Raw genomic sequence first — 44,695 nt, forward strand, 5'->3', positions numbered from 1 at the left:
CCGTAACCGCAAGCCATGTTGTTACGGAAACCGAAGGTGCGGAAGATGAGTTGACCAATACAGTCACCGCCATCTACGCTACAGGCGTTACTGGCATCACTTCTGTAACCGCGACCGATACTCATACGGTCCAGCTTGTACATCCGGACATTCAAATCATCAAAGATGCTGACGTAACTACTGCAAAAGTAGGACAAACAGTCACTTACACAATTTCTGTTACAAATACAGGTGACTGGGCGCTAGAAAACTTGGCGGTCAACGATAGCTTGATGGGAGATATAACTTCTGCATTTGGATTTGAAACTAGTCTGGCAGCAGGAGCAACCAAAACAGCTGTATTGCCTTACATTGTACAAGCGGAAGATGTCAATGCAGAAATGAAACTCATCAACACAGCTGACGTATATGCCAATCCAGTAGGACTTCCAAACGATATAACTGATGAAGACAGCGCAGAAGTAACCATTACCATGAATTATGATACAGCATGGGCATATAATGCAGATTACTCATTGGAAAATTGGGACTTGGTCAAATCCAATAACTGGGGATGGACTAACAAACTTCCAGCAGAAGAAGGAACATTTGAATTTGATTTGATCATGGGTGCAGGTGGAAATATTCCATCTAGCGGAACAATCGTAGGAAGCGTTACAGCAGTTGTAACAGCAGATCCTCAAAATATTGGAGCGTTCTGTGTTAGTGTCACTTATGATCTTGATGCAGGATACGAAATGGACGGCTTGCCACACATCTGGATCGGAAGTACTCCACTTCCTACAAAAAATAATAAAATGACAGATTCTCCCGGTCAGTTCCCATATGACGGAACAGAAACCATCTGCAACGTTATACCAGATAAGGATGGATTCCTGTATGTTGCATTCCACTCAGTAATCGAATACTGATCCATAGCAATAACCCTGGATCTCCCCAAGAACTTTAGTTCGAAGGGAGATCCATTTTTTATTGTATAATCTCTCCCCTAGGTCAAGTTATGATCTTATTCCATAATAACATCAATCATATTTTCAAAAGGTCAAAATCAAAGTTCTGATTATTTTTAAACACAATAAATAAAGTCTCGATATTTTACCTCTTATAATTCATTTTTCATCTTGAACATTTCTCATAAACTTACTTTTCGTTCTCTTGCACCTTTCAAAGTTCTTCAATGCAATTTGTTGCCTTAGGTTGAAGAACAATTTTGAATCAGTGCTATTATTTACCGCTTTTAATATTAGGTAAATGATATAATAAAAAAGAAGTTTTTCTTTTGTAGCTCCCTTATGAATTTTGGTATATTAGACGTTGACAGACGATTGGATAATCCAAGAGAAGGTTGTAGCTCCCTTATGAATTTTGGTATATTAGACGACCGTGTCTTTCGGTGCTTCTGGTTCTTCTGTTGTAGCTCCCTTATGAATTTTGGTATATTAGACGAATAGAGAGCGGACACTATTCATCGTATGAGTTGTAGCTCCCTTATGAATTTTGGTATATTAGACGTGCGCTATGTTTTAAAATCGATCAGCTAACGTTGTAGCTCCCTTATGAATTTTGGTATATTAGACGAATAGATGCACGTCTTAACGAACAGTTCACGTTGTAGCTCCCTTATGAATTTTGGTATATTAGACGATAAAGCAGAAATGGGGTGAATGAGTGAGCGTTGTAGCTCCCTTATGAATTTTGGTATATTAGACGGTCTACATAGATAACAATTACAAGATACTTGTTGTAGCTCCCTTATGAATTTTGGTATATTAGACGAACGGATTCGGTACTCTAACTAAATCCGCCGTTGTAGCTCCCTTATGAATTTTGGTATATTAGACGTTCGGCTTTTGTTCTGTGTGATTTTTTTTCGTTGTAGCTCCCTTATGAATTTTGGTATATTAGACGAGAAGTTTGAAACGGTGGCCAAAGAGATAAGTTGTAGCTCCCTTATGAATTTTGGTATATTAGACGATTAAAGCGTATTGGTAATATTGGTGTAATGTTGTAGCTCCCTTATGAATTTTGGTATATTAGACGGCCAAGTCTGTAGCCAATACTTGGGAAGAAGTTGTAGCTCCCTTATGAATTTTGGTATATTAGACGTACAGATGAAGAACTAGGCACAGGAGATGGGTTGTAGCTCCCTTATGAATTTTGGTATATTAGACGTGTCAGTTTGCAAAGCTCTAGGCATAAAAAGTTGTAGCTCCCTTATGAATTTTGGTATATTAGACGGGAAAAAGAAAATGCCTAAGGTGACGGCAAGTTGTAGCTCCCTTATGAATTTTGGTATATTAGACGACCTTTCGTTTCAGGAATTGAATTGTATGAGTTGTAGCTCCCTTATGAATTTTGGTATATTAGACGACCTTTCGTTTCAGGAATTGAATTGTATGAGTTGTAGCTCCCTTATGAATTTTGGTATATTAGACGATGCCTATAGGCTTAAAACTGGTAAAAGTCGTTGTAGCTCCCTTATGAATTTTGGTATATTAGACGTGGAACGTTCGTTACATCATGGGCGCGACAGTTGTAGCTCCCTTATGAATTTTGGTATATTAGACGAACCGCCAACGTACGCAAACGTACGCAGACGTTGTAGCTCCCTTATGAATTTTGGTATATTAGACGGCCGATAAGTAAACTAGCTGGGATGTTGTCGTTGTAGCTCCCTTATGAATTTTGGTATATTAGACGGTAGAAAGACATCTTAAAGAAAAGTTCAAAGTTGTAGCTCCCTTATGAATTTTGGTATATTAGACGCCATGGGATCTTTCGTGTAGTAAACATCCAGTTGTAGCTCCCTTATGAATTTTGGTATATTAGACGGCCGTCAAGAAAGAGATCACCAAAAACTGCGTTGTAGCTCCCTTATGAATTTTGGTATATTAGACGGAAATCTATTTGCTTGATAGAGGCGAACGCGTTGTAGCTCCCTTATGAATTTTGGTATATTAGACGGTTACGAATCTGCAAGGTTCTATGACCGTTGTTGTAGCTCCCTTATGAATTTTGGTATATTAGACGTATCTACGTGCATTTAATATTCTAGTCGGAGTTGTAGCTCCCTTATGAATTTTGGTATATTAGACGTCGAAAAAGGATTGAACCCCTATTTCCAAGGTTGTAGCTCCCTTATGAATTTTGGTATATTAGACGACGGGGCATCGAATCCGTATGCCGTATCAGGTTGTAGCTCCCTTATGAATTTTGGTATATTAGACGGGGAGATAGCGACAGGACTCGACTACACACGTTGTAGCTCCCTTATGAATTTTGGTATATTAGACGAATACCAGATAACCAATGACATGTATCTCAGTTGTAGCTCCCTTATGAATTTTGGTATATTAGACGGAGACTACTATGCCAATAATAGCGAAAACAGTTGTAGCTCCCTTATGAATTTTGGTATATTAGACGCGATGATCAAAAGAAGTTTGGAAATTTAGCGTTGTAGCTCCCTTATGAATTTTGGTATATTAGACGCACTAGTTCTCCCAGCATCTGGATATATTCGTTGTAGCTCCCTTATGAATTTTGGTATATTAGACGTCTATGACCAGGACTTTTTACAGTATATGTGTTGTAGCTCCCTTATGAATTTTGGTATATTAGACGAGTTGAATTAGAGGGTCATAGATCAATAATGTTGTAGCTCCCTTATGAATTTTGGTATATTAGACGCAAAAGATACGTAATCACTATAATAGAACTGTTGTAGCTCCCTTATGAATTTTGGTATATTAGACGAAAGGATATTTTCATCAATAAAGACTGGGAGTTGTAGCTCCCTTATGAATTTTGGTATATTAGACGACGCCAAAAATCAAACCCTTGGTATCATTGGATATCAGGGGTTTGGTTTTATAAATTCCTTATGTATTCGGTTATAATTTGTTGTTTTTTCTAAAAAATTGTTAATTGCTCACATACAAACGGTGTATCATCCTGCTTGTAGTCACCTAACAAAATTTCCATAGCTTCATATTGTTTTTCTGTTACAACCATCAGGCGTATGGATCCATTATCCGGTAGATTGACTTGCAATCGCTCTCGGTGCTTGTTGACTGCATCAATACCGTTGCAAACTCTTCCATAAACTGAGAATTGAATCATGTGATAACCGTCTTTCAATAAAAAATTTCGGAACTGAGTGGCTTCTCTTCTTTCTCTTTTCTTCTTAACCGGCAAGTCAAAAAAAACAATCATTCTCATAAATTTATTCATATGAATGTTGTCTTAGTCCAATCAACCTAGGTAGTAATAGCTCATCCGTTCCTTCCTCAAGAGTTCTAGTAAGACTTTTTACAGTTCTTTCGATAGCATAACTAACACTGTGAATTTGATTTCCTGACTCAACGCTACAGTTAAGTAGATTAAATAGCTGATGTTTTATTGCCGGTTTTAAATCAGCCTCATTGTCATAGGAAATATTTTTCCCGACAAACAAATCTACAATCGGCCTGAACGGTTCCATCAAGTCATCTGCCAAATTAAAACTATTTTGCTCATTGTGATGAAATATCCCAAGTGAGGGTTCAAACCCATAAGAAGCCAACTGCCGAGCCATACACCCTCGTAATATTGCATATCCGTAGTTTAGAGATGCATTGACTGTACTATCGATCCCTCTATAAAATTCATTTCCAAACAATTTGGAAAAATAGTATCTTGCCGCTCTTCCTTCAGCGTTGTCTACATCGCCAGATTTTACGTTTTCTTTAATATCAAGAAGTTTTATCGAACCATCCTTATTCAACAATTTCAAACATATGGCTTGGTTTTCGATCTTTGTTTGCACAACATCTTTCCACAATTGTTTTATAAATGGTTTCTTTTGATTTAGTTGTTTCTTCAGCACTTTTAACTTTCTGCTATGAGACCACATGGGCAAAAGAAGCCCACAAGGCAAATGCTTTTGATCGCAAACAAAAACAGTGACCCCTTTCTCGCTTAATGCTGAAAGCAAATATACTGAAATGTTACTTTTCAAATCTTCCAGCATCAGGCAATTTATATCTTCTATGGGTATGCTGAAAGTATCGTCTGCTTGGACAATAAGTTGATTATTTTTACAACTTAACTTTGCCGATGATGAAACAAAAATATTTCGATATCCCATCTCGCACCTTCTTACTTAAGGGGCATACGCATTTCTTTGCGTACTTCATCATACTGTCCTAATGGATCAACCTGAAATTTCACTAAGTTTTTTAGAGTTTTTATTCCCAAACTTTTTACTTCGTATGTATTGTCGTGATTTATTACCGTAATGGACCCTGTATTTATTCCAGCTTTGACGAAATAAAATTTTTGAATATCGCTTTCTTTATTCCTTCCTAATGTACTTTCTGCACTTACTGTAGTCATCCTTATTGGTTTTTTTGATTCTACCTCAATCAAATCATTTGGGTATAAAGAAAAAATAAAATCCTCTTCATTCATCTCTTTCCAATTGTCATAGTTTTTGTTAGCTACTACTGCTTTATTCGGGAGTTTATCTTTCATCCTATCTGCTATATACAAAGGTACAAAATAATATCCGTCATCTTCCACATGGAAAACATCAATTCTTATCATGCTGTCATTGAGGGCAACTCCATTTCCATCATGAACATCTACACCCATTGTTGCTTTTTCTATTATTTTTACTTTTTTGACCAACGGCCCCTGATCACCTGAGCTGGTGGGTTTGTAGAACGGTTCTTTAAAGGCTTTTTCTCCGTTACCCCCAAATCCAATCAATTGTGTTTTCAAGGCTTCGTATAGTAATTTGTCGCTCTCAGGATTAAAGTATCCGGCTATTTCACCTTCTTTGTCCAGTTTCAAATTTTGTATTGGTCTCTTAAGTACTAACAAACCTTCATCTTGCAGTCTTGGACTATAAATAGTCTCTTTATGGGCTGGTCCGGTAATTTTTCTCCTTGGCATACGAGATACAAATATTGGGTCATAATTCTCACCTTTATACATACCTGTATTCTTCAAGAATCCTACGGGATCATCCATAAGACGTATTTCTAGTTCGTTTCTGAAATCATGCCACGGCATCGGGAATTTTTCAATGATCTCCCCTGTCCTTTTGTCAACAACATGTTCTTCCTTTTGTACATATCTTCGCTCTTTATAATCATAATATTTCGAAACCTTTTGAATCATGCCATCGGTCGTGCAGGCAACTACCAATGCATCAACTGTATGATGCAAGTCACCGTTTTCCCTAACTTTTGTGATTCCCCACCTCTTTCTTAAAAAACTGGTTATTGATCCATTTACTGCTGTTACCTTCTTCTTTTTGTTTGTGTTGTTATCTTCGAATAATAAATAGTCATTTAGATAATTCAGCATAAACCTGGAAATATGTTTTGTATCATTTAGATTTCGGTCTTTGAACTTGCTTTTATCTTCATCTGTGAGTTTCTCTTTTAACATATTAGTTCTTTTTCTTTTATCTTTAATGGCATTGTTGACCCAAACTTTGAACTTGTCAGCTTTCTCACCTTTAAGATATTCCAACGGCAATCTATTTCCCTTTTGTCGGTTCTCGCTAGCCAAGACTACTACTTTATTTGCATACCCATCATCAAAAGATATGCTATATGGGATTATATGGTCTACGTCCGCATATCCAGTTTCGAATAGTCTGACTGCTTGTATTTCTCTCAATGAGTAAGGGCAAATACCATCTTGCTGTTGCCAGAGCTTATATTTGACTATGTCCATGCCTGTTGGATTTAGGCGACCCAGTTCTTTCAGCCTTTCTTTAATTCTCTCGTTTAATGCACGATTTTCTTTCATACCCTTCTCGATTTCATTTCTATCTTGAAAGTTTTTCGCCATTTCTCTAGCCAATTCCACACCGATAAAAGTCGGGCTTTTATCATACTTTCGTATTATACCATTAACGACTTTTCTAGTCTGAGCAACTGCTCTTCGAACTACAGGACTTGTAATTTCATCAAACTCCTCTATTTCCGCCGGAAGTAAGAAATATTTCTCCTTACCCCCATGTGCCCGGAAATCATACCCAGCTTTTTCACATGCTTCATTATATTTTGATCCTTCTTCCATGAAAGGAATGATTTTATACAATGCCTTTATGCTTAAAGCTGCAAACTTGTTGAAACCATTAATATTCGCCAATAACGATTCTAAATCTGCTTTTGGCAATCCTAACGGCCTTAGATATTCAATTATTTTTTCATCTGTCTTATATACAGTAAATGCATATGCAATAGTATTCAAAGCTTCCTCGTCATAAGATGCTATTTTATTTTTTTCTACTTTATCCAGGGCAAGACGGATTTTGTGAAACCCGGTTAAATAAGTAAATTTTGTTTTCTTCTCGACTTCGTCAATCGATTTGGTTCCATAACTCAAATTTGCAAACAATGCTTTTTCAGGAATTTCTAATTTTTTTCTTATTTTATCAAATGTCAAATTTTGCACTTTGAATGCCAGTCCCTTAATTATATTACGTTCCTCTTTTGTCAGAAATCTTTGATTTCCATCAAGAGTAATTTTCATATGATTTATATTCTGAAGCAAATTAAAGTATTCAAATGAATAAGCTGCTTTAGGGGCTCTTTTTTCTTCCTTTTCAAACCGACAGTTGCCAATCATTTTTTCAATCTGATTTCCAGCATAAGGGCTTGGCTCCCCAGGACCCTCATCAAAAGAGCGTTGAGAAAACAAAATGTCGATGTATTCATCTTCCAGTAATTTGTCCATGATCAAATTACCAAATTCTCGTTGCTTGTTGAAAATCTGTTGAACTTCATCCAGTACCATGCTTCTTGCTATAGTATGAGAGTAGTCATCACTTTTATTTCGTTTGTGTTCTTCAAATTTTGAATCTAAATATAGCATTTCTCCTATTGTTCTATATCCTTTTTCTTCCATTAACTTACTATTTTCATCGACTGCCTTGAGCAGTTTTCCTGATTCTTCATTCGCATTGCGTTCTGACTTTCGATTTGATTTAAATCCTCTCCTCTGTGCCAGGTGTATCAGTAACCGCACGATTTCATCTTGGTTTAACACCCGATCCAATGACTCCACACGAATTTGATAGATGTCTGTATTATTTCCGTTATGAAATATTGATTCCACATTTTGTACTGTAATGAAACCCCTATTTATTAGTAATTGCTTTATACGGTCCAAACGGTGTTTTTTGCGTCGTATCCTTCTTCTGGCACTTCTTGCTTCTCTTCGTGGCAAAGCCAATGAAGCACCATCCTTAGGGTTTTCCGCCCGATCGAAAATCCGGACTCCCATATCCATTATTTTTTCTGGTTCGTCGTTTTGATTCAAGGCGACAGTCGCCCACCCAACAGATGTGATACCTATATCAAGTCCAATTTTATAACTCATTAAAAAACACCTCCCTGTTACACCATTATATAGAAACATATTTTATTTTTCAAATTTTTACAAAAAAAGATGACACCCCATCCTAAAATGAGGTGTCAGAGCTTTTCGGTTTGTTACCTTATTGCAACAACCCTATGAGTTTTGGTACATTAGACACTTATATAATATCATAAATCTACAAGAATGTTAACCTATTTAGAAATAATTTTTAAATCATTAAATATAGTATTATGCTTAATTTTCCACTCTGAATAAGCAATCGGCTATTTATTCAAATCCAGTTATTCTACATTTATATATATTCAGTCAATTTTTTCATGAAAAAATAATTTAGTGAATAATTCTCTTGCCGGATTTTGATTATTTTGATGCCATGCTAATGTCAAATAAGGCTCAAAGTTTGCATCTATACTTAAAAATTTAATATTCGGGTTTTGTCGCAAAGCATTTCTACTATCGAGAATAGCTACACCTAATCCTGATTCAACCATTAGCATAACAGTTTGTATTGAAGGAGCGTACTGGATCCTCGGTGTAAAACCTCGTGTTCTGCATTCATCGATTATTAATTTCGAAGATTCTTCAGAGTCTTCGACAGAGTCTATAATCAAGGTCTCATTTTTTATATCATATAATTTTACACTTTCATGAGATGCAAGCGGATGACTTCGTATAACTGCTAAATTATCTTTATTTGTTTCATCAATTATTCTGTATTGTATGTTAGTTCTATTTTTAATGTCAAAATATAAAGTTATTGCAATATCTAGCTTTCCATTATATAAGCGATCCACTAACCCCTTAAAACTGTAGTTTCTCAGAACAACATTCAAGTCAGGATAATACTTGTTTAAATATTGCAAAGCATCCGGAAATAAGTCCCCAACATACTCTCCATCAAGAATTCCGATATTCAAATCCCCGGACATGCCTTTATGGGTATTTTGAGCTTTTGCTACTGCCAGATTATACTCATCATAGATTTTTTGAAATGCCTCGACTAATACGCTACCTGCAGGCGTCAATTTCACTTCGCGATTACTTCTGATAAATAGTTCTAAATCCAACTCTTTTTCCATGACATTAATTTGGCGGCTTAAAGCTGGTTGGCTAATATATAACTGATCCGCTGCTTGTGAAAAATTCAAGTATTTTGCCACCGTCAAAAAATATTTGATGTATGTTAAGTTCATGTTAGCCCCCCTTCGATCTTTTATGTAAATCTCATAATCATTATACTTCTTTTTTACAATTAATCACACCTGTTTTGAAAATTGAAAAGCTGAAATATTCCATTCAGTATCATTGGGATATTCCAGCCTTCACTGTTATTTTTTTTTACTAAAACTATCTTTTGCAGCATTAGTGTACTTCCTACAAAATCGATCTTTCCCCAACAACAAATCAGTTGCATACAAGGATTCAATCAATTCCACATCTGATGGATTCACAACTGCACTATCCATCCCAAATGCCCTAGCTAATGTCAAAAAAGTTCTGTTAATTAAACTCCTATTTGGAAGTCCAAAAGAGATATTACTCAGACCTCCAGCGATATGGGCATCCGGATAAGCAGAACGTATTTCTCTGATGCAATCAAAGGCTATATTTCCCGCGCTCTGATCTGTTCCCACGGCCATAATCAACGGATCGATAAATACTTTGTCATCATCGATTTCTTTTTTATGAGTTTCCTTAAAGATGACTTCGAGAGCTTGCATTCGTTCATCTATAGTTTTAGGCATTCCAGATTTCGATTCATCCAATGCCAATGCAATAACTTCACAGTTTTTTTCTTTAATAAAAGGCAGAAAATCATCTAGTCGTTCCATATCAGCATTGATTGAATTGATCATTGGTATTTCTCTAACTATTTCAAGGGCAGCTTTTATTGCACTTGGTGTTGAACTATCGATACATATCGGGGTATCCACAACAGATTGTACCGTTTCAATCAACCATATCAAGTCTTCTGTTTCTCTATCTGGATCCGTCCCAGCATTGATATCCAAATAGTCTGCACCTGATTCAGCTTGCGACTTTGCAATATCCATTATGTATAATTCATTTCGCTCTATTACGGCTTCTTTTATCTTTTTCCTAGTTCCATTTATTTTTTCTCCAATAAAAATCATATTGCAATCTCCTATTTGTATTCTGCTGCAGTTTTGATCATTGCAACCATATTTTCAAATTTTGCATTTGCTGGAGCATCGCAACCAGATGTAATAATAGTGCCTTTAATACCAACATCATCTATTAGTTTCTTGACATAGTCACTCACTTTATCCGCACTTGCAGTAGACAAAAGAGGTGCCGGCACATCACCCATAAATGCAACGTGATCTCCCAACAGCTTTCTGGCTCTTCTCAAATCTGTCATACCATCCGTATTCAATACACATGATTTAGCAGGCATCTCCAAAAATCTTTCAATATCTCTATCCCAATTTTGATCCAAATGGAATACAGGTATAAAACCTTTGTCCAACATGGCTAAAGCCATTTCTTTCATATAAGGCCATACTAGCTTATCCCATATCTTTGGAGAAACAAGACCTGAAGCTCCACGCCATCCACCGACCCAAGCACCTATTGCATTTGCGTTTGTAAGCATATTAATAGAATTTTCAATTACCTTAGGTAGCATTACATCTTGAGCCTCTTTTATTTTATCCGCTATCTTGTAGCAATCCATAAAAAACTTAGGCATACTCCTAGCCCCTGATAATATTTCAAAAGGTGGTGCTGTTGCAATCTCAGAAACAAGTGGAAAACCATTCTCAATAAAGGCTTTCGACTGTTGTGGTCCTTCCTCTGAAATATATTGCATAAATTGTTTAACTTCTTCCATATCAATAACTTTAGGCAATACCATTTCTCGAAATGCTTCAAATCCATTTTCTATAATAAAATCGTAGGTCTCCCTATCTATAACAGGTTTTTCATCTATCTGCCACAAGTCATCATCTGGAAGCTCTCTTCCTGGAATTTTTACTTTTGCCAGCCACATTGTTGTTAGAATAACGTGCATCATACCTGGATATGGCGTATTTAAAAAATCAATAGGGGCTTCGTTATCTACCAGTTTTATATAATCGATATAAGCTTGAAATCCTTTTTTAGTATCAGTAATATAATCTTTCATCAACATGCCCATATGGTTTGCAGGTGTTGCTGGCCCACCATATGCAGTCCCTGCGCTAACATTTTCAAATTTAATTATGCTTTTATATTTGGCAACCTTTTCATCATAAGTCAATATGCTACTCATAATTCCATCAGCTCCTTTGCTATTGTGACTGCTTCTTGGGCGTCCTTGCCGAACTTGTCTGCTCCAGAATAATCTACAACGCTTTGATCGACTGGACCTCCACCTATAATTATTTTCACATTCTCTCTCAATCCTGCTTCGGTTACCGCTTCTACGGTTTCTTTGATTGCATCATAACAGGTTGTCAGAAGACAAGAAAGAGCCAATACTTTAGCATTTGGATTCTCTTTAAGCGCTTGAACAAATATCTCTGGTTTCGCATCTACTCCAACATCAATTACTTCAAAATTACCAGCGCTGAGCATCGCGTATACTAAATCTTTTCCAATATCATGGATATCTCCATCAACCGTTCCCAAAACTACTGTTCCTAAAGTCTCGCCGTCCTCACTCGAAAAATATGGCTTGATTACTTCATTTACCTCTTTAAAAATATTTCCAGCCATCATTAAATCTGAAACGTAATATTCTCCTTCTTGAAACCTCTTTCCAACTTCGTTCATACCATCCTGACACTCTGCAAAAATCTCCGTAGGTGACTTTCCGTCATTCAATTGCTTTTCAACTTCCACTAGAACTTTTTCATCCTCAAGATCTGCAATTAATTGTAAAATAATGCTCATATAAATACCTCCTCATTTTTTATATAAATGGAATGATTAAGCAAACCATCCAATTATTATTGGTTTTCGTGATCATGGATTTTGTTCTGATCAATGGTTTTAACGGTAATTGCTACTTGGTTCTTCAATGCAATTGCTTTACTACATTTTTCAATCACCTTTACAGACGTTTCACTGCTTATATTATTTATTATGGAATTTACAATTATGTCTATTCTCTGGTAACTATTGACTCCATCGTACACAACATCTGCTGGCAACTCTCTTTTGTATATGTTCACTTTTATGAAGTCCTTACCTACACCTGTAAATATTGCTTTTATATGTCCTATATGACATTTGTTAGAATCACATACTTGATTAGCATAACAATTAAAAATTTGTTCTAATAACTCTGACCAGTTAGCTAATTCTTCTCTAGTTGTCTTTTCTAGTGAAATATTCATCACCGTCGCTTTAAAATCATCTTGATACAATTTCAGATCAGTCCTTCCAAAGTTTTTTTCACCTGCTGATTCACTAAGTTTGGTGTAACGATTTCAATAATCTCAACATTGGGATTGTTGATTTTTATCAATTCGTATGCTTTCTTTTTAGTTTTTTCGTCAGCATACTGCAGTTTATTTAAGAGAACAAAATCAGCTTGTTTGATACTTGTTATGATCAGCGGGAAAATTACTTCTTCAAACATGTCAAATCTCGAAATATCAAATACAAAGTAATTTTTAATTTCATTTCTATCCACACCATAATTTGATATAGCATTTAAAGCACTTTGTGGATCTGCCATTCCACTAGGTTCAATAAAAATCATATCCGGATTATAATCATTTTCCAGTTGATTGATCGCATTTTCCAACCCTGCCGCCAAAGTGCAACAAACACAACCTCCAAACAATTCCCAAACATTAAACCCAAGTTGTTTCATGTACTGATTGTCGATCCCAATTTCTCCGATTTCATTAACTATAAGAGCAATCTTGGCGTTTCGTTTCAAGGTATATTCGATCAACTCTTTTAAGAAAGTTGTTTTCCCCGAACCTAGAAAGCCCGTAGCAATAATTATGCACTTCATTACTTGCACAATCCTTTCATAAGTAAATGTTATATTTTATATTTTTTTTTCAGATTTGAATGTTAATCAAAGTATAGAACAGGCATATTCAATTGTGAAATATCAGTTTTTAATCGCATTATGCAATATTGTTATTAATAACTTTTTCATATATATTAATGCAAATTTGTTATTATACATTTTTTTGTAAACGTTATACAATTTAAAAAACTTGATACACAACTAATAAAGATCATGCTAGTGCCGGCAACATGATCCAACTAAGAAGTTATCTTGTTTGTTTTTCAATGAGGAAAATATAAAGTTATGAAAGGAATGAATTATATGCAAATGGATGTTTTGCTTATTGTATTGCTTTACGAAATTCTAACCATCGTTGGTGTTGGCTGGTATCTTTCGAAAAGAGAAAAAAATAACTTTTTGTCTTCTGAAGAAGAAGACAGCTTCATTCTTGCAGGACGTGGAATGAATACCACACAAGTCGGGGTCACCTTGGCACTAACCATGTTAGGTTCCGCACATATATGGGGCACTACAGCAAATGCTGCCTTTGTTGGCGCTACCGCAGTTTGGTTTGGTTTAGCCTGCACAGTCATGATGGTCGTGATTACGCAAATGACAGGGCCTTGGGTTAGAAAGCTGGGTACTTCCACAACGCCTGAATTTATTGGATTGTTATACGGAAAAAAATCTCGAATTATAATTTCTTGCGTCATGGGACCTCTGATTTTTGGTTTATTGATGTTGGAGACACAAGTAATCGGTATCACTTTTGCAGCCATGACTGGATGGGACATCGGATTAGGTTGCTTGGTGGGAGGTATATTTGGGATTGGGTATGTATTATTTGCAGGTATGAAAGAAGTGTCTTGGTTGAATATGATAAATGCTGCCTTGATGTATATTGCACTAATTCTAACAGCTGTCGCTTTATTCTTTGTACTTCCAGGTGGTTGGGACGCTGTTGCAAACCATTACACTTCAATGGATCAAGAGTACATGTTAAGCATTTTTGGAACTCCTGACATCTTATTCGCATTTGCTCTGCCTACTATTATCACTACAACTTTCTTCCAAGGAATTAGTCAAATGGGTTTGCATACAGCCATCGCTGCGAAAAATGCAACGACCGTTCGCAAGTCTTTGTTGATTGCAGGTCCCGTCAATGGTCTATTTTGTATAATACCTACATTGATTGGTTTGGCTGCCATGTCTATTCCTCAATTTGCCCAATTAGGTCCTGCTTTAGCATCTCCTGTTATGCTCGTATCGTTACTGCCTAAACCGTTAGTAATACTCCTGTTGGCAGGATTTTTAGGTGCCTTACTTTCAACGTTTGCAATGACTTCTCTGGCTCCTGCAACAATCATTGTTAAAGATTTATACGTATCATTATACAAACCGAATGCATCCGAAAAAGAACAAACCAAGATGGTTCGTATAGCTATATTAATTCTAAGCGTTATCGCCATTGCCGTAACTGTTTCCTTCCAACCCGATGTTATTACTGCAATTAATTGGATATTTAGTTGGATGATTCCTGTATTTTCAATCAGCATAATTGGATTATTTTGGAAACGTTCAGAGGCAGCAGCTCTTATTACAATGTTCTTATGCTGGGCTTTAAATTGTTTATGGAGCATGACGAGTTTTCCGACTATAATTGGTATGGATAACGTCCATGTTGCCATTATGTCCTTAATAGTTTCTGTTATTTCAGGAATTCTTCTAACATTTTTCTTGCCTGGAAAACCCGGATTTTTTAGCGAAAATGTACACAAAACTCAAGAAGTTGGAGGAAAAATCGCATGATGTTCTGGAATATAGTAATCCCTTCGGTCGCTATTTGTTTAGGAATAACTTTTGCTGGATATTTTCTTGCAAAGCTTTTCCAAAAAGACTTAGACAACTAATAAAATTTAAGGATGTGCTAATATGAGTGTATTGACTTGGATGTTAATTATCGTTTTGGGAATGTTTGTCTATGGCGCATTGGCAATCATTTTTGCTATCAAGGGTAAAAACCTTGATGATCAACTTTCAAAAATCGACTAAATTGTATTACTGTGTTTATATGAAAATAGTCCATAGAAAAATCAGTATCCTCGTAACTGGGGTACTGATTTTTCTCTATAAAAATAAATGTTTTCAATTATAAAATAACTCAAAAGTTTACTTTGTAACAATAGTATATTTGATATAATAAATATCAGTCGTATCGAGTAGGAGTGAAGGGAATGGACCGCAACAATTTACAAGATGTAAGTATTTACCAAATGCAACTATTTATAGTAGTCGCTGAAGAATTGAATTTTTCACGTGCTGCTGAAATTATGAATATCACACAACCTACACTAAGCAAGAGAATCTCTACACTGGAGAATATGATAGATATGAAGCTCTTTAATCGAAAAAATCGTCCCATAGAGTTAACGCCCAGTGGAAAAATACTTTATGAATCTTGGAAAAAAATCTGTGAACAATTTCAAAAATCTTTAAACGAATCTAGAAAACTCACCGATAACATGCAGTCAAAGCTGAGAGTTGGGTGGTTTGATTCGGGAAATATGCTAGGCCCAATATCACTTGTCGGAAAGCAGTTGTCACGTACCTATGAAAATCTTTTTTTTGAGCAAAGCTATTCTTCATTTCTTGAGTGGCGAAGTTTAATATTAAACAATGTAATTGATATAATGGTTACGATAAAAATGGAAGAAGAACATTTGACCAAAGAATTTTCCTATGATACTGTCTCTGTCTGTCCGAAGTTGGTATGTATGTTGGATGATAATCCATTAAGTCAGAAAGATAAAATAATTTATGAAGATCTTAAAGATCAAAAGTTTGTAATGCTGCCTATGGATATTTCCATTTATCATCAATATATTAATAAACTATGCCAAGAGCATGGTTTTATTCCTAAAGTAGCTCGATATGCACCAAATCCCAATTCCCTTATTAGTAATTTGCTGGGGGATGACGAAATTGTTGTTTGTGATAAATATCTAAGAGATATTGACAATCCAATTATCAAGTGTTTTGAATTGCCTAATACTTATAGTGGGCTCATAGTTGTATGGAAAACAGGAAAAGAAACCGAATATATTAGAGAGTTCATTACATTATTTAAAAAATATTTTGAAGAGTAGAAGGCATTATAGTATTCCGATGTGGAATACTATAATGCCTTCTTTCAATTGTTCATATTAAAAAAGTAATGCTATACTTTATTTTAGAAAACGTTTTCTTTATAATTTCTACTAACAATTAAAGAATTTAAAGCAGGAGGCAAATTATGAAAAAAGTACCTGTTACAAATAGCGACAAAGAAAAGAGTTATTTCAAGTATTATTTAAAAAAAATAAATGAGGGTCCAATTGAGAAACATGCCAAGGTAAGCGATGGGATATTGGATAATTCTACAGCACTACGAATTCATGATCGTAATGATTTATTTAATGAAGGTTATCTATCCGAGGAGTTTGGCCAATGGCAACTTGAGGATGGAACAGCTTTAATTGCCAATAAAACTTTTTTCCCAAATGTAACCGGAGAAATGTTTGACTGGTGGTTCGCATGGCATCCGATTGATAGACTACGGTATGCGATATGGGATAACGAAGACCATTATGACGTTAATTTGGAAGATCCAAGTAAAGCTTTAGATTTTTCTCTATCTATGAGAGAAAGGCATTGGGGTAGCATCCACTATATTTGGGAAGATATCGGAACAGGAAACGTAGACTTATTAAAAATATCATTTAAACGTCCCTCAGAATTTGGTTATGATGAAAGCAAAGTTGATACAGCACTTTGCAATGCATTAATTTGCGCAAATGTTTTGGTGTATGGCAATGATAAAATGCCCGATGTTCCAGTTGTAATGACACATTTTTTACGACCAGTAAAGGGTGGATCAGAACTTAGGTCACGATTTTGGTTTGGGTGGCAAATTATTGACGGACATCCTGTCAAGAGCATTCCTGATGATTTGCAAATACCAATTGCCGGGCCAGAAGCTCTGCTTAAACACAATATTAAAGAATTCTCTAATTTAGCTGAAATCTTACCGCTAGTTTATAAAGAAGAAAAAGATAATTGGATCTAAAGTAACAATCGAATTTTATATATAAACGATATTAATCTATATAAAAGTGGAGGTCTATTTATGAATAAGGAACAAGTTTATAATGAAAAAATTGCGAGAATTCAAAAAACCTGCAATTTGGAAGAACCGGATAGAGTGCCTATTATTTCTTTTATACAAACATATGCAATCTCATATGCCGATTCAACAGCTCAGGAATGTCTAAAAAGCACAGATAAAGAATTTGAAATTTATGGTAAGTATCTAAACGACATGGATTTCGACGGAACAATTTTATTTGGCATAAACAGACCTATGAAATCCTATGAAAAATTGGGATATAACGCATTTTTCTTTTCAGAGGATAAAGTAACATTGCAGCATAAAGACAACTGCGTTTTGCCAACAGAAGATATTGATGAATATATAAAAGATCCAATTTTATATTTGAGAAATAAGGTATTATATGAAAGGTTCCCTGCACTTAAGAAACCTTTCCCGGAGAGTTTAAAAGCATTGGCAGAATCATTTGGTGAATTTGCTGCTTTTGGAGAAAAAAATAATGCAATAGAAAACTTTTTGAAAAGTGAATGTGCAACTCCAATGATAACAAGTGGTATCGCTGAGCCGGCACTAGATCGATATATTTGCTATAGAGGTTTTGCAAACGGGATGCCGGACTTAAGAAGAAGACCTGAAAAGGCTCTGGAAGCAGTTGAAGCAACATATCCAATTGTTGGACCTAACCCCAATTTAAAATTGTCTAACTTCCCTTATGTTTTTTATCCAGTAGTAACTGCGACCTATTTAGGCAGAAAACAATTTGAAAAATTCTTTTGGCCAACGGTAAAAAGAGCACTAATGGATTATTACAATTCAGGAGCAAAAGTATTGATGTGCTTGGAGGGAAACTGGGAACATGTATATGATTTATTATTGGATTTGCCCAAGGGATTTTTAATCGGAGCTGTAGAAAATTCCGATTTGAAAAAAGTAAAAAAAGACATTGGCAATCATATGACTATAATGGGTGGTATGCCACTTGAACTTCTTAGAACAGGAAGTAAACAACAATGTATCGATTACGCAAAAGAAACAATTGATAATTGTGCGCCTGGTGGAGGATTTATGTTGGGTCATGATAAAGGCGTGCTATCGCCTAACGATATAAATCCTGAAAATCAGAAAGCTGTAATTAATTTTGCACGTGAATACGGAAAATATTAATATAAAAAATATCAGGGGGTGCAAAAAATGGTTAACGATAAAACCGTACAAGAGTTATTTGAAGAATTAAAATTAAATCTAACTTTTTTACCGAATGAGGAAGCAAAAGAAGAACTTCTTAAAATTTTCACCTATGTCTTATCAATGTAATCAAAACTCAATAACAAAATGCTCGATCCATTGCAAACCCACTCTTTCCAGTGGGTTTTAATTTATTCAAGGGTTTGTTCGTTGTGGTTTTATTTTGTACATGTACAACAAATATGATCAATTTTTCAGGTTTTCTAAATTTAGCCGCAAAAAGCGGTCTCCTGTTTGAATCATTTAAAGAGTTGTACCTTTTTAAACTCTTTGCACATCAACTCCAAAAAATGAAAAAAACCTTGATTTCTCAAGGTTTGTAATCATTTGGTGCGGATGACAGGAGTCGAACCTGCACACCGAAGGCGCTAGATCCTAAGTCTAGTGCGTCTGCCAATTCCGCCACATCCGCATAAATGGTGACCCATCCGCGACTCGAACGCGGGACACCCTGATTAAAAGTCAGGTGCTCTGCCAACTGAGCTAATGGGTCAAGTTGGCTGGGGTAGCAGGACTCGAACCTACGCATGCCAGAGTCAAAGTCTGGTGCCTTACCGACTTGGCTATACCCCAATATAGTGTATTATTTTTTTGGTAAATGGGGTGGATAATGGGACTTGAACCCACGACATCCAGAACCACAATCTGGCGCTCTGCCAGCTGAGCTATACCCACCACATCAAATGGCGCGCCTGCAGGGATTCGAACCCCGGGCACACGGCTTAGAAGGCCGTTGCTCTATCCTACTGAGCTACAGGCGCATGTTTTAAAAATAGTGATAAATGGAGCGGGTGAAGGGAATCGAACCCTCGCGACTGGCTTGGAAGGCCAGGGCTCTACCACTGAGCTACACCCGCAAACATATAAAATGATACACTATTTCGCTTGAAGTTTCAAGCTTTTTTTAATAACTGCTGTCCCGTTTCTTAAGGACAAGGATTAGTATACATTACAAACTCATCCAAGTCAATACTTAAAAACAATTTTTTATTTTTTTTTGAAAGTTTTACTCCAAGTAGGAAATGGCCACATCCAAACCCTTGTTTCTCAAGGTTATTTTACCATAACTATGATATTTTTGCCCTCGTTTATCTCCAATGCTTCCCGGATTCAAAAATATTATTCCACCTATCTCTTCGTTGGATGGAATGTGAGAATGTCCAAATAGAACTATATCTATTTTGAGTTCCTTGCATCTGTAGAAAAGATTTTGAAGACTGGTTTTTATCCTGTACTTGTGGCCATGAGTGAGCAGGATCCTGTATCCTTTTTCTTTCAGGACCAATTCTTCTTCATGATTGGTATAATCTGTGTTTCCCTTTACCAATACTATCCTGGCATCGGTCAGATCTTTAATTTTGTCCACATCTTCTGCATTGTCTCCCAGATGTATTATCAGATCGATATTTTCGCTGTTTTCGACTACTTTTTCCATTCTTCCGGTATTTCGGTGGCTGTCACTAAAAACCAATATATTCATCGTTTTTCCTCTTCCGAAATCTTGACTATGATTTCTTTAGCATCTTTCAATGCAACCGCTCTGTGGCTAATTGAATTCTTTTCTCCTCCGTCAAGTTGAGCAAAAGTTTTACCTTTTGATTCCACATAAAACAAGGGATCGTAACCAAATCCTCCCTCTCCTCTTTGGGATTCAAGGATTTTCCCCGGACATTCACCTCTGAAAACATACTCCCTGCCGCCTTCATCGATAAATGCTATAACGCAGACAAATCTTCCGCTTCTCTTGTCTGACGGTACATCTTTCATAAGTTCTAAAAGCTTCTGATTGTTTTCCTCATCAGAGGCATTTTCTCCGGCAAACCTGGCGGAATAGATCCCTGGAGCACCATCCAAGGCATCAACCTCCAATCCTGAATCGTCCGCTAAAACGGCATGAATTGTGTGTTTTCGAACTTCTCTCGCTTTGATAAGTGCATTTTCTTCGAAGGTGCCTCCGTCTTCAACAATATCTATCAGGATTCCCTCTTCCTTCATTGTTGCAAAATCAAATCTTTCAAGACCAAGTATATCCGCGATTTCTATTTTCTTGTGTTCATTTCCTGTTGCCACTACTATTTTCATTCTATCACCACTTTTAAATAATTATGGAATCCGAATTGTCTTTTTGAATCTTTATCAATTTTTCTATACCAAGTTCCGCCAATTCCATTAGCTTGGCGAATTCATCTTTTTTAAACGGCCTTTCTTCTCCTGTACCTTGGATTTCTATTATCTCTCCTGTTTCAGTCATTACCACATTCATGTCAACTTCTGCGTTTGAATCTTCAAGATAGCACAAATCAAGCAATGGTTCCTGGTTTGATATTCCAACACTTACAGCTGCTACATAGGTTTTAAGCGGAATTGAATCTATCATATTTTTTGCTTTGAGTTTTGAAAAGGCATCTATCAACGCGATGAAAGCGCCTGTTATGGATGCGGTCCGGGTTCCTCCGTCAGCTTGAATTACATCGCAGTCGATCCAAACGGTCCTCTCCCCTAATTTTTCCAGGTCTACTACAGACCTTAGCGCCCTACCTATAAGCCTTTGGATCTCCACATTCCTTCCGTCTGCTTTTCCACGACTCATCTCTCTTGTTTTTCTGGTATGTGTCGCACTTGGCAACATGTTGTATTCAGCTGTTATCCATCCCTTGTTTTGACCTCTCAAAAACGGCGGGACCTTCTCTTCTATCATGGCAGTGCAAATAACCTTTGTATTGCCTGCCTCTATAAGCACAGATCCATCAGCGTACATGGTAAAGTCCCTGGTTATTTTTATGTCTCTCAATTGATCTGATTTTCTGTTATCTATTCTCGTCATCATTTTCTCCTTTTTTAAGAGCTCTGTACAAATCATCGCTTTCCGGCGGTTTGATCTCAACCACACCCTCCGATGTTATCAACTCTGTTTTCCCTTCAACAAACTCTCCGGCTACATTTGCATTTATTTGCATTGCTTTCAGCTCTTCAATAATCTTTAGTGCATCAGCTCCGCTGGCAGCTATAAGCATAACGCCACTTGAAATCAATTTAAGCGCATCTATATCAAAGTAATCTGCAATTTTTTTAGTAGAGTTCAACAATGGTATCTTTGTCTCATACAAATTGACGCCCAAATCGTACTTCTTTGCAACTTCCCATGCGGCCCCAAGTACTCCGCCTTCAGTAACGTCGTGCATGTATTTAGCACCGTTTTTTCCGGCCGCGACCCCTTCTGACGTTACGCTTAAAGAGTTTCTCAGAGATTCGATCTCTGCGATATCTTTATCATCAAGTATCTTTGACAATTTTCCCTTGAATTCGTCGAACAATATAACTGTTCCTTCGCACCCCGCGAACTTGGTTAGGATCAGTTTATCCCCCGCTTCGACGTTCCTGCCATATACGACTTCATTTTTTCTGCCCTTGCCCAAGCTTGTAGCCGATACTACAATTCTGTTTACTGCATCCGTTACTTCCGTATGCCCACCTATAAGTTCGATATCCGAAGCATTGCAAATTTTGATAATATCCTCTACAACTGCTTTAACTTCGCTGATCTTCGCAGAAGGCGGGATAAGCAGTGTAGTCATTATGGCAAAAGGCTTGACTCCTTTTGTGGCTACGTCATTTCCTGAAACTATCACTGCCAGTTTTCCTATTTCTGAAGCAGTGGCGGTTATGGGATCCGTAGATATTACGCAGATTTCATCTCTGAAGTCGATAAGACTGCAATCCTCAGAAAGCCCGCTGCCTACTATGACGTCAGGATGATGATATTTGATTTTTGAAAATATTATCTTGTCTAACAGCTCGTTGGAAATTTTTCCGACCTCCAAGTTCATCACCTTTCTTTACAGAGTAATTATAACATATTAGCGTCCACTGGTTTTAACAGCTGCAAGCAATAACAAGCAAAAGTTTCCACCTAAGCAGAAACTTTTGTATTTTAAATCTAGATTTCGTTCATGCACTCTTTGATTAGTTCATTTACCATTTGTGGGTTTGCCTTACCTTTTGTTTGTCTCATTATCTGGCCCACCAAAAATCCTATGGCTTTTTCCTTGCCGCTTCTTAGATCCTCCACGGACTGGGGATTTGCCTTCATCACTTCAAGGACCATACCCTTAAGTTCACCTGCGTCGCTCATCTGCGCAAGATTTTTTTCTTGAACAATAACTGAAGGTTTCTTGCCCGAATCGAACATCTCCTTAAGTACCTGTTTCCCGATGCTGGTGCTTATTGTATTTTTATTGATCAGGTTAACAAGTTCTCCCAGATCTTCCGGCGAAAAGCCCGCCTCCTCTATCGAAATGCCTTTTTCGTTCATAGTCGCCGAGATATCACCCATCAACCAGTTGGCTGCTGATTTGGCGTCGTTGCATACGTCCACCGTCTTCTCAAAAAATGTCGCGATTTCCTTTGATGCCACAAGTATTTCCGCATCGTAATCTGAAAGATTCCATTTTTCCATATACTCCGCTTTTCTGACCCATGGAAGTTTGGGAAGATGCCTTTCTATATTTGAAATATACTCTTCAGTCAAAACCACAGGCACGAGATCAGGGTCTGGAAAATATCTGTAATCGTGAGCTTCCTCTTTACTTCTCAGTGAATAACTCTCAGTTTTGTCATCGTCCCATTTCCTGGTTTGTTGGATTATCTTGTTGCCTTGTTCAATTTCAAAGATCTGCCTTTTAGCTTCGTACTCTACGGCTCTTTCCAAGGCCCTGAAAGAATTTAAGTTTTTCATTTCAGTCCTGGTTCCCAAAGGATCTCCAAATTTTCTCACAGACAGATTTACGTCGAATCGCAAGGATCCTTCCTGCATCTTGCAGTCAGACACCTCGGTGTATTCCAAGATGGATTTGATCTTTTCGGCAAATGCCCTGGCCTCTTTTGCACTTCTCATATCAGGCTCGGTAACGATCTCTATTAGCGGAACTCCGCATCTGTTGTTGTCTGCATAAGTTCCCGTTGAATCGTGGTTTAGTTTGCCCGCATCTTCCTCTATATGTATCCTTGTTATTCCGATGGTTTTCTTTTCCCCATCCACATCGATCTCAACACTTCCGTTTTCACAAATGGGCAGATCGAATTGAGAAATTTGGTAAGCCTTTGGCAAATCTGGATAAAAGTAATTTTTTCTATCCATTTTGCTGAATCTGGCTATGTTGCAGTTGGTGGCGATTCCCGCCTTTACTGCATACTCTACAACTTTTTTATTTAATACCGGCAATACCCCAGGAAGTCCAAGACAGACCGGACATGTCTGGGTGTTTTCTTCTGCACCGAAAGCAGTGCTGCAGCCGCAGAATATTTTCGTTTTAGTGTCTAATTCTGAATGTATTTCAAGACCTATGACTATTTCATACTCCATTTGTCCGCCTCCTATAATTTCGCTTTTTTACGATGATGATCAGTAGCCTGCTCGTAAGCGTAAGCCGCTTTCAATATGTGCTTTTCCCCGAAAGCTTCTCCTGTAAGCTGCATTCCTATGGGTAATCCATTGGAGTCAAAGCCACAGGGAACGCTGATGGCCGGTATCCCTGCAATATTTACCGGTACTGTGTAAATATCCGACAAGTACATTTCCAAGGGATCATCACTTTTTTCTCCAAGTTTGAAAGCAGTTGTTGGACAAGTGGGTGATAATAGTACATCGCAATTTTTAAAGGCCTCGTCAAAATCTCTTTTGATAAGAGTTCTTACCTGAAGGGCTTTTTTGTAATATGCATCGTAATAACCTGAGCTTAGAGCATATGTTCCAAGCATTATTCTTCTTTTTACTTCGTCACCAAAGCCCTGGCTTCTTGTCTTTTTATAAAGATCCATAAGATCGTCGTATTCTTCGGCTCTATAACCATATCTGATGCCGTCGTATCTGGCGAGATTTGAACTGGCTTCAGCTGAAGATATTATGTAGTATGCAGAAAGGGCATACTTTGAATTCGGAAGATCTACCTCAACTATTTCAGCCCCCAGACTCTTGTATACTTCAATGGCTTCCTGCAAGCTTTTTTCTACATCCGGGTTCAGACCTTCAGCAAAGTATTCCTTTGCGATGCCGATTTTGAGCCCCTTAATGTTGGTATCAAGGTAAGAAGTATAGTCTTCCTTTTCTTTCCTTACAGAAGTTGAATCCTTCTCGTCGTGACCTGCTATGTGATTTAGAACAATTGCACAGTCGGTTACGTCTTTTGTTATCGGTCCAATTTGGTCCAAGGACGAGGCAAAAGCTACCAACCCGTATCTTGAAACCAATCCATATGTTGGTTTCATACCAACGACACCACAAAATGAAGCCGGCTGTCTTATTGAACCCCCGGTATCGGATCCAAGGGAAAATACCACTTCATCAGCAGCCACGCAAGCTGCAGAACCTCCGCTGGAGCCCCCAGGCACCCTTGAGAGATCCCATGGATTTTTTGTGCTTTTCACCGATGAATTCTCGTTTGAAGATCCCATGGCAAATTCATCCATGTTTGTTTTTCCAAGAACTATCGCCCCTGCAGCCTTGAGCTTTGAGCTCACAGTTGCATCGTATGGCGGTATGAATCCTTTTAGTATCTTTGAAGCACATGTTGTTTCCACACCTTCGCTACAAATGTTGTCCTTTAAGCCGTACGGTATTCCAAAGAGTTCTGAATGCGGTTTTTCGTCTGTTGCTGCATCCGCCGCCTTGGCTTGCTCCAAAGCCTCTTCCTTCATTATTTTCAAGAAGCTGTCAACCTTGCCTTCGACATCTTCTATCCTGTCAAGATATTTCATGGCTACATCTTCGTACGTGATTTCACCGGCATCAATAAGTGCATTTATTTCGTGTATAGTGTTTATCTTGTCCATCCATCTTCCTCCTATTCGATTACCTTCGGCACTTTAAAGCATCCCTTGTCTTGGGAAGGTGCATTCATCAACGCCTTTTCCCGATCAAGGGATGGCACGGGAACATCTTCCCTAAGTACATTTTTCACAGGCAGAACATGAGCTGTCGGCAAAACATCGGTAGTGTCGATTTGATTCAGCTGATCTTCGTATTCAAGGATCTTTCCCAGCTGTTCCACATATTTGTCAACTTCATTTTCGTCAATTTCCAACCTTGCAAGATCCGCTACGTATATTACATCTTCTTTGGTCAGTTTCATATTATCACCTCGGATAGTTTTTTTACATTTATAATATTATATTTTAAGTCCCTGTTCTTTACAACTTTTATCGGATCATGGATAAGAATGTATCCTCGTCTATCACGGCAACATCCAAACTTAAAGCCTTTTCAAGCTTGCTTCCTGCCGCTTCTCCCGCAAGAACATAATCTGTTTTTTTGCTTACTGAACCCACGACTGATCCGCCGTTTTCCTCTATTATCTTTTTTGCCTCATCTCTTTTTAATGTGGGCAAGGTTCCTGTAAGGACAAATTTTTTACCTTTAAACAAGTTGGTGACGCTTTTTTTACCTTCAGACATGTTCAGTCCTTTGTCTTTGAGTTTGTCTATCAACTGAATATTCTCGGGATTGTCGAAAAAAGCTCTGGTCTCCTCGGCGATTACACTGCCTACTTCATCGATTTTTTGCAGTTCTTCCAATGTACTTTGTGAAAGATTATCCATTGTCTCATAACGCTCCGCCAGCAATTTGGATGTTTTCTCCCCTACAAATGGTATTCCCAATGCGAATATCAATCTGGAAAGGGGTCTCTTTCTGGAATCTTCGATGGCATTGACCATGTTTATAAACGATTTTTCGCCTGAATTTTCCAGTGCCATGATGTCATCCTTTTTGTCTTTTAAATCGTAGATATCACTAATATCGGATATTATTCCTTTTTCTATGAACTTTTGAACCTGTTTTGGTCCCATACCTTCTATATTCATTGCTTTTTTTGAGACGAAGTGCACTATCTTTCTTCTAATTTGAGCAGGGCAAGAAACATTAAGGCATTTTACGTCCGCCTCCTCAGGGTTCCTGTGAGTGGGGCCCCCGCATTCCGGACATGTAACAGGTATAACATAAGGCTCGGAGCTTTTATCTCTGTGATCCTTGTTGACCCTGACCACTTCAGGTATAATTTCACCTGCTTTTCGAATCAGTACAACATCCCCCTCCCTTATATCCTTTTCGGTTATGTAGTCCTGATTATGAAGTGTGGCCCTCGATACTACGCTGCCTGAAATTAGTACCGGCTTTAAATTGGCAACAGGTGTAAGTACTCCTGTTCTTCCTACTTGCACTTGAATGCTTTCCACTACGGTTTCTTTTTCTTCAGGTGGAAATTTATACGCAATGGCCCATCTTGGGCTCTTTTCCGTTTGCCCCATTTCAGTCCTTTTTTCAAGTTCGTCAACTTTGACGACCAACCCGTCGATCTCATAGGGTAGCTCGCCCCTTGTTCTTTCCAGCTCATGACAAAACCTGATGACCTGGTCAATATTATCAGCTTTTACACATCTGCTGGTTTTAAATCCAAGCTTGGAAAGATATTCCAGGCTCTGCGAGTGGGTTTTAAATCCTTGAGATCCGCCGCTTTCCAGACTGAATACAAATATGTCAAGAGGTCTTGCAGCCGTGACTTTGGAATCCAGTTGCCTGATAGATCCAGCAGCGGCATTTCTCGGGTTTGCAAACAGGTTCTCATCGTCTTCTATGCGTTTTTCATTGAGTCGTTCAAAATTTGCCTTGTCAATATAAACTTCTCCTCTTACTTCAAGAGTTTCCGGTTCATTCAATCTTAAAGGTATGTTTTTTATGGTTCTTAGATTTTCCGTTACATCTTCCCCGATGACTCCATCCCCTCTTGTTGCACCTCTCACAAAAATTCCATCTTCATAATAAAGCACTACAGTCAAACCGTCATACTTATACTCCATTGAATATGTAAAATCGTCGGTTAGTTTTGCCAATCTCTGGTCAAATGCTCTAAGATCTTCGTCGCTGAAAGCATTTGTCAGACTAAGTTTTGGTGTGGTAAATTCAACCTTTTGGAATTTCTCCAAAGGATTTCCACCAACTCTTTTGCTTGGTGAATAACTAAAGGAATACTCCGGATATTCTTCTTCCAATTCCGCAAGTCTCTTCATCATCATGTCGTATGTATAATCATCTATTACCGGTGAATCTGCATTGTAATAAAGCTTATTGTGTTTTTCAATTTCTTCGATAAGTTCCAAGATTTCCGCTTTAGGATCCTTGCTCATATTTTTCACCTTTATACTATTTTTATGGGTGCCATACTGACGGCTATTTTTTTGATTCCCATGTTCGGAAATGCCACTGTGGCAATATCTCCGTTGAGGTTGATAACTGTCCCTTCGCCCCATACCTTGTGAATGATCTTGTCGCCTGTTGCGATCTCGTCTTTGGACTGGGATTTGCTCGGCTTTTGCGAAAGATTACCACCTATAAACCTGTCGAGTTGATTGTTCATGCTGAATGTAGAATTTTGATTCTCGTCCCTGCCTTTTTTCTTGTTCACGGGTTTAGGAGATTCTTTTATATTTAGCAACTCTACCGGTATCTCATCCAGAAATCTGGATTTCATATTGTAATTCAACCTTCCGTAAACAGTTCTGTACTTGGCATGGGTCATAAAAAGCCTGTCCTGAGCCCTGGTTATTCCGACATAGCAAAGTCTTCTTTCCTCTTGAAGTTCGTGATCGTCGTCTTTGGACCTTTCATGCGGAAAAATCCCCTCTTCCATACCCGGCAAGAAAACTACCGGAAATTCAAGACCTTTGGCATTGTGGATCGTCATCAATAAAACTTCTCCACCCTCATCATCCAATTTGTCCGTCTCAGAATACAAAGAGACGTTTTCCAAAAATGATGTGAGGTCCATGTCGACAGAATTCTTTTCAAATTCTACGGCTGCTGACACCAACTCTTTAAGGTTTTCCACTCTTGACTGGGAATTTTGCATTTTGCCGCTCTCCAGCATCTCCATATATCCGGATTCTTCTATGACCATTTCCATCAATTTGCTTATGGAAAGATGATCTTTGTTGCTGCTGAATTTATCCATCAATTCGGCAAATGATCGGAGTTTTCCCATGACTCCTGCAGTCAGTCCAACCATCTCGTCGAGGTTCATTATAACGTCGTACAAAGTCCATTCCTTAAAATCTGCAAACTCCTGGAGTTTTTCTATAGTGGCGTTTCCTATTCCTCTCTTAGGAGTATTGATGATCCTCTTAAAGCTCAAGTCGTCCTTTTGATTGTCAAGAACCACAAGATATGCGATTATGTCCTTGATTTCTTGTCTCGCATAAAACTTTGTACCACCAACCATTTTATATGGGATCCTGGCCGCTACAAATGATTCTTCAAATACCCTGGATTGAGCATTTGTTCTATATAATACTGCAAAGTCCTTATAATCGTATACGCCGTCTCTAACCATGTTTCGGATTTGGCTTGTAACATAATTGCTCTCGTCCCGTTCATCGTTGAGTTCAAATACTTCTATTGGCTCTCCGGCTTTTTTGTCCGTCCACATTTTCTTGTCTTTTCTATAATCGTTGTTGCTGATCACATGATTGGCCGCTTCGATGATGTTTGGCGTGGACCTGTAATTTTGCTCGAGTTTGATGACCCTGGCTTGAGGATATATTTTCTCAAATTCCAAAATATTGGTGATATCAGCACCCCTGAATGCGTAAATACTCTGATCGTCATCACCGCAGACGCAAATGTTTTTATGTTTTTTTGCAAGCATGTCCGTCAGTTTGAACTGTATTGGGTTGGTGTCCTGATACTCGTCAACAAGCACGTATTTGAATTTTTCCTGATAGTATTTCAGAATGTCGGGCTGTTCCTCGAACAATCTGGAAGTATTAAGGAGCAAATCGTCAAAATCCATGGCATTATTTGATTTAAGCTTGCTTTGGTATAGCTTGTACACCTGAGCAATTTTTTCCTCTCTGAAATCATCCATACTTTCCTTTGCAAATTGGTCGGGCATGGTGCCTTTTTCTTTCAAGGAAGATATTTTGCTGATCAAGCTGCTTACCGGATACATCTTCTCATCCAGATTGATTTCATTCAAACACTCCTTGATTATGGATTTAACGTCTGAAGTATCGTATATTACATAATTTCTGTCATAGCCTATAAGATTTGCATGAAATCTTAATATTTTTGCGCACATGGAGTGGAAGGTGCTCATCCAGATGTCCTCGGCGCCATCTATATCCATGGACTTGATCCTGTTTCTCATTTCCTCGGCTGCCTTGTTAGTAAAAGTCAAGGCTAAAATCTCCCATGGTTTCGCTTTGTTTTCTTTCAGTATATAAGCAATTCTGTGTATGATCGTCCTGGTCTTGCCTGATCCTGCTCCTGCCAATATGAGAACAGGTCCGTCAGTGGACAATACTCCCTGTTGTTGTCTTTCATTCAGTCCTTCAATCAAATTCATTGCAACCTCCATTTTTTGCTCGTTTAACAAAAAAATTCATCCAATTCTGCGATGAATTTCCAAGTTTTGTTCAGACTAACATTCTATCATAAATTATCGGTTCAGGCACCTTTTTCATTTTAAAGGAATTCCGAATCTTCATCTTCTTCATAAAACACCTGATCCTTCTGGATCCAGACAGAAGCAACTGTTCCCTTTTCTTTTTCACTGGTTATCTCCAGTCGCCAGTCGTGTTCATCGGCTATCCACCGGGCAATGGAAAGTCCAAGACCGGTTCCTCCCATTTCTCTTGAACGGGCTTTGTCCGCTCTATAAAACCTTTCGTAAATCTTCTCCAGATTCTCCGGGGCGATCCCTTCACCCTGATCCTTGAATTTCAGGACGAGATATCCCTTTTCCTCTTTAGTAGAGATGGAGATCGTGGTATTTTCAAGGCTGTATTTTATGCTGTTGTCCAATAGTATTATCACAAGCTGGGTCATTCGCATCATGTCGGCAAAAATGTAAATCTTGTCATCGATACTGTTGTAAATGCTTATGTTTCTTTGCGCCGCTATTGGCATAAGCTTTTCACTGGTATTCGTTATGAGGTATGACAGATTGAATACTTCCTTATCAAGGACTAGCTGTCCTGCATCGACTTTTGCCAGAAATAGAAGGTCTGTTACTACCTTCTCCATCCTTTTGGTTTCATCATAAGCGTTTTTTATCCATTCCGTTTGACTTTCAACTGACGCCTTCGGTTCGGATTTTACAACATCAAGATTTGTAAGCACCACGGCTATTGGAGTCCTCAGCTCATGAGAAACATTTGCCACAAATTCCTGTTGTTTCAAAATCGACTGCCTTATCGGTATTATCGATCTTCCCGAAATTATATATCCGCCCAAAAATGAAAGGGTAGTTCCAATTACCACCGCTATCATAAGGATCCTTAAAAGCCAATCCAGAAAACTGAACTCGGCATTCATATTTTTGATTGTTTGCACTACTCTCATCTGTCCATTGTCGTTAGCGTATACATTAGTAAAGATTTTCATGTCGATGATTTCATACTTGTAATTAAGCACTTGCTTTCCCATATTGTTGTTCTGGAAATTATAGAGCAGGATATCGTTAAGTATATTGTTGGGGAGCTGTAAATATATGGAGCTTCTGATAATATCGAAATTCTCATCCCAAACGACCGTTGTTATATTTTCGTTAAGTAATTTTTGAATGAAGTCATTGTACTCCTGATCCTTCTCCGGATCATTTGGATATCCTTCCTTAAGATCATCGAAATAATCGATGTAAGTGTTTAATTGTTCTGCTACAAGAGCAAGCTCGGTGTCTACTGTATTAGTGAGATTTAGTTGCATGGTAAAATACAAAAAAACCGATATGGCTATCAGTATTATTATGAGCACAACCGTATTTAGCAAGGCCAGATTCAGCCTTAACTTATTCAGCATCTAATCCCTCTCCTTTAAAACGTAGCCCAAACCTCTCACAGTTTGGATCATGGATCTGGACTTGACCAGTTTCTTCCTGAGATAGTGTACATAAATTTCCACACTGTTTTCTGCAGCCAAACTGTCAAATCCCCAAATTCTGTCGATTATATGATCTTTTGAAATGATCATTCCGGGATTTCTTAAAAACATCTCCAGCAATTGAGACTCCTTTGATGTCAAATTTTTTGGATTGCCGTCTATTGTTACCTCGCCGGTGTTGATATTTAGCGTAATATCCGAATATCCTATGGTACTGTCGTGATATATCTCCTTCGGTCTTCTTGCCAACGCCCTTACCCTGGCCAAGAGTTCTTCCGTTTCAAAAGGCTTGACCATATAATCGTCTGCACCCATGTTCAAGCCCTTTACTTTGTCCTTTGTAGTATCCATTGCTGTCAGTATAAGCACGGGTGTGTTTTTTCCTTTTTCCCTGATGCCTTTTAATATCTGCAAACCATCCACTTCGGGAAGCATTATATCAAGGATTATTACATCGTATATGTTTTCATCGGCCAGCAGTTGCCCCTCCAGACCGTCATAAACCACATCTGTTAAAATCTTGTTGTTCTCAAATATCTTGGCAACCGCCTGAGCCAGAGGTTTTTCATCTTCTACCAAAAGTACCCTCATGTTTTCCTCCCAAGAATTATTTTATTTTTTTCACATTATCAATGATATTTAAATATTTAAAGGTTACGTTAAGCTTCATCATGTATCATATTGTTAAAGAGAATACTAGATGGAACCAACCCCCTTTTCCCTTTTCCCTTTTTAAATGATTGATAAATTTTTTTCATTTATTTTGGTTCCTGACTATATAAAGAGGTTTCGGCCTCTTTATATTTTTTTGTCTAAATCAATCCTGAGTTTGCGTATGCAAAAATCCCTCCAACGAAAATATACAAATCCGCAAGGTTGAAAACCGGGAATCTTTTTATCTTGATAAAAATGAAATCCGTGACTCTTCCTTTAAACATTCTTTCATAGTAGTTCGACAATGCTCCTGCTATTACAAAGCTTAGCGGAATCAAATAATCATAACCGAGATTTTTAATGATCGAATAGAAAAAAACAAGCAATATGACGATTATCGCCAAAGTTGAAAAAAACATCAAAACTTTTCTGTTTCTTTTTAATATTCCAAAAGCTGCACCTTTGTTATATACCAGGACCAGGTATAATCTTCCCCATACCTTTTTGGGATAGTTAGGCATCAGCTTGTCTCGAGCCATTTTCTTGGTGCTCAGATCTGCCATGATACCTAAAACGATCACGAAAAGGCATATAAGAAGTTTAACCATAAATATTCACCAGTTTAGGCGAGTTCAAAATCAGAGTTTCGATTTTCATATCATCGTCGTCAGTGAACCATATGGTAACTGCCACGTCTCCATCTTCATCTGTAAAAGTGCCCTTGTATATGGCGCTTATGTATGATACCCCTTCATGCTCCTGTTTTGTTACCTTTTCAAGAGTCAATGTTCCCTCTTCATATTCACCTATTATCTCCGTTATGGTCGGACGCAAGACTCCGATGAAGTTTTCCTCAGTCATGGCACCTTGCATAAGAGGTCCAAAATCCTTGCTGAAGCCAGCATAGTTTCCCTCATTGAATGCAACAAGCATGCTTTCCACTTTAGGTGTTCCTTCAAGATCTATTTCATTTTTTAATTCTGAAGTCGAACATCCGGCAAATATAAGCAATAGAGACACAAGAAGTACGATATACAATTTTTTCATAAAATTCCCTCCGTTCAGAACTCAATTTTCAACTATGATCCTTTTTCAACTTTGAATCTACTTTTTATATATAAAACACTAAAAAAAGCAACGATCAAAAGAAAAATTTCCGACAGGTATACGTTTGGCATCATAACAGCAACAAAATTGACTGCGCCGTGGATCAATATGGCCACTAACAATAGCTTGGGCCTCTTTTTAAATACGCTTTCAGCCACCACGAACGACAATGCGATATGAAGCAATACGGCAAACACTCTTTCTATCCCGCCCATCAAAAACATGTGTGGCGGTGTATTGGACAGCACTTCTATCCAATTGCTGCTTTCCGTAAAAATTCCCGGCAATGATTCTACAAAACCACCCAACAACCCAAAATTGATATACAATAATGCAATGAATGTAAAAATTGTGTTGATACCTATAAGTGCTATTGATTCAAATCCACCGTGTCCTACACCATATGAAAATACGTCCCAATTTGTCGGTTCATACTTATTGAAGAATTTAAATGCCACATATCTGCCGATTTCTTCGAAAATTCCTGCTGTGATCGACAAAAACAGAGCCATGATAACTTTATTAGAAGCGATATTGGCATAAAACCAAAACTGTCCCTGAAGAAAAGTAACTAGTGGTATCCTTAAAACAAGCTGGAATACCGCAAAAATCATGGCACCGGCAAAAATGTATCTGATCTTCGATTTTCTCTTCAATATCACATATAAAAATAATACTAAAGGAAAACCGATGGAGAGAACCATAGAAAGTCCGCTGAAAACCGCGTACCATAATTCCATTTAAACACCTCATAGCTAATTTTATCTCTCAATCATTATATCAATTATCCCTGGTTATAAAAAGAAAAGATTTCATATCTCTCAGACATGAAATCTTTACAATTCAACTTTTTAAACTAAATCGAACCTATCAGCATTCATTACTTTTGTCCAAGCAACAACGAAATCTTCAACAAATTTTCTATTTGCATCTTCACTGGCGTAAACTTCAGCCACTGCTCTTAGTTCAGAATTTGAACCAAATACCAGATCCACTCTTGTTCCAGTCCATTTGGGTTCTCCAGTTTTTCGATCTCTTCCTTCAAAAGTCTCACTTTTTTCTGACAGAGGTCTCCATACGGTTCCCATATCCAAAAGATTAACAAAGAAGTCATTGGATAGTGTTTCAGATCTATCTGTGAATACACCGTGCTTGGAGTTGTCGAAATTTGCACCCAAAACCCGCATTCCTCCTACCAAAACCGTCATTTCCGGTACAGTCAATCCCAGAAGTTGAGCTTTGTCTATCAGAATGTGCTCTGCCATATGCGCACAGCTTTTCTTGCTATAATTTCTAAACCCGTCTGCTTTAGGTTCCAAAACGGAAAATGCGTTCACATCAGTCTGTTCATCTGTTGCATCGGTACGCCCAGGCGCAAAAGGAACTTTCAAATCAAAACCGGCATTTCTTGCTGCTTTCTCAATTGCCGCACAACCTCCAATGACTATTAGATCTGCAATGGATACTTTCTTGCCGCTTGATTGTTCATCGTCAAATTCGTTCTTTAAGCTTTCAAAAACTTCAAGCACTTTCTGAAGTCGATTGGGTTGATTTACCTCCCAGTTTAGTTGAGGATCCAATCTTATTCGGGCTCCGTCTGCTCCACCTCTTTTATCAGAACCCCTAAATGTGGATGCCGATGACCATGCCGTGTATACCAATTCGGATACAGACAATCCCGAATCCAGTATGCGTTTTTTCAACCCCTCCACATCGTTATCGTCTATTTGTTCATAATCCGCCACAGGTACAGGATCTTGCCATAAAAACTGTTCCTTGGGGACATCCGGACCCAGATATCTGGAAACAGGTCCCATATCCCTGTGCGTCAACTTGAACCAGGCTTTTGCAAAAGCTTCCTCCAACTCATTAAAATTGTTCATAAAATGTTCTGCTATCGGACGATATGTGGGATCCATTCTAATGGCCAAGTCTGCAGTTGTCATCATTGGTGCATGAGTTTTTGAGGGATCATGTGCATCAGGGACAGTAGTTTTGGCAGCTGGATCAGTAGGTTTCCACTGCCACGCTCCCGCGGGGCTCTTTTCCAGATCCCAATCGTACCTGAACAAGGTCTTGAGATAACTATTGTTCCACTGGATGGGTGTAGGTGTCCAAGCTCCTTCTATGCCACTGGTTATTGTGTCTCCACCCTTTCCTGTTCCAAAGCTGTTTTTCCATCCCAATCCTTGCTCTTCCATTCCCGCTGCTTCCGGTTCCGGACCCAGATTATCAGCCGGACCTGCACCATGACACTTTCCGAAGGTATGACCGCCAACTATCAGGGCAACGGTTTCGTAATCGTTCATTGCCATTCTGGCAAATGTCTCTCTTATGTCAACTGCTGATTCCAAAGCGCTGGGCTTTCCATTGGGACCTTCGGGATTAACGTATATAAGACCCATCTGAACTGCAGCCAAAGGATTTTCAAGATCTCTTTCCCCTGAATATCGTTCATCCCCAAGCCATTCTTTTTCAGCTCCCCAGTAAACGTCTTCTTCCGGTTCCCAGATGTCTTCTCTTCCACCTGCAAATCCTATGGTCTTAAGTCCCATGGACTCCAAGGCTGCATTTCCGGCAAGTATCATCAAATCTGCCCAGGATATCTTCTTTCCATATTTTTGTTTTATGGGCCACAGCAAACGCCTTGCTTTGTCAAGACTAACATTGTCAGGCCAACTATTTAACGGCGCAAATCTTTGATTTCCTGTACCACCGCCTCCACGGCCATCTCCCATTCTATATGTACCGGCGCTGTGCCATGCCATACGAATAAACAACGGACCATAATGTCCGTAGTCTGCAGGCCACCAGTCTTGAGAATCAGTCATCAACTCATTCAAATCTTTCTTCAAAGCATCTAAATCAAGTTTCTTGAATTCTTCTGCATAATTAAAATCCCTACCCAATGGGTTTCTTTCCGGGGCATTTTGATGAAGCATCTTTAAATTCATCTGGTTGGGCCACCAATCTGCATTTGAAGTACCACCGCTTGATTTTTTGCTGGTCATTCCGGTTACAGGACATTTTCCTTTTTCACTCATGAATTTTCCACCTTCCATTGGTAATTGTTTAGTTCCAACACCTCAGATATACCCGGTATTCAACTTGGTAAAACCTCATTTGATCAGGTTTCGTACAAATGCGCATAAAAAGACATCGATCACTCATAGCATCGATGTCTTTGTAGCTTTTATAAAAATCAAATCAAAAGATTCATGTAGGACACGAAAATATCGTGACTGATCTTTTCAAATTTCTCCTTCGCAAAATCCGGAGTGTGGGGATACATCTTGGCATGCTCATCCCAGTCAAATAAATACTTGGATTTTACATCAGGTATCACAGACAAATCTCTTTGAAATCCTTCTGAATTCAAAGGTGTTCCGAAGGATTCACCAGCATTGTCGTAAACCATATAGTCCTTTAAGCAATTGTTTAATGCAGCCCAAGTTTCAATGTTGGCATCTTTGGGCCCAAGTGGGGACTTGTCAAATCCAAACAAGTACCCTCCCCCTGGCATCATTATATCTAAAAACTCTTTGGCTCTATCCACGATCTGCTCAGGTGTATCCAAAAGCAGGGATGAAACCGGGAACAATCCCGTAAGGATGAACTTTTCACCTAGTTTTTCCTTGATGATTTTAGGATCTCCATATTCAAATTGTATCTTGGTTCCGGCTGGTAATTCGTCCAGAAGAATGTCCAGATATCTCATCCAATCATGCTCGCAAAATATTGAAGGTCTAACTCCTACTGCAGCGTATTGCTCCAACTGTTTCTTGAATGTGGGTAAGTACAAATCCAAGAAATCTTTCTCTCTCATAAAAGTAGGCATGTGCAGCGGTAAAAACACCCCTCCTTCAGGATGAACCACTGATGGAAGTCCCCACTTATATACTAGGGGCAAGACAACTTCGCAGGCTTCCTTGATAAATCCCGGATCTCTTCTTATGTCTTTGCTTATCCCGGAAAAGCTTCTTATCTGGTCTGCAACAAAATCCATCGGAGCTTCGGATATTGTAAAAGATCCCCGGGGTGCACCCGGATAATAGCCATACTTTTGAACCAGATTGGCATATACGGGAATGAAGTTGCCAGTATCCTGAGCCAATGTAGTTTTAGCCATTTCAAGATAGGTTGATCTCTTGACGGGATCATCCAGAGACAACATGGGGTGTTGTCTTGGAACAACTTTTTCTACCAGATAATCAAACCCTTTTTCTATCAGCTCAGGATATCCGTCTGCACCCATCCCCACTACCTCGGGATGTTGCATATAACCCGAATGGCTCATCACAAAATTTCTTGATTGCAAAAGTTCATAAAATGAAGGCGGTCTTGTAAGCACGATATTGGGTGGTATAACAGGACAGTTGTCAGTGTATATCTTTTGACACAGATCATCCGCAGATTCTGCCAACATGTTGTAATCGTATTGAAAATCAAAGGGATCCAGTCCCCCATGATGAGCTACTATCGTGTAAGGAAAGGTAGTTGCCACCGGCAACCTTTTGGGAAGAATATTGTTGTTAATATCCTCATAGATTTTCTTTCTTTCATCTGCAATATTGTTTTGACCGCTCATTTTAAAACCTCCATTTTTATTTAAATTTTTATGCATTTACAAAAACCGAACACGTTCTGTTTTTAGACTAACAAAAAAACCGGCTACTGTCAACCGGTTTCATTGGTTGCTCTTAACTTTTATCTTAATAATCCAAACGAATGTCAAACACATCCGTCTCGGTGATCTTGATGTCAAAACTTATGGGAATAGCAACGTCCAAAATACAGTCTATCTCATTTTTCGAAAAACCAAGCTGCAACAGGTGATGAACATTAAATATCCTTATTGCTTCAGGAACATCTTTGATGATCCCCTCCTTAATGCCACATATCAACTGTTGATACATGCCTATATAAAACAAACTATATACATTCAATGTTTGATTGTCCAAGTGCATTTTAAGATATTCATTTTTTCTGGCAAACTGCATAAATATATGATCGAGCATTATATCTGTCAACAAATTTTCCTGGCTCAAGTCGTACATGAAATCCAGTCTTTTTTTTATGGTGCTCCCGATGATCACAGAAGTGGTTAGGTAAACCGTATCCGCTTCTATGGTGTCCAAATCCAACTTGCTATAGATATTTCTGATCTGAGTATAAATGATTTTATTGTAAGTTTGAGAAAGGACCTTGGCAATATCCGCTTTTTTATTGAAATGATGGGTTATAGCTCCCAATGAAACGTTGGCCTTTGTAGATATATCCCGCATGGTAGTTTTCCTGTAGCCTTTTTCATCGAACAAGGCGTAGGCAGTATCCAAGATATGTTGTTTGTTTTTGCTGAATTTGTATGTTTTCAATATGCTACCACCATTCTGTATAATTTTTAATTATACCATCAATATTCAATAGACTCAAAAATACAATTTATTATTTGCGCTTTTCAAAATTTTGCTGCGGCAATCTCCAAAATCGATTTAGCTTCATCGTTATTGGGAACATTTCCACCTTTTCCTGCATAAATAAACTTGATCACAGTGGAATCTTTTACCAAGATGTACTCCAACCCCATTTTCCCTGCATAGGCCCTGTCTGTTCCCTCAACCGAATATGACTCAAAAGAAGAAACCGATCTATCAAATGTAGCAGTTTTCATCAGGATCTCACTAAACTGTAAAGCGAAATCTTTAGATTGTAATTCATAAACTTTTTGATTTAACCAGGCACCATCAATGGATTCCTGGGTCTCGGTAATATTTGCTAGAAGAGTTCTCCACCTCCTGACGTAGTATAGAGATTCTCTTTCTCCTTCATGACTAAAATCTTTCAAGATCAGATAACCACTTTCTCTTTGTTCAGGCATTTCATATTCAACCGTACCAACTATTTCAACAGCGCCAATAAACAGAATCGTCATTATAGTCAACATGTAAATAACAGATCCAAAACTTATTCGGTATCTTGGTGGATACGGCATGGTATTTGGCTTATCTTTCAACTTGAAAATAAACCTTGTTAAATAGATTAAAATATATAAATATCTGATCATTACCCACAAAGTCAAAAACCCAAACAACAATCCGAAAGCTGTATGTTCAACAAAAAAGAGCAGCATTTCCGGAATGAAACTAAACCCTGTACCATTATCTCCCTTGCCAATCAATGACAACAGCCAAACTTGCAATAAAAACATGCTAAAAACAAAAAATATTTCAATGAGATAACTTTTTCTAAGAGCACGAACGCTCTTGATAGTTAATTCGGGTCCAACCATTTTCTGAGCTATAGCTTCGTCATCAGTAGAGTATATTTGCAATCTGTCCGTACTTGCCTTGCCCTCGACAAGTTCCCACCCTTCATTTTCGAATGTTTCTACCGGTTTTAGTTTCTCATTCCAACGGGTCGGTTTTCGCAAAACGATCCTATAAAACCTCTCCTGTGGTTCATCTTTTCTAAATCGACTGATATGCTTTCCTCTTTTGTCCAGTAGCCACCCCTTTTTGGCCATTTGATGATAAAGCGCTTCATTTTCTCTTATCCCGTAGTCTCCTCGATGTAAAACGTAACGTTTTTTCATTAATTCAACTCCCGCAAGCATTTTTATTATAATAAATTTATCTTACCATTTATCAATCAAATATTAAAGTGTATATAAAAACTCGAAATCCCTTGATCTCGAGTTTTCAAAAATTATAAATATTATGTTCATTCACGTTCCTGTATCGTCACTTTTATCGAATCGCCAGGCTGTTTTCCGATTTTAGCCCTTATATCCTTTCTTATTCCAATAATGTGTCCGGGGGTCTTCATTCTTACAAGACTTCCTTCGTATCTTTCGCCGTCAAAAGTGGCCAGCACCTTTACTCTGCCCTTTCCAAATTCCTCTCTCACGTCGTATGGGAATTCTACATAGGCTCCGTCGACATCAGGGACTTTTTTTATAACAGCTTCAAATTCATATATCTTCTTCACTTTCATCGATCCTCAATTCATTTTTTATTATTCATTGGACAAAGCTTTGTGTAATTATTTAACGTCCTCATTTGCAATTTAATATTTTGATATAAATTTCTTAATTTGGTTGACAATGTATAGATTGCCATATAAAATACAAATATAAAAACAGAACATGTTCTGCTGACTTGAAAGTACTTATGCAAGGAGTGAGAAGTTATCGAGAGAGGTGATCAGTGAAAATAAACCACTTTAAAAGCTGAAACCGAATAAATCAAAATGGAGGAATGGATTTATTTTTAATAACAAAACCTTATGCACAAACTGGTGTACAAAAGGTTGGTGGAGTCACTGAAAAACCTCCTATCAGTGAAATGCTTAAGCAGATAGTTGTCAACCCACCATTGATTGGTTTGATGCTGGTTGAATTGGGAAGATATTTGGGAAGATTCATAATCTTCGGAATGGCTTTTTATTACTTTAAATACATCATTAATGATGTACCCGGACTTGCTTTGTTCATGACTGGATTGACCATCGCTCAAATCGTAGCTGCAGCGGTAGCTGCACCCATCGCAAAAAAATTCGGCGAGAAATACACTTATATAACGGCAATGGCGATATTAGTAGTAGGATTACTTGTTGTTTGGGCAATGCCGTTAAGTGCCGGAACATTTAAAATGGTGATGTTCATCGCTTATTTGGGATATGGCCTTCCGGATAGTTTGAATGTAGCCATGTATTCTGCAACTGTAGATTACGGCGAGTGGAAAACTGGTAAAAACATCAGGGGATTTGTTATGTCGCTTATCAGTTTCCCAATCAAAGCTGCAGTTTTCGTTCGAAGCATAATCATTGCCGCAGTACTTGCGTCTGTAGGATATGTAGCTGACATGGCGGCTACTCCGGAGTTGATAACTGGAATTAAAAACGGATTTGCACTGTATCCTGCAATCATCATGATAATCGGAATGACTTTAATGTTTGGCATGTACTCACTGACTCCCAAGAGACTACGTGAAATTCAAAACGAGTTAAAGCAAAGAAAAACCGAAGCTTAATAATAATTTAAAAATCCTTTCACGCAAATTTGAAAGGATTTTTTTATGCGCAAATTTTTACTCCTCGTCCCCACTAATGTTACACCATGATCTTTCTTGGGTATGCTTTACTAATAAGATAATGGAAACAAATACGCTCACTAAAGATTCTTTCTGAAATTTGGTTGAAATGTTATGGGAAGGACGGTTTATCGATGAAACAAAAAAAATCCGGAAATATAAACACAATCCATTTGATTCTTTTGAGCATATTCTTCATCATATTGATATTGTCGGTCATCCAGCCTTACAATTTGTTGTTCTGGTTCATGCAGGCATTACCTGCCATGTTGATTGTTCTGGGACTGGTTTTGACCTATCGAAAATTCACTTTTTCCACTTTTGTATATGTGATGGTTCTGATCCATACCATTGTTTTATTGATAGGTGCCCATTACACCTATTCTCGAAATCCGTTTTTCGACTTATTGATGAATGAGTTCCAGCTGGAAAGAAACAACTATGACCGGGTCGGGCATTTCGCCCAAGGTTTTTTTCCCGCCTTCATGATCAAGGAATTTTTATTTCGAGCCGTACATGTAAAAAAAGGCCCAATGTTGAATCTCATCGTGATCGGCTTGTGTCTTGGTATCAGCGGATTCTATGAATTGCTCGAATTGGCCGCATCCTGGATCACGGGTTTACCTGGCGAATTCATCATGGGATTTCAGGGAGATGTATGGGACAGCCAATGGGATATGATCATGGCACTCATTGGCGCCGTCATTGCCGTCATTCCATTTGGATCGTGGCACGACAAGCACATGGAAAAGAGCTGAAAAACAACCACTCCAAGGTCAGACCTTGAAGTGGTTTATAATTTTATGATTTTGTTCAGATTCGATTTAGATGCATCTTACAGTGTTGAATCCTTGTTGAACAGCCTTTTGGATGTTGTTCGGTCACTTTTTCACTCCATCTATTTCGCAGACTACCTTATTGTCTTTGAATTGAACGATTTTTGCACTTGTAATGGTTTGGATATTGCAATCTTCCATAAGCTGGCGCAATGCCTGATCGTTGTTTTTGCAGTGTTTTGTCTTCATGAGAATTTCTGGCAACATCTCGATAACGGTAACTTCATCTGCCTTTTCTGCACAGTGGCACGCAGTTTCACATCTCCTTCAATTCGAATTCACACTGAAAGCATACGAAACCTTATGTGGTGTCTGTTTTTCAAGTTCTCCTGCCCATTGGAATGCTTTTTTAGCCGCGATGACCGCTATGATCTCATTGATGACGGCTGCAGCTGCAATAGTTCCCTGGAGAATAATTGCCGAATCAGGATCAAATGAGTTCAATGTTGCTGCCGCAATGGCTGTGAATATCAGAGAAACTCCAGAATGAGGAAGCAGAGTAAGTCCTAAGTATTTCTTCACTGTCTCGGGCATGCCTGTGACCTTTGCCCCTAGATAGGATCCGGAATATTTGCCAAGTGCCCTTGATACAATGTAAATGGCTGTAAATAATCCTGCATTAAGGATCAGGTTGTAGTTGAGTGGAGCTCCAAGGTTCATGATCACGATCATCAGGGAGAACATTAGAAATGGGCTAAATGCATCCATTATCTGAACTAATCTCTCTTTAGATACCATATTTGCGAAGGTTCCCGAAAAGGCCATGCCAATGAGCATAAAGTTCATTACTGGCTCAGTCAAGATCATGGTGTTGAATACAAATCCTATAACTGCTGATGCCAGGATCAACGAAATCGTACTAAGAACAGTAGCACTTTTTGACATCTCTTTTTTTAAGATGATCCCTCCGACAAGTCCAACCCCCATGCCTATTGCAATAGGCAATAAGATCATTAATGCCAGTGTGGTAAAGAGTGGTACTTGATTTGCTGTATGGGAGGCTGCTATCACCGAATTAATACTGAAAAACACGATTATTGCTACAATGTCATCCAGGGCAGCCATAGGGATCAACGTTCTTGTAACAGGCCCCTCTGTCCTGAATTCTCTAACAACTGATAATGCCGGTGCCGGTGCAGTGGCAAGTGCTATCCCACCAAATATCAAAGCCAAGTTCAGGGGTATATTGGCAAAATAAAAAATCACACCAAAAAATAAGGCCACCACAATAAAAGTGGTCGCAGACTGAAAGATTGTCGTTACAACGATCTGACGTCCCTTCTGTTTCAAGTCTTTAATAACAAGCTCGCTTCCTATCATAAGACCCATTCCACATTCCAATACATTTAAAAGCCCATGATACCACCTTATATCAAGGAGTTCATTGCTCAATAGTCCTGAGGCATAAGGTCCCATGACCATACCTGCAATAAGCCACCCCAATATGGCAGGAAGCCTCAATTTCGAAATCAGCTTCCCGGAAAAATAGGCTATAAGGACTCCTAAAAGAAGTCTTGATATAAGTAAGATCATTCCTGTGTTTCCTCCTTCAGAATTCCATAAAACATGAATTTAAGCAATCTTCTCAGTTTAAACTCGTGCTCATCAAACAACATTCCGTAGTCTCTATCCTCATATTTCCAAAATTGATGATTGAATGATTCCTGAAACAGCATAAAATATTCTATGGCCTCTTTACGGGAAACATCGTCTTTCAATTCCATGTGATCGAGAACCTTTTCATAGAAACTGATGTTGTACTTATCAAGATTTTTTTTTATTTCACTTATTTCTTCAATGAGATGTTTTGGGGGCTGCAATAGGACATTTGTGAATATGTTTCTAAAAAAAGGTCTTTCCTTGAAAAACTGAAATCTCAGATCCAAATACCTCTCAATGCTCTCTTCCACATTTGTAAAGGAAATCTCCTTACTAGCCAGAAAACTAGTAAAATTGTCAAAACATTCTTTGACGCAAACAAGATATAGATCATCTTTGTTTTTAAAATAATGATATATAATTCCCTTTGATATATTCCCTTTTTTTGAGATCTCATTTGCAGACGCTTCTGCATAGCTATGTACTCCAAATTCAGCTATTGCACCATTTATGATTTGCTGTTTGGTCAACTTTTTCTTTTCTTCCCTGTTCACCTATCTCACCTCAAAATCTTTTTGACCGCTAAGTCAATATTTAAAGTTTAATGTATATAACCATGGGATAGAGCCAGCTTTTCCATAGAATAGAGCAAGTCTGTTCACGGAATTGAGCCACCTGTTCCATGGTGAGAGCCACCAACTGTATAATAAGATTATGCACCTAAAGGTGTAA

General features: G+C 38.2%; 38 protein-coding genes, 6 tRNA genes, 1 pseudogene and 1 CRISPR repeat array. Of the genes and pseudogenes, 8 read left to right on the top strand and 37 right to left on the bottom strand.

What is annotated here, in order from left to right; all coding sequences use genetic code 11:
* The coding region (locus tag IWB18_RS08820; protein WP_195683262.1) for a DUF7507 domain-containing protein at positions 1-911 on the top strand (911 nt) is incomplete at its 5' end.
* A gap of 367 nt (positions 912-1,278) precedes the next feature.
* Positions 1,279-3,822: a CRISPR direct-repeat array (repeat unit 36 nt; unit sequence GTTGTAGCTCCCTTATGAATTTTGGTATATTAGACG).
* Between the two features lie 90 nt (positions 3,823-3,912).
* On the opposite strand, the gene cas2 is transcribed toward IWB18_RS08820, so the two are convergent.
* From cas2 to IWB18_RS08865, 9 genes are all read right to left on the bottom strand, one after another.
* Positions 3,913-4,233, bottom strand: a complete 321-nt coding sequence (gene cas2, locus IWB18_RS08825) for a CRISPR-associated endonuclease Cas2 (RefSeq protein ID WP_195683263.1) — start codon at positions 4,231-4,233, stop codon at positions 3,913-3,915.
* Positions 4,226-5,128 carry a type II CRISPR-associated endonuclease Cas1 gene (cas1, locus tag IWB18_RS08830; RefSeq protein ID WP_195683264.1) on the bottom strand — a complete coding sequence of 301 codons (903 nt, stop codon included), beginning with the start codon at positions 5,126-5,128 and terminating at the stop codon, positions 4,226-4,228. Before cas1 ends, cas2 begins: the two co-directional genes overlap by 8 nt.
* 11 nt (positions 5,129-5,139) lie before the next feature.
* Positions 5,140-8,382 carry a type II CRISPR RNA-guided endonuclease Cas9 gene (cas9, locus tag IWB18_RS08835; RefSeq protein ID WP_195683265.1) on the bottom strand — a complete coding sequence of 1,081 codons (3,243 nt, stop codon included), beginning with the start codon at positions 8,380-8,382 and terminating at the stop codon, positions 5,140-5,142.
* 302 nt (positions 8,383-8,684) lie between these two features.
* A complete protein-coding gene (locus IWB18_RS08840) occupies positions 8,685-9,575 on the bottom strand; it encodes a LysR family transcriptional regulator (RefSeq protein ID WP_195683266.1) in 891 nt (296 codons plus the stop codon).
* 135 nt (positions 9,576-9,710) lie between these two features.
* Complete coding sequence (locus IWB18_RS08845; RefSeq protein ID WP_195683267.1) at positions 9,711-10,517, bottom strand: dihydropteroate synthase; 807 nt, start codon at positions 10,515-10,517, stop codon at positions 9,711-9,713.
* An 11-nt stretch (positions 10,518-10,528) separates the two neighbouring features.
* A complete protein-coding gene (locus tag IWB18_RS08850; protein ID WP_195683268.1) occupies positions 10,529-11,656 on the bottom strand; it encodes a uroporphyrinogen decarboxylase family protein in 1,128 nt (375 codons plus the stop codon).
* On the bottom strand, positions 11,653-12,279 hold the full coding sequence (locus IWB18_RS08855; RefSeq protein ID WP_195683269.1) for a cobalamin B12-binding domain-containing protein: 627 nt from the start codon (positions 12,277-12,279) through the stop codon (positions 11,653-11,655). Before IWB18_RS08855 ends, IWB18_RS08850 begins: the two co-directional genes overlap by 4 nt.
* Before the next feature lie 56 nt (positions 12,280-12,335).
* Positions 12,336-12,725: a hypothetical protein gene (locus IWB18_RS08860; protein ID WP_195683270.1), complete on the bottom strand. Its 390-nt coding sequence runs from the start codon at positions 12,723-12,725 to the stop codon at positions 12,336-12,338.
* Between the two features lie 32 nt (positions 12,726-12,757).
* Positions 12,758-13,354, bottom strand: coding sequence for a GTP-binding protein (locus tag IWB18_RS08865; protein WP_195683271.1), 597 nt, complete (start codon positions 13,352-13,354; stop codon positions 12,758-12,760).
* A 306-nt stretch (positions 13,355-13,660) separates the two neighbouring features.
* Here IWB18_RS08865 and IWB18_RS08870 point away from each other — a divergent pair, with 306 nt between their 5' ends.
* From IWB18_RS08870 to IWB18_RS12630, 5 genes are all read left to right on the top strand, one after another.
* Positions 13,661-15,166 carry a sodium:solute symporter family protein gene (locus IWB18_RS08870; RefSeq protein WP_225877816.1) on the top strand — a complete coding sequence of 502 codons (1,506 nt, stop codon included), beginning with the start codon at positions 13,661-13,663 and terminating at the stop codon, positions 15,164-15,166.
* Between the two features lie 425 nt (positions 15,167-15,591).
* On the top strand, positions 15,592-16,503 hold the full coding sequence (locus IWB18_RS08875; RefSeq protein WP_195683272.1) for a LysR family transcriptional regulator: 912 nt from the start codon (positions 15,592-15,594) through the stop codon (positions 16,501-16,503).
* 146 nt (positions 16,504-16,649) lie between these two features.
* Positions 16,650-17,462, top strand: a complete 813-nt coding sequence (locus IWB18_RS08880; RefSeq protein WP_195683273.1) for a DAPG hydrolase family protein — start codon at positions 16,650-16,652, stop codon at positions 17,460-17,462.
* 60 nt (positions 17,463-17,522) lie between these two features.
* The gene (locus IWB18_RS08885; protein WP_195683274.1) at positions 17,523-18,668 is read left to right on the top strand and encodes a uroporphyrinogen decarboxylase family protein; all 1,146 of its coding nucleotides are present in this window, start codon (positions 17,523-17,525) and stop codon (positions 18,666-18,668) included.
* A gap of 27 nt (positions 18,669-18,695) precedes the next feature.
* Positions 18,696-18,818: a hypothetical protein gene (locus tag IWB18_RS12630; RefSeq protein ID WP_269747924.1), complete on the top strand. Its 123-nt coding sequence runs from the start codon at positions 18,696-18,698 to the stop codon at positions 18,816-18,818.
* Between the two features lie 259 nt (positions 18,819-19,077).
* Here the strand turns inward: IWB18_RS12630 and IWB18_RS08890 are convergent.
* From IWB18_RS08890 to IWB18_RS09010, 25 genes are all read right to left on the bottom strand, one after another.
* Positions 19,078-19,161 (bottom strand) — tRNA-Leu (locus IWB18_RS08890).
* A 5-nt stretch (positions 19,162-19,166) separates the two neighbouring features.
* Positions 19,167-19,242, bottom strand: a tRNA-Lys gene (locus tag IWB18_RS08895).
* A 4-nt stretch (positions 19,243-19,246) separates the two neighbouring features.
* Positions 19,247-19,322, bottom strand: a tRNA-Gln gene (locus tag IWB18_RS08900).
* Between the two features lie 26 nt (positions 19,323-19,348).
* Positions 19,349-19,424 (bottom strand) — tRNA-His (locus tag IWB18_RS08905).
* Between the two features lie 9 nt (positions 19,425-19,433).
* A tRNA-Arg gene (locus IWB18_RS08910) sits at positions 19,434-19,510 on the bottom strand.
* A gap of 22 nt (positions 19,511-19,532) precedes the next feature.
* Positions 19,533-19,606, bottom strand: a tRNA-Gly gene (locus tag IWB18_RS08915).
* Positions 19,607-19,755: 149 nt separating this feature from the next.
* A complete protein-coding gene (locus tag IWB18_RS08920; RefSeq protein WP_195683275.1) occupies positions 19,756-20,229 on the bottom strand; it encodes a metallophosphoesterase family protein in 474 nt (157 codons plus the stop codon).
* Positions 20,226-20,831: an XTP/dITP diphosphatase gene (locus IWB18_RS08925; RefSeq protein WP_195683276.1), complete on the bottom strand. Its 606-nt coding sequence runs from the start codon at positions 20,829-20,831 to the stop codon at positions 20,226-20,228. Before IWB18_RS08925 ends, IWB18_RS08920 begins: the two co-directional genes overlap by 4 nt.
* A 13-nt stretch (positions 20,832-20,844) precedes the next feature.
* Positions 20,845-21,573 (bottom strand): ribonuclease PH, encoded by a 729-nt coding sequence (gene rph, locus IWB18_RS08930; protein WP_195683277.1) that lies wholly within the window; start codon positions 21,571-21,573, stop codon positions 20,845-20,847.
* Positions 21,557-22,576, bottom strand: a complete 1,020-nt coding sequence (locus IWB18_RS08935; protein ID WP_195683278.1) for an AIR synthase family protein — start codon at positions 22,574-22,576, stop codon at positions 21,557-21,559. Before IWB18_RS08935 ends, rph begins: the two co-directional genes overlap by 17 nt.
* Before the next feature lie 110 nt (positions 22,577-22,686).
* Positions 22,687-24,111 (bottom strand): Asp-tRNA(Asn)/Glu-tRNA(Gln) amidotransferase subunit GatB, encoded by a 1,425-nt coding sequence (gatB, locus tag IWB18_RS08940; RefSeq protein ID WP_195683279.1) that lies wholly within the window; start codon positions 24,109-24,111, stop codon positions 22,687-22,689.
* Between the two features lie 11 nt (positions 24,112-24,122).
* Positions 24,123-25,577, bottom strand: a complete 1,455-nt coding sequence (gene gatA / locus IWB18_RS08945) for an Asp-tRNA(Asn)/Glu-tRNA(Gln) amidotransferase subunit GatA (RefSeq protein ID WP_195683280.1) — start codon at positions 25,575-25,577, stop codon at positions 24,123-24,125.
* An 11-nt stretch (positions 25,578-25,588) separates the two neighbouring features.
* Entirely contained in the window at positions 25,589-25,876 is a 288-nt protein-coding gene (gatC, locus tag IWB18_RS08950; protein ID WP_195683281.1) for an Asp-tRNA(Asn)/Glu-tRNA(Gln) amidotransferase subunit GatC, read from the bottom strand.
* Positions 25,877-25,943: 67 nt separating this feature from the next.
* Positions 25,944-27,926, bottom strand: coding sequence for an NAD-dependent DNA ligase LigA (ligA, locus tag IWB18_RS08955; RefSeq protein WP_195683282.1), 1,983 nt, complete (start codon positions 27,924-27,926; stop codon positions 25,944-25,946).
* An 11-nt stretch (positions 27,927-27,937) separates the two neighbouring features.
* On the bottom strand, positions 27,938-30,142 hold the full coding sequence (pcrA, locus tag IWB18_RS08960; protein WP_195683283.1) for a DNA helicase PcrA: 2,205 nt from the start codon (positions 30,140-30,142) through the stop codon (positions 27,938-27,940).
* A 119-nt stretch (positions 30,143-30,261) separates the two neighbouring features.
* Positions 30,262-31,596: a sensor histidine kinase gene (locus IWB18_RS08965; RefSeq protein WP_195683284.1), complete on the bottom strand. Its 1,335-nt coding sequence runs from the start codon at positions 31,594-31,596 to the stop codon at positions 30,262-30,264.
* The gene (locus tag IWB18_RS08970) at positions 31,597-32,268 is read right to left on the bottom strand and encodes a response regulator transcription factor (protein ID WP_195683285.1); all 672 of its coding nucleotides are present in this window, start codon (positions 32,266-32,268) and stop codon (positions 31,597-31,599) included.
* Positions 32,269-32,489: 221 nt separating this feature from the next.
* The gene (lspA, locus tag IWB18_RS08975) at positions 32,490-32,939 is read right to left on the bottom strand and encodes a signal peptidase II (RefSeq protein WP_195683286.1); all 450 of its coding nucleotides are present in this window, start codon (positions 32,937-32,939) and stop codon (positions 32,490-32,492) included.
* The gene (locus tag IWB18_RS08980; RefSeq protein ID WP_195683287.1) at positions 32,932-33,378 is read right to left on the bottom strand and encodes a DUF3887 domain-containing protein; all 447 of its coding nucleotides are present in this window, start codon (positions 33,376-33,378) and stop codon (positions 32,932-32,934) included. The genes lspA and IWB18_RS08980 overlap by 8 nt, the downstream gene beginning before the upstream one ends.
* A 32-nt stretch (positions 33,379-33,410) precedes the next feature.
* Positions 33,411-34,178 carry a YhfC family intramembrane metalloprotease gene (locus tag IWB18_RS08985; RefSeq protein ID WP_195683288.1) on the bottom strand — a complete coding sequence of 256 codons (768 nt, stop codon included), beginning with the start codon at positions 34,176-34,178 and terminating at the stop codon, positions 33,411-33,413.
* Positions 34,179-34,289: 111 nt separating this feature from the next.
* On the bottom strand, positions 34,290-36,482 hold the full coding sequence (gene katG, locus IWB18_RS08990; protein WP_195683289.1) for a catalase/peroxidase HPI: 2,193 nt from the start codon (positions 36,480-36,482) through the stop codon (positions 34,290-34,292).
* Between the two features lie 158 nt (positions 36,483-36,640).
* The gene (locus tag IWB18_RS08995) at positions 36,641-38,026 is read right to left on the bottom strand and encodes a uroporphyrinogen decarboxylase/cobalamine-independent methonine synthase family protein (RefSeq protein ID WP_195683290.1); all 1,386 of its coding nucleotides are present in this window, start codon (positions 38,024-38,026) and stop codon (positions 36,641-36,643) included.
* Between the two features lie 124 nt (positions 38,027-38,150).
* On the bottom strand, positions 38,151-38,813 hold the full coding sequence (locus IWB18_RS09000; protein WP_195683291.1) for a TetR/AcrR family transcriptional regulator: 663 nt from the start codon (positions 38,811-38,813) through the stop codon (positions 38,151-38,153).
* 83 nt (positions 38,814-38,896) lie between these two features.
* A complete protein-coding gene (locus tag IWB18_RS09005) occupies positions 38,897-40,030 on the bottom strand; it encodes a DUF2812 domain-containing protein (protein WP_195683292.1) in 1,134 nt (377 codons plus the stop codon).
* A 128-nt stretch (positions 40,031-40,158) separates the two neighbouring features.
* Positions 40,159-40,425: a DUF1905 domain-containing protein gene (locus IWB18_RS09010; protein WP_195683298.1), complete on the bottom strand. Its 267-nt coding sequence runs from the start codon at positions 40,423-40,425 to the stop codon at positions 40,159-40,161.
* Positions 40,426-40,694: 269 nt separating this feature from the next.
* Between IWB18_RS09010 and IWB18_RS09015 the strand changes: the two genes are divergently transcribed.
* Both IWB18_RS09015 and IWB18_RS09020 read left to right on the top strand, forming a co-directional pair.
* Positions 40,695-41,468, top strand: coding sequence for an MFS transporter (locus tag IWB18_RS09015; protein ID WP_195683293.1), 774 nt, complete (start codon positions 40,695-40,697; stop codon positions 41,466-41,468).
* Between the two features lie 194 nt (positions 41,469-41,662).
* Positions 41,663-42,286, top strand: coding sequence for a DUF2238 domain-containing protein (locus tag IWB18_RS09020; protein WP_195683294.1), 624 nt, complete (start codon positions 41,663-41,665; stop codon positions 42,284-42,286).
* A 123-nt stretch (positions 42,287-42,409) separates the two neighbouring features.
* Here the strand turns inward: IWB18_RS09020 and IWB18_RS09025 are convergent.
* The 3 genes and pseudogenes from IWB18_RS09025 to IWB18_RS09035 form a co-directional block, all read right to left on the bottom strand.
* Positions 42,410-42,613, bottom strand: a pseudogene (locus tag IWB18_RS09025) (hypothetical protein); the annotation flags it as partial.
* Positions 42,614-42,631: 18 nt separating this feature from the next.
* Positions 42,632-43,897: a cation:proton antiporter gene (locus IWB18_RS09030; protein ID WP_195683295.1), complete on the bottom strand. Its 1,266-nt coding sequence runs from the start codon at positions 43,895-43,897 to the stop codon at positions 42,632-42,634.
* Positions 43,894-44,517 (bottom strand): TetR/AcrR family transcriptional regulator, encoded by a 624-nt coding sequence (locus IWB18_RS09035; protein WP_195683296.1) that lies wholly within the window; start codon positions 44,515-44,517, stop codon positions 43,894-43,896. The genes IWB18_RS09030 and IWB18_RS09035 overlap by 4 nt, the downstream gene beginning before the upstream one ends.
* Between the last annotated feature and the right edge of the window lie 178 nt (positions 44,518-44,695).

The organism is Alkalibacter mobilis (assembly GCF_015594845.1).
Lineage (GTDB): Bacteria > Bacillota > Clostridia > Eubacteriales > Alkalibacteraceae > Alkalibacter > Alkalibacter mobilis.

Coding starts and splice junctions, on each gene's coding strand:
- IWB18_RS12630 (WP_269747924.1), top strand. CDS start 18,696: ATGGTTAACGATAAAACCGTACAAGAGTTATTTGAAGAATTAAAATTA.
- IWB18_RS08970 (WP_195683285.1), bottom strand. CDS start 32,268: ATGAGGGTACTTTTGGTAGAAGATGAAAAACCTCTGGCTCAGGCGGTT.
- cas1 (WP_195683264.1), bottom strand. CDS start 5,128: ATGGGATATCGAAATATTTTTGTTTCATCATCGGCAAAGTTAAGTTGT.
- IWB18_RS08925 (WP_195683276.1), bottom strand. CDS start 20,831: ATGAAAATAGTAGTGGCAACAGGAAATGAACACAAGAAAATAGAAATC.
- IWB18_RS08865 (WP_195683271.1), bottom strand. CDS start 13,354: ATGAAGTGCATAATTATTGCTACGGGCTTTCTAGGTTCGGGGAAAACA.
- IWB18_RS08880 (WP_195683273.1), top strand. CDS start 16,650: ATGAAAAAAGTACCTGTTACAAATAGCGACAAAGAAAAGAGTTATTTC.
- IWB18_RS09030 (WP_195683295.1), bottom strand. CDS start 43,897: ATGATCTTACTTATATCAAGACTTCTTTTAGGAGTCCTTATAGCCTAT.
- IWB18_RS08860 (WP_195683270.1), bottom strand. CDS start 12,725: ATGAATATTTCACTAGAAAAGACAACTAGAGAAGAATTAGCTAACTGG.
- IWB18_RS09015 (WP_195683293.1), top strand. CDS start 40,695: ATGGATTTATTTTTAATAACAAAACCTTATGCACAAACTGGTGTACAA.
- IWB18_RS08855 (WP_195683269.1), bottom strand. CDS start 12,279: ATGAGCATTATTTTACAATTAATTGCAGATCTTGAGGATGAAAAAGTT.
- gatC (WP_195683281.1), bottom strand. CDS start 25,876: ATGAAACTGACCAAAGAAGATGTAATATACGTAGCGGATCTTGCAAGG.
- IWB18_RS08845 (WP_195683267.1), bottom strand. CDS start 10,517: ATGATTTTTATTGGAGAAAAAATAAATGGAACTAGGAAAAAGATAAAA.
- IWB18_RS09020 (WP_195683294.1), top strand. CDS start 41,663: ATGAAACAAAAAAAATCCGGAAATATAAACACAATCCATTTGATTCTT.
- ligA (WP_195683282.1), bottom strand. CDS start 27,926: ATGAGCAAGGATCCTAAAGCGGAAATCTTGGAACTTATCGAAGAAATT.
- pcrA (WP_195683283.1), bottom strand. CDS start 30,142: ATGAATTTGATTGAAGGACTGAATGAAAGACAACAACAGGGAGTATTG.
- IWB18_RS08885 (WP_195683274.1), top strand. CDS start 17,523: ATGAATAAGGAACAAGTTTATAATGAAAAAATTGCGAGAATTCAAAAA.
- IWB18_RS08920 (WP_195683275.1), bottom strand. CDS start 20,229: ATGAATATATTGGTTTTTAGTGACAGCCACCGAAATACCGGAAGAATG.
- cas2 (WP_195683263.1), bottom strand. CDS start 4,233: ATGAATAAATTTATGAGAATGATTGTTTTTTTTGACTTGCCGGTTAAG.
- rph (WP_195683277.1), bottom strand. CDS start 21,573: ATGACGAGAATAGATAACAGAAAATCAGATCAATTGAGAGACATAAAA.
- IWB18_RS09005 (WP_195683292.1), bottom strand. CDS start 40,030: ATGAAAAAACGTTACGTTTTACATCGAGGAGACTACGGGATAAGAGAA.
- gatB (WP_195683279.1), bottom strand. CDS start 24,111: ATGGAGTATGAAATAGTCATAGGTCTTGAAATACATTCAGAATTAGAC.
- cas9 (WP_195683265.1), bottom strand. CDS start 8,382: ATGAGTTATAAAATTGGACTTGATATAGGTATCACATCTGTTGGGTGG.
- katG (WP_195683289.1), bottom strand. CDS start 36,482: ATGAGTGAAAAAGGAAAATGTCCTGTAACCGGAATGACCAGCAAAAAA.
- IWB18_RS08965 (WP_195683284.1), bottom strand. CDS start 31,596: ATGCTGAATAAGTTAAGGCTGAATCTGGCCTTGCTAAATACGGTTGTG.
- IWB18_RS08980 (WP_195683287.1), bottom strand. CDS start 33,378: ATGAAAAAATTGTATATCGTACTTCTTGTGTCTCTATTGCTTATATTT.
- IWB18_RS08935 (WP_195683278.1), bottom strand. CDS start 22,576: ATGAACTTGGAGGTCGGAAAAATTTCCAACGAGCTGTTAGACAAGATA.
- gatA (WP_195683280.1), bottom strand. CDS start 25,577: ATGGACAAGATAAACACTATACACGAAATAAATGCACTTATTGATGCC.
- IWB18_RS08870 (WP_225877816.1), top strand. CDS start 13,661: ATGAAAGGAATGAATTATATGCAAATGGATGTTTTGCTTATTGTATTG.
- IWB18_RS08875 (WP_195683272.1), top strand. CDS start 15,592: ATGGACCGCAACAATTTACAAGATGTAAGTATTTACCAAATGCAACTA.
- IWB18_RS08850 (WP_195683268.1), bottom strand. CDS start 11,656: ATGAGTAGCATATTGACTTATGATGAAAAGGTTGCCAAATATAAAAGC.
- lspA (WP_195683286.1), bottom strand. CDS start 32,939: ATGGTTAAACTTCTTATATGCCTTTTCGTGATCGTTTTAGGTATCATG.
- IWB18_RS08840 (WP_195683266.1), bottom strand. CDS start 9,575: ATGAACTTAACATACATCAAATATTTTTTGACGGTGGCAAAATACTTG.
- IWB18_RS08995 (WP_195683290.1), bottom strand. CDS start 38,026: ATGAGCGGTCAAAACAATATTGCAGATGAAAGAAAGAAAATCTATGAG.
- IWB18_RS08985 (WP_195683288.1), bottom strand. CDS start 34,178: ATGGAATTATGGTACGCGGTTTTCAGCGGACTTTCTATGGTTCTCTCC.